The organism is Streptomyces sp. NPDC001828, assembly GCF_042892175.1.
GTDB lineage: Bacteria > Actinomycetota > Actinomycetes > Streptomycetales > Streptomycetaceae > Streptomyces.
In genome coordinates this window covers 558,130-615,616 of sequence record NZ_JBIATV010000001.1, presented here as the reverse complement: position 1 = coordinate 615,616, position 57,487 = coordinate 558,130, and the positions used below count along the sequence as shown (strand labels likewise).

The following is a 57,487-nucleotide window of genomic DNA, read 5'->3' as shown; positions in this document are numbered from 1 at the left end:
TGTACGGCTACCGGGTCGCCTGGGACACTCCCGACCACGTGACCGCGAGGTGAGCGCGCCGTGACCGACGTCATCGTGATCGGTGGCGGTCTCGCCGGGTCGGCCGCGGCGCTGTTCGCGGCCCGCCGCGGCCACCGGGTCACCGTCCTGGAGAGCGGGGAGCCGCCGCCCGGCGGGAGCCCCGACGACGACGTCCTGCGCTGGCGGCGCGCCGAGGTTCCGCACGCCCGCCAGGGCCACGCCTTCCTCGCCCTGGCGACCAAGGTCCTGAGCGAGGACGCCCCCGACGTCCTGACGGCCCTGGCCGCCCGGGGCGCCGTGCCGGTGCCGCTGCGGGACGGCCGGCCGGACGCGACCGTCCTGTCCCGGCGGCTCGTGTACGAGGGGGTGCTGCGGCGCGCGGCGCTGGCCGAGGCGGGCGTCACCTTCGTGCACGGCACCCGGGTCACCGGGCTGCGGCTCTCCGGTGAGGCCCAGGGCGTTCCCCGGGTGGTGGGGGTGCGGACGGCCGGGCGCGAGGAGTTCCGGGGCGATCTGGTGGTCGACGCGAGCGGCCGGCGCTCCCGGGTCGCCCGCTGGCTCTCGGACCTGGCGCTGCCGGTGCCGAGCGAGACCGCGCAGCCGTGCGGGTTCTTCTATCTGACCCGCCACTACCGGCTGCGCCCCGGCCGGCGCTTCCCCTCCACGACGGTGCCGCAGGTCGCCGAGCTGGACTACGCCACCGCGCTGGTCTTCCCCGGCGACAACGACACCTTCCAGCTCTCGGCGACGGTGGCCGTCTCCGATCCGCTGCGCCACCGGCTGCGGGATCCCGCCACCTTCACCCGCTTCCTGTCGGCGGTGCCGCGCACGGCGGACTGGCTCGACAGCGGGGAGCCGATCGACGACCCGGCCCCCATGGGCAACATCGAGAACCGGTGGCGGCGGCTCCTCGACGACCGGGGCCGCCCCTTCGTGGCCGGGCTCGTGCTGCTCGGGGACGCCGCCGTCCAGACCAACCCCACCTTCGGCCGGGGCACCTCCCTCGGCTTCAGTCACGCCCAGGAGCTGGCCCGGGTCGCGGACGGAGCGGCCGAGGACCCGCTGGCCGCGCTCCTGGCGTTCGAGCAGTGGACCGCGGCCCACCCGGGGCGCTGGTTCGGGCTCCAACTCGCCACCGACGAGGCCCGGTTCGCGCAGTTGCGGGCCGGCCTGCGCGGGGAGCGGGCGGCGCCCGCCGAGGATCTGCCCAACCGTTTCGTGCGGGCGATGGCGGTGCTCAGGGAGGACGACGAGGCCGTGCGGGATGCCGCGCTGCGCCTCTACAACATGCTGATGACCCCTCAGGAGCTGATGGCGGACCGGGTCGTCTCCCGGCGCATCCTCGCCTTCCTGCGCGACCACCCGCTGCCCGAACCGGCCGTGGAGGGACCCGGGCGCGCCGCGTTCGAGTCCTTGGTGACGGGCGGTTCTGTACAGGACCTGTCACCGGCGGCACTGCACCCCGCCCCGCGCCGATAGCGTCGGCGGGCGGGCCGCACCGACCGGCGCCCGCACGGCGCGGTCCCCGGCCCGGTTGCCGGGCCCCGCTCCCTGGGCCCCGGTCCTCGACCCCCCGGCCCCGGCCCGCCGCATTCCGGGCCCCACCCACCGAATCCCCGCCCGGTCCGCCGGGCGAGTCCGTGAAGGACGGCAGCGTGGAGATCTCTCTCAAGACCGGCGTCACCCTGAGCTACGACATCTTCGGGGACCCCGACGGCAGCCCCGTGCTGCTCGTCCCGGGACAGCACCAGGCGAACCTGTTCAACCAGATGCAGGTCCCGTTCCTGACCAAGCGCGGCCACCGTGTGATCACCTTCGACCACCGGGGTGTACCGCCGTCGCAGGAGACCCCTCCCCCGTACACCATGGAGGGTCTCGCCGAGGACGTGGCGGCCCTCATCGAGCAGCTCGACGTCGGCCCCTGCGCCATCGTCGGCTACTCCCTCGGCGCCACCATTATCCTCGAACTCGCCGTGGAGCGACCGGAGTTGCTGACCCGGGCCGCGCTCGTCGGCGTCCCGTGGAAGCCGAGCGCGCTGCACCGGGCGATCCGCGAGGACGCCCTGGAGCGACTGCGGGCGGGGGTGGTGATGCCGCCCGTGATGGAGGGCATCTACCGGGCGATGTATCTGTTCGGCCCCCGCGCCCTCAACCGGGACGCCTTCATCGGGCCGTACCTGGAGGGGCTGCGCGGTCTCGCCGAGTCCGGCGGGCACGGGGCGCTCGGGCACGCCGAGGCGTCCGCCTCCTACGACCCCGACCCGAAGCGCATCGCGGGCATCACCGTGCCCTGTCTGGTGGTCGGCATGGAGCACGACATCATGTCGCCGTACCCGATGGCCCGGGAGCTCGCCAAGATCATCCCGGGCTGCGAGTACCGCGAGATCAAGAACAGCGGGCACGCGGCGCTCCTGGAGAAGCCCACCGAGGTCAACATGCTGCTCGACGAATTCCTGGGCGGTGCCCAGGAGTAGGGCCGGCGCCCAGCGGCCGAGCCCGCGACGGCGAAGGGCCCGGACGTCCACTCGGACGTCCGGGCCCTTCGCGGTTCGCGCCCGCGCCTCAGAGCAACTGGTACAGCCGGTGGAAGGTGTGCCGCACCGGCAGCACCCGCACCCGAGCGAAGCCCGCCTCGGAGGCGTACGCGCGGACGGTTCCGGGGCGCATCACCGTGCCGGTGGCGGCCGACGGCTGCTCGGCCATGCCGACCGGCAGGCAGTGCAGCAGGCTGACCGCGTACTGGAAGCGCTCGGTCTCCGAGGCCGGGGCCGTGAACCGCTCCCCCACGTTGGGCTCCATCAGGAGGACCGAACCGCCCGGTGCGAGCAGCGCCCGGCAGGAGCGCAGCACCTCCACCGGCCGCGCCATGTCGTGCAGCGCGTCGAAGACGCAGACGAGGTCGTAGCGGCCCGCGAGGTCCCGGTCGCCGGCGTCGCGCACCTCGAAGGTCACCCGGTCGGCCACCCCGGCCTCCCGTGCGTTCTCCCGCGCGTCGCGCACCGACCGCTCGTCGAGGTCGAGACCGTGCACCCGCGCCTTGGGATAGGCCTGCGCGAGGGCGATCGAGGAGTAGCCCGAGCCGCAGGCCACGTCCGCGACCACCCCGCCCTCCCCGCCGAGCGCGGCGTGCACCGCGGGCAGGGTGGCCGCGATCCAGCCGGCCAGCTGGTGCTGGAAGACCGAGCGGTTCAACCCGGCCTGCCCGCCCCGCAGTTCGGGCCCGAAGCGCTCGTACGCGATGCCTTCGCCGGTACGGAACGCCTCGATGAGCAGGGGCAGGACCGAGGCCATGCCGCCGATCGGCAGCAGCACGAGGGGGGCGATCGAGAAGAGGCTCCCGGGGTCGGTCAGTGCCTCGGCGTGACCGGCCGGCAGGGTGAACTCCCGCTCGTTCGGGGTGACTTCACCGCTCTGGGCGGTCAGGATGCCGGCCGCGGCCTGCTGCTCCAGCCACTCCCGGGCGTAACGCGGGGCGATGCCCGCCCGCTCCGCCAGTTGCGGGGCCGTCGCCGGGCCGCCCTCGGCGAGGGCGTCGTACAGGCCGAGCCGCAGGCCCAGGTAGGCGGTCATCAGCTCCGCCGCGCCGAGCCCGGCCATGAAGAGGCGTACGGACAGGGCCTGGGCGGTGGTCGGGGGCGCGGCGGGGTCGGCCGAGGAGCGGGCGCCGGGGACGCGGGGCGGCGCGGCGGGGCGCGGGTTCGGCGGGTTCGGTGCGAAGCGGTCGGGCGCGGTCATGGGTGGATGCCTCCGTCGAGTTCAGCCGGCCCGGCCGGCCGGCCGGCGAACCGGCGAGCCGTCGCCGAGCAGATCGAGCCGGTCGAGCCCCAGGCGGACCCGGTCGGTCAGCAGGTCGATGTGGTCGAGTGCGCTCACGACCCGGGTGAACACGGTCCGCCGGTAGGCGACCATGGCGCGGTCGCTCGCCGCGTACCGGATGCCCGCCGTGTGGTCGACCTCCAGGCGCTCCCACAGGTCGCCGAGCAGGAAGCGCCGGCGCATGAGGGCGGCGGCGTCGAGGACCAGGTCCTCGCGTTCGGCCCTCTCCGCACGGGTGAGCTGGCGGTTGACGTCGCGCAGGGCGAGCACCCCGAACGAGACGTGCCGGGCCTCGTCGCGCGCGACCAGGGTGGTGATCCGGCGGATGAGCGGGTCGTGGAAGGTGGTGCCCGCGAGCCGGAACGCCGCCATGGCCAGGGCCTCCACGACGATCTGCATGCCGAGTGCGGTGATGTCCCAGCGGGCGTCGGACAGGACGTCCTTCAGCAGGGCGTGCAGTGCCTCGTTGACGGCGTACGGCTGCGGGATCTTCTCCCGCAGATAGCGCGAGAACACCTCGACGTGCCGGGCCTCGTCGGTGACCTGGCTCGCCGCGCACAGCTTGGACTCGACGTCGGGCAGTTCCTGGACGAGCCGGGCGGCCGCGGCCAGGGCGGCCTGTTCGCCGTGCAGGAACTGGCTGACCAGCCAGCTCTGCAACTCCCAGCGGAAGGTGTCCCACATGGGCCGCCCGCGCACCGCCATCGGCGAGGCCTCGAAGGAGACGCGCGCGAAGTCCGTGCCGTCCGGCAGCGGTTCGCCGAACGGCACCGGCTGCGACCAGTCCAGGTCCTCGGCGGCACTCCACTGCTGCTCCTGGGCGCGCTGGTAGAGGCGTTGCAGCTGGGGCGTGCGCGGTGTGTAGTCCCAGGACAGTCGGGTGTGCGCCGGTGTCGGTATGTCGAGGTCCCGCATGCCGGGGACGCTAGCAGCGCACGGCGCGGTACCAGCGGTTTCTTTCAATGCCGCCAAGTATCTTTCAGTACCCGATGCCCTCTCGGGGACGGTCGGTAGCTTGAGCGCCGTGGGGAATTCCGAAGAGCGCGAGACCGAACCTTCCGTGGGACAGCGGCTGTTGTGGTTCCTCGATCGCTATCGCGGTCAGGACGGAGCCCTCAACTGCCCCATGATGTGCCGCATTCGAGGGCCATTGGATCATTCAAGGCTGCGTACGGCCCTGGACCGGGTATCGGCCCGCCATGACGCCTTGCGCACGGTATTCACCGGTGGCGGCAGAAAACTGCGCCAGATCGTGCGCGAGCCGCACCCGGTGGAGCTGTGCCATGTCGATCTGCGCGGCGAGACGGATGCCGAATCCGCGGTGCGGGAGCGCATTTCCGAGGAACTCGCCACCCGGATCGACGCCACCGAGAACGCGGTGCGCTGCACGCTGTGGCAGGTCGCCGACGACGAGCACGTGCTGTGCGTCAACATGCACCATCTCGTCACCGACTCCTGGTCCTGCGGGGTCGTCTTCCAGGATCTGTGCGCCGTGCTCGACCGGCTGGCCGGCGGGACGAAGGAGCTGCCGGATCCCGGCTGGCAGTTCACCGAGTTCGCCGACTGGCAGCGGGGCGCCCTCGAAAGTGGCGAGCTGAAGAGCCAACTGGACTACTGGCGGCGGGAGTTGGCCGGTCTGTCGCTGCCGCCGCTGCCCTCCCGGGCCGACCCCGGCCCGCGCAGCACGGCGCTCGTGCGCGGCGAGCTGTCCGCCGCCACGGTCGCGGCGCTGCGCTCGCTGGCCGTCGGCCGGGGCAGTTCGCTGTTCGCCGCGATGCTGACCCTGTACTACGCCACGCTGCACCACACGACCGGGCGCACCGATCTCGCGGTGGCGTCCCTGTACGCGAACCGGCTGCGCCCGCAGACCCGCCGCACGGTCGGCTTCCTCGCCAACATGGTCGTGCTCCGCACCCGCCTCACGCCGTCGGCGCCGGTTCTGGACGCGCTCAAGACCACGCACGCGACCGTGGTGGGCGGCTTCCTCAACCAGGGAATTCCATATCAGCTGCTGCCACTTCCCGGTTCGGGGAACGACGGGGCACGCGCCGACGACATCGTCTTCCAGATGCTGGCCGAACCGGTCTACAGCATCACCGTCGGCGAGCTCGACATAGAAGTCCTGGTGCCCGACGGAGTGGGCAGCAGATTCGAGCTGGAACTGGTACTCGTGCCGCACAGCGAGGGATTCCACGTCCTGCTCTTCTACAACGAGGGCCGCTTCACCCCCGCCTTCGCCCAGGAATTCGTCCAACGTTTCGTGGCGGCCTCCGAATTGGTCTCCAAGAACGCGGAACTGCCCGTCAGCCGGATCTGTTGACCACCATCGGGGGCACCCATGGGAATTTCGCTCGATGACATGCGCAGGGCCGTCGCGGACCTGCTGGAGGAACCCGTCGCATCCGTCCTCGACGACGACGACCTGGTGGCCCGGGGGCTGGATTCCATGGGCGTCATGCGGCTCGCCGGGCTGTGGCGCAGGGAGGGCGTGGCGGTCACGTTCGGCGAACTGATCGAGCGGCCCCGGCTGTGCGACTGGTGGACGCTGGCGAGCGGCCGCGCCGGCGGGCAGGACGGCGACAAGCCCCGGGACGCGGACGACGCGGCCGCGCCTGGCGACGCGTACACGGAGACCGACGAGCGGGCGCCCTTCCCGCTGGCCCCCATGCAGCACGCCTACTGGATCGGCCGGGCGGAGGGGCAGGCCCTGGGGTCCGGCAGCCATTTCTACTTCGAGTTCGACGGCCCCGCCCTGGACCCCGACCGTCTCGACGCCGCGCTGCGCTCGCTCACCGCCCGGCACCCCATGCTGCGGGCCCGCTTCCTCGACGACGGCACCCAGCGCGTCGACACCGCGCCCACCGGCCTGGCCGGCGTGCACGACCTGAGCGAGCTGACGGCCGAGCGGAGCGAGTCGGAACTCGCCCGGCTGCGGGCCGAGTTGTCGCACCAGCGCATGGACGTGGCGCGCGGCCAGGTACTCGATGTCCGGCTCACCCTGCTCCCCGGCGGCACCGGACGGCTGCACATCGACATCGACATGCTGGTCTGCGACGCGATGAGCTTCCGGATCGTGATCGCGGATCTGGCGCGCCACTACGACCGCCCGGACGAGCGGCCCGCACCCTCGCTCTACAGCTACCCGCGCTACCTCGCCGAGCGCTCCGCGCGCCCCGCCGAGGGACGCGAGCGGGACCGCGCCTACTGGACGGCGCGGCTTGGCACCCTGCCGGGCGGGCCCCAACTCCCGTTGGCCACCGCCCCGGAGCAGATCCGCGACCCGCGCACCACCCGCCGCAGCCATCTGCTCGAACCCGCCGCGCGCGAACGGCTCCTGGCCCTCTCCCGGACCCACGGGGTCAGTCCCTCCATGGCACTCGCCGCCTGTTACGCGCAGGTGCTGGCCCTGTGGAGCGCCGAGGAGCGCTTCCTGCTCAACCTGCCGCTCTTCGACCGTGACCCCGTACACCCCGATGTGCCGTCCCTGGTGGGCGACTTCACCAGTCTGCTGCTGCTGACCGTCGAGCCCCAGGAGGCGGATTCCTTCGCCGCGCGGGCCCGCCAGGTGCAGGCCGGCTTCCGGGAGGCCGCCGCGCACGGCGACTACCCCGGCACCGAGGTGCTGCGCGACCTCGCCCGCACCCGGCGGGGCGCGGCCCTCGCCCCGGTCGTGTTCACCAGCGCCCTCAGCATGGGTGAGCTGTTCGGCCCCGAGGTGCGCGGCGTCCTGGGCGAGCCGGCCTGGATGAGCTCGCAGACCCCGCAGGTGTGGATGGACCTCCAGGTGGTGGAGGAGGCCGACGGGATCCGGCTCAACTGGGAGGCGGTGGACGCGCTCTTCCCCGAGGGCACCGTCGACGCGATGTTCGCGGCGTTCCGGACCCTGGTGTCCGAGCTGACGGCCCCCGGCGCCGACTGGAACGGCCCGCTGCCCGATCTGCTGCCCGCGCGCCAGCGCCAGGTGCGGCAGAAGGCGAACGCCACCACGCGCACCCTGCCGGACGCCCCGCTGCACAGCGCGTTCTTCGCGACGGCCGCGTCCGACCCCGGCCGCACCGCGCTGCTGTGGCGCGGCGGCGAGCTCGGCTACGGCGAGGTCGCAGAACGGGCCCTGCGCCTGGCCGGGGCGCTGCGCGAGCGCGGTCTCGCGCCGGGCGACGCGGCCCTGGTCACCCTGCCCAAGGGGCCGGACCAGATCGTCGCCGTGCTCGGGGTGCTCGCGGCGGGCGGCGTCTACGTGCCAGTCGGGGTGGACCAGCCGGCCGAGCGCCGGGCCCGTATCCAGGCGTCGAGCGGCGCCCGCGTCGAGGTCACCGCCGCCACGCTCGCCGATGCCGCCTCCGCGCGCCCGCTCGACGTGCCCGCCTGCCCGCCCACCAGCGAACCGGCGTACCTGATCTACACCTCGGGGTCCACCGGCGTCCCGAAGGGTGTCGTGGTCTCCCACCGGGCGGCCGGCAACACCATCGCCGCGCTCGCCGAACACTTCTCGGTGGGGCCCGACGACCGGACCCTGGCCGTCTCCGCGCTCGACTTCGACCTGTCCGTCTACGACATCTTCGGCCCGCTGTCGGCCGGCGGCGCGGTGGTGTGCGTGAGCGAGCCCGAGCGGCGCGACGCCCGGGCCTGGCTCGCCCTGGTACGCGCTCACGGCGTGACCGTCGTCAACTGCGTGCCCACCCTGTTCGCCATGCTCCTGGAGGCCGCGCAGGCCGAAGGCGGCGCGCCCTCGCTGCGGGTGGCCCTCCTGGGCGGCGACCGGGTGCCCGTCACCCTGGCCGAGCGCGCGGCCGAGGTCTTCCCCGCTCTGCGTTTCGCGGGGCTCGGCGGAACCACCGAGACCGCCATCCACTCCACCGTGCAGGAGGCCAACCGGGCTTTTCCGTACGGCAGTTGCGTGCCGTACGGCGTGCCGCTCGCCAACCAGCGGTGCCGGGTGGCCGACCCGTACGGCAGGGACCGGCCGGACTGGGTGCCGGGCGAGCTGTGGATCGGCGGCGCCTCGGTGGCCGACGGATACCGCGGTGACCCGGAGCGCACCGCCGACCGGTTCGTGACGCATGAGGGCCTGCGCTGGTACCGCACGGGCGACCTGGCCCGCTACTGGCCGGACGGCACCCTCGAATTCCTCGGCAGGTCCGACTTCCAGGTCAAGATCCGGGGCCATCGCATCGAGCCCGGGGAGATCGAGGCCGCCCTGGTCTCGCACCCCGGGGTGACGGCGGCGGCCGTGGTGCCCGTCGGGGACGAGCCGCGCCGCCTCGCGGCGGCCGTCGTGCTGAGCCCCGAGGCGGAACAGCCCGCGGGCGACACCCAACTCCCCGACGGCGAAGGCCCGTTCGCTTCCGCCCTGCGCGAGCACCTGGCCGCGCTGCTTCCCGCGCACATGGTCCCCGACCGCCTCATCAGCCTGGCCGCGCTGCCGCTCAACGCCAACGCGAAGGTGGACCGCGGCGCGCTGACGGAGCTGCTGTCCGGCGCGCCCCGCGCGAGCAACGCCCACGTCCCGCCCGAGGGGCCCGTGGAGGCGGCCGTCGCGGCGCTGTGGGAGCAGCTGCTCGGCACCGAACGGGTGGGCCGCACGGACGACTTCTTCGCACTCGGCGGCGACAGCCTGCTGGCCACCCGGCTGCTCACCCGGCTCAAGGCCGAAGGCCTGCACGACGCCGACCTCGGCCGGCTGTTCGCCGCGCCGACCCTGCGGGAGTTCGCCGCCGGGCTCACCCCCGGGCGCCCGACCCGGCTGCCCACCGTCACCGCCGACCCGGCCCGGCGCGGCGAACCGTTCCCGGCGACCGATGTGCAGCGCGCCTACTGGCTGGGCCGGGGGTCCGACTTCACCCTGGGCGGCGTCGGATCGTACTGGTACTGGGAGTTCGACGGCCAGGACGTGGACCTCGGCCTCCTGGAGGACGTCTGGAACCGCCTCGTGGAGCGGCACGAGATGATGCGGGCCGTCTTCGACGACGACGGCAACCAGAAGATCCTGCCCAAGGTGCCCCGGTTCCGCCTCACCGTCACGGAAGCGGCCGCCGGGGAGGAGGAGTCGGCGCTCGCCTCCCAGCGCGCGGCCATGGACCACCGGGTCTTCGACGTGAGCAGCTGGCCGCTGTTCGACATCGCCGCCACGCGATACGGCGGCGGTCGCACCCGGATCGCCTTCGGCTTCGACTACATCGTGCTCGACGCGCTGAGCATCATGACCCTCTTCTGGGAGCTGTCGGCCCTCTACCGGGCGCCACGCACCCAACTCCCCTCCCTGGGCGTCTCGTTCCGGGACTACGTCCTTCAGGCCGCGCCCGCCGAGGACGACCTCGCGGCCGACCGGGACTACTGGCGGGCCCGCCTGGACGACCTGCCGCCCGCGCCCGCGCTGCCGCTCGCCGTGGACCCGGCCCTGGTGACCGCGCCGCGCTTCGCCCGGCGCGAGTTCGCCCTGGAGCCCGCCGTCTGGGCGGCGCTCACCGCGCGGGGCCGCGAGGTGGGGCTCACGCCCTCCGCGCTGCTCGCCACCGCGTTCGCCGACGTCCTCGCCGCCTGGAGCGCGCACCCGGACGTCACCCTCAACCTCACGCTGTTCGACCGGCGCGAGGTGCACCCCGACATCAACGACATCGTGGGCGACTTCACTTCGCTGCTCCTGGTCGGCCACCGGCCCCGGGCGGGCGAGGGCTGGGCGTCCGCCGCGCGCAGGTTCCAGCAGCAGATCTGGGACGGGCTCCAGCACAGCTCGGTCTCGGCGATCTGGGTCCTGCGCGAACTCGCCCTGCGCGACGGGGTGATGGACTCCCCCATGCCCGTCGTGTTCACCAGCACGCTCGGCGTCTCGGACAAGCTCGCCGACCTGAGCATGCCGTTCGGGGAGCAGGTCTACGGCCTCTCGCAGACCCCGCAGGTCTGGCTGGACTGCCAGGTGGTCGAGCGGGACGGCGGGCTCGCCATCAACTGGGACGTGGTGGAGGAGCTATTCCCCGACGGGGTGGTGGCCGAGATGTTCGGCGCGTACGAGCGGCTCCTTCGCACCCTGTGCGAGGCGGACTGGGCCTTCGAGGTCGCCGTGCCGCTCCCGGCCGCGCAGCGCGAGGCCCGGGCGGCCGTGAACGCCACCGGGGCCCCGGCCGGCGGCGGGCTGCTGCACCAGGCGTTCTTCGAGCGGGCCCGCCGCACGCCGGAGCGCCCCGCCCTGCTGTGGGGCGAGTCCGCCACCCTGGACTACGCGGGCCTTGCCGCCCGGGCGCTGGCCGTCGCCGGGGCGCTGCGGGTTGCGGGGGTGCGGCCCGCGGACCTGGTGGCCGTCGTGCTGCCCAAGGGGCCCGACCAGATCGCCGCGGTGCTCGGCGTGCTCGCCGCCGGGGCGGCGTACGTCCCGGTGGGCGTGGACCAGCCGCCCGCGCGCCGCGCCCGCATCCTGGCGAACGCCGGGGCGCGGGTGGCGCTGACCGCCGGCGACGCGTCTGGAGAGTGGCCGGCCGGGGTCCACCGCGTGGACGTGGCCGAGGCGTTCGGCGCCGCGCCCCTGTCCCGGCCGGTCGATGTGCCCGACGACACGCTCGCGTACACCATCTTCACCTCGGGCTCCACGGGCGAGCCGAAGGGCGTCGAGATCACCCACCGGGCGGCCGCCAACACCGTCGAGGACATCGGCGAGCGGTTCGGGGTGGGCCCCGACGACCGCGTACTGGCCGTCTCCGCCCTCGACTTCGACCTGTCGGTCTACGACATCTTCGGCCCCCTGTCGGCCGGTGGCGCGATGGTCCTCATCGACGAGGAGGACCGCCGCGAGGCGCACCGCTGGCTCGGCTCGGTCCGCGCCCACGGCGTCACCCTGTGGAACACGGTGCCCGCGCTGCTCGGCATGCTGCTCGCGGCCGCGGGTGACGGCCCCGCGCTCGACGGGCTGCGCCTCGCGCTGGTCTCCGGGGACTGGGTCGGCCTGGACCTGCCGGGCCGGCTCGCCGAGCGGGCTCCGCACTGCCGCCTGGTCGCCCTGGGCGGCGCCACCGAAGGCGCGATCTGGTCCAACTTCCACGTGGTGGAGCACCTGTTGGAGAACTGGCCGTCCATCCCGTACGGCACTCCCCTGCGCAACCAGCGCTACCGCGTGGCCGACGCCCACGGCCGCGACTGCCCCGACTGGGTGCCCGGTGAGCTGTGGATCGGCGGCGCCGGGGTGGCCGAGGGCTACCGGGGCGACCCGGTGCGCACGGCCGAGCGGTTCGTGACCCACGCGGGAGAGCGCTGGTACCGCACCGGTGACCTCGGCCGCTACCGGCCGGGAGCCATACTCGAATTCCTGGGCCGCGCCGACCACCAGGTGAAGGTCGGCGGCCACCGCATCGAGCTGGGCGAGATCGAGGCGGCGCTCGGCTCGGCACCGGGCGTGGCCCGCGCGGTGGCACTGACCGTCGGCGAGCGGCCCCGCCACCGCATCGTGGCCTTCGTCGTCTCCGACACCGGCATCGCACCCGACAGCGACGCCCTGCGATCCGCTCTCGCCGAACGGCTCCCGCACTACATGATCCCGGAGCGGATCGAAGCGGTGGAGCTGCTGCCGCTCACCGCCAACGGCAAGGTGGACCGCGCCGCCCTCGCCGAGCTCGCCGCCGGTGCGGGGGCGGGGCCGGACCGGGGCGAGCCTCCCCGAGGAGACCTCGAACAGCTGGTCGCCGGCGTCTTCGGCGCGGTCCTGGAGACCGACCGGGTGGGGCGCGGCGAGAGCTTCTTCCTGCTCGGCGGGGACAGCCTCACCGCCACCCGTGCCGCCGAGGAGCTGTACCGGGAGACCGGACTGCGACTGACGCTACGTCAGTTCTTTGCCGCCCCGACCGTGAGCGCGCTCGCCGCGCTCGTCCAGGAGCAACGCAACACGACCGCCCTGACCGCCATGGAAGAGGGAACCCTATGAACATCGCCGGGCTCTTGGCCGAACTGGAGGCCGCCGGGGTCGAGTTGTGGGAGGAGTCGGGACGTCTGCGGTTCCGCGCCCCCCAGGGCGCACTGACCGAGGAACGCCGCGAGGCCCTGCGCGCCCACAAGGAGCAGGTGCTCGACCACCTGCGCGAGGAGCGCACCCGCACCACGGTCGTGCACCACCCCGACGACCGCCACACCCCGTTCCCGCTCACCGATGTGCAGACCGCCTATCTGCTCGGCCGCAAGGACCTCTTCGCGTACGGCGGTGTCGCCTGCCACGCCTACGGGGAACTGCGCTTCACCCGCCTCGACCCGGCCCGGATGGAGAAGGCCTGGCAGCGGCTGATCGAGCGGCACGACATGCTGCGGGCCGTCGTCGACGAGGAGGGCTCCCAGCGGGTCCTGACGGCGGTGGCCCCGTACCGCATCGAGGTCACCGACCTCCGCGAGGCCACGCCGGGGCGGGCCGCCGAGGCGCTCGCCGCGCAGCGGGACGCGATGGACCACGAGATCAGGCCGGCGGGCGTCTGGCCGCTGTTCGAGCTGCGGGCCACCCTGTTCGCCGACCACGCCCTGCTGCACGTCTCGCTGGACTTCCTGATCGCCGACTACGTCTCGATCAACCTCCTGCTCGACGAACTGCGCACCCTGTACGCGGACCCGTCCGCCGCCCTGCCGGAACTGCCCGTCACCTTCCGGGACTATCTGCTCGCCGAGCGCGGGCTGCGCCAGAGCACCCGCTACGAGCGGGACCGCGCCTACTGGCTGGACCGCGTGGACGACCTGCCCCCGGCCCCCGCGTTCCCGATGCGGGAGACCCCGGCCGCCGAGGGCCCGGCCCGGTTCGTACGCCATCGGATGGCGCTGCCCCTGGCCGACTGGCAGGCGCTGCGCGACACGGCCACCGCGCGTGGCCTCACCCCGTCGGGGGCGGTGCTCGCCGCGTACGCGGAGGTCATCGGCCGCTGGTGCAACCGGAAGCGCTTCACGCTCGACCTCACGCTCCTGAACCGGCTGCCGCTGCACCCCCAAGTGGGCTCCCTGGTGGGCGACTTCACCTCCGTCGAGCTCCTTGAGGTCGACCGCTCGTCCGGCGCGACGTTCGCCGAGCGGGGCAAGCAGCTGGTGGGCCGGCTCTTCGAGGACCTCGACCACCGGCTGTTCACCGGTGTGGAGGTGATGCGCGAGATCGCCCGCAGGCGCGGCCAGGACGCCGCTTTGATGCCGGTCGTCTTCACCAGCGCCATCGGGCTCGGGGACGCGGCCTCCGCTCCGGCCGACGACACCGAGGGCCGGCTCGTGCACGGCATCAGCCAGACCCCGCAGGTGTGGATCGACTGCCAGGTCATGGAGGACCGCGAGGGCCTTTCGCTCAACTGGGACGTCCGCGAGGGCGTGCTCGCGGACGGAGTGGTGGACGCCATGTTCGCCTCCTTCCGCACCCTGGTGGAGCGGATGGCCGCCGACCCCGGCGTGTGGGACCTCGCGGTCCCGACCGAGCTGCCCGCCGAGCAGAGCGCGCGCCGCACCGCGGTCAACGCCACCGAGGCCCCGCTCCCCGAAGCCCTCCTGCACGAGGGCGCCTTCGCGGCGGCGGCCCGCACTCCCGAGAGCCCCGCGGTGATCAGCGGCGACACCGTCCTCAGCCACGGCGAGGTGGCCGCCCGGGCCCATGCCGTCGCCGCCGCCCTCAAGGGCGCGGGCTGCGCGCCGGGCGACCTGGTCGGCGTCGTGATGGACAAGAGCTGGGAACAGGTCGTGGCCGTCCTCGGCACCCTGCTGGCCGGCGCCGTCTACGTGCCGGTCGACACCCATCAGCCCGAGGCGCGCCGCGAGCAGATGCTCCGGGACGCCAAGGTCGGCTGTGCGCTGGTGCGTTCGGGCCGAACCGTCCTGCCCGAGGGCGTCACCGCCATCGAGGTGGACACCCTGGCTCCCGCGCCGACGGCCCCGGTCGGCCGGCTGCGGGAGCCCGACGACCTCGCCTACGTCATCTACACCTCGGGGTCGACCGGCAGTCCCAAGGGCGTCATGATCAGCCACCGGGGCGCGGTGAACACGATCGACGACATCAACGACCGGTTCGCGGTGGGCCCGGACGACCGCGTGCTCGCCCTCGCCAACCTCGGCTTCGACCTCTCCGTCTACGACGTGTTCGGAGTCCTGGCCGCGGGCGGCACGCTCGTCCTGCCCGACCCGGACCGGCGCGCCGACCCCTCGCACTGGGCCGACCTCGTCGCCCGGCACGGAGTCACCCTCTGGAACTCCGTTCCCGCGCAGCTGCACATGGTCAACGAGTACCTCGGCACGGAACCCGTGCCGCTGCCCTCGCTGCGCCTGGCGCTGCTGTCCGGCGACTGGATACCGGTGTCGCTGCCCGACTCCATCCGCGCCAAGGTGCCGGGTCTTACGGTGACGTCGCTCGGCGGCGCGACCGAGGCGTCCATCTGGTCGATCCTGCACCCCATCGACGAGGTGACCCCGGGGCTGCCGTCGATCCCGTACGGCCGGCCGCTCACCAACCAGCGCTTCCACGTCCTGGACGCGGCGATGGAGCCCTGTCCCGATCTGGTGGCGGGCGAGCTGTACATCGCGGGGACCGGGCTCGCGCTCGGCTACCTCGGCGACGAGGCGCGGACCGCCGAGCGCTTCCTGACCCATCCGCGCACCGGCGAGCGCCTCTACCGCACCGGGGACCTGGGGCGGTATCTGCCCGACGGGGAGATCGAGTTCCTCGGCCGGGACGACCGCCAGGTCAAGATCCGGGGCCACCGCATCGAGACGGCGGAGGTCGAGGCGGCCCTGCGCAGCCACCCGGCCGTGGCCGACTGTGTGGTGCTCGTCGAGGGTGAACGCCCGTGGGAGCGGCGCCTGATGGCGTTCGCCGAGACCGCGCGCGTACCGGCCGGCGCCGCCGAGCGGGACAGCGCCCTGGTCGAGGCGGTGACCGCCGACGGCGAGGAGGTCCGGGCCGGGGTGAACGCCGAGCAGGTCGTCGGGTTCGCACGGCGTCTGGACGAGGCGGCGCTGCTCGCGATGATGGACGTCCTCCAGAACAGCGGCCTGTTCGCCACGGCGGACGAGCGGCATTCGCTCGGGGCGATCCTTCTCTCGGCGGGCGTGGCGCCCAAGCACCACCGCCTGGTGCGCCGCTGGCTCGCCGCCCTCGAACGCGAGGGATATGTGGAGCGGTCGCCCGAGGACGGCGACTACCGCGCGCTGCGCCGGGCCGAGCCCGGCTCGGTCGACGAGGCGTGGCTGCGGGTGGACGAGGCGCTGCCCACCGCCCAGGACGGCTCGGAGCTCCTCAGCTACTTCCGTACGGCCACGGCCCACCTCCCGCAGCTGCTGCGGGACGAGCAGGACCCGGTCCAACTCCTCTTCCCCGAAGGCCGGTTGGAGATCCAGGAGGCCGCCTACACCGAGGGCTTCCTCAACTCCTACCTCAACCGGGTCGCGACCTCCGTCGTCCAGCGGATCGCCCAGGAGCACGCCCCGCGCGGCACCCTGCGGCTGCTCGAAGTCGGCGCGGGCGTGGGCGGGGTGAGCGTTGAGGCGGTGCCGCGGCTCGCCGGCCACGACTGTTCGTACCTGTTCACCGATGTGTCGCAGTTCTTCCTGAACAAGGCGGCCGAGCGCTTCACCGACTTCCCGTGGGTGAACTACCAGCTCTTCGACATGAACGAGGAGTACCGCCCGCAGGGCATCGAGCCCAACTCGCTCGACGTGATCCTGTGCGGCAACGTCATGCACTACTCGCGCGACGCCTCGGTGGTCCTGGACCGGATGCGGGAGATGCTCGCGCCGGGCGGCTGGCTCATCTTCATCGAGACGACCCGGGACAACTACCAGATCCTGACGTCGATGGAGTTCCTCTTCGACGCCACCAACGGCGACTTCGAGGACGTGCGCAAGGGAGCGGACCAGACCTTCGTCGCCCGTGACCAGTGGCTGGACCTGATCGAGGGGGCCGGCGGCGAGACCGTGGTGTGCCTGCCGGACACCAAGGACCCGCTGTCCACGATCGGCATGCACGTCTTCGCCGTCCAGTTCAAGCAGGACCGGGTCCCGGCGAGCGCCGCCGAGGTCCTCGGCCATGTCGCCGAGCGGCTGCCGGAGGAGATGATCCCGGCCCACCTCCAGCTGGTCGACGCGCTGCCGCTCACCGACAACGGCAAGACCGACCGGCGCACCCTCGCCTCCTGGCTGCTGCCCAAGGGCGCCGTCGAGCAGCGCGCCGGGGCGGGTGACCGGGTGCCGATGACCGATCTGGAGCAGCGCATCCAGGCCGCCTGGTGCACGGTGCTCGGCACGACGGCCGTCGGCCGCGAGGAGACGTTCTACGAGGCCGGCGGTGACTCGCTGCTCGCCGCCCAGGTGGTGGGCGTGCTGCGCGAGGAGGTGGCCGAGGCCAAGCACACCTTCTTCGACGAGCTGTTGCGCGAGGTCCTCAACGGCGCCTCCGTGGCCCGGCTCGCCGCCCTGCTCGCCACCGGGCAGATCGACGGCGAGCAGACCGCCGAGCAGCAGAGCGCCCCGGCCGCGCCCGCCGCGTTCCCGGGCGGCGGGGACGACGAGGGGGTGTGGGCCACCTGCGCCGAGGGGTTCGGCACGGCCGAGCGGTACGCCGCGCTGTGCGCCCCGCTGGAGGACGCGGGCCCGCTCCTGGACCTCTCGGCGAGCCATCCGCTGACCGACTACGCGGACACCACACCGGGCGTGCTCATCGAGCGGGTCGCCCACGACCGGGCGAAGACCCTGCGGGCCACCGGCCACACCCGCTTCCACCTCGTCGGCGCGCATGTGGGCGGGGTGCTCGCGGCCGAGACCGCGCGGCTGCTCGCGGAGGGCGGCGCCGAGGTGGACCTCACGGTGATCAGCAGCTACCCGCTGCCCGCCGTGGTCGAGGACGACGCGTTCGCCGAGTACCTCTTCGCGATCGGCGCGGGCCTCGACCCGGCGGTCCTCGGACTGCCCGGCGACACCCTCGCCGGGCCCGCGCTCGCCACCGTCCTGGCCGCCACCCCGGGGTACGTGCCCGGGGGCGCGCTGGCCCGCCTCGACGGTCCGCACGCCCAACTCGCCTCATCCTTCGGCCAGTACGCGGCCCGGCCCGAGCCGGAGCGGATCGCGGCGCTCGCCGCCGCGCTCGGCACCGATGCCGACGCGCTGCGCCCGCGCCTGCGGGCCGGCCGCGCGCTGGCCGACGCCTGCGCCACGCACCGCCCGGAGCCGTACGCGGGCGACCTCACCCTGGTCCTGCACACCGACGAGATCGCACTGTGGCCGACGCTGCGCGCGGACATGACCGAGTGGTGGAGCGGCGGCTGTCTGGGCGAGGTGCGAAGGATCGACGCCCCCGGCACCCACTTCGACTGCCTGGATCCGGCGCGCGCCGCCCGCATCGCGGCCCTGCTCACCGATGTCCGTACGGAGAAGGAGAACCAAGCGTGAACGCTCCGATCATCGCGGTCCTCGGAGGCTATGGCGCGGTGGGCCGCGTCGTGGCCCAGGAACTGGCCTCCGCACACCCCGGGGCGACGCTGCGCATCGGCGGCCGCGACCCCGGCCGGGCCGAGGCGCTGGCGGCCGAGCTGAAGGCGACCGGCCGGCCGGGTCCGGTGGAGTCCGCCCGTGCGGACACCGCCGACGCGGCCTCGCTCGACGCCTTCTGCCGGGGCAGCCACATCGTCGTCAACTGCGCGGGCCCCTCCTACGTCGTCCTGGACACCGTGGCCAAGGTCGCCCTCGCGGCGGGCGCCGACTACGTGGACGCCGGTGGTGACGAACCCGTGCACCGGGCCCTGTCCGAGCAGCGCCTCGCCGAGAGCGGCCGCACCGCGCTGCTCACCGCGGGGATGATGCCGGGCCTCACCGGGCTGCTTCCGCGCTGGCTCGCCGCCCAGGACCTGAGCGAGCCGAGCCGGCTCACCGCGTACGCGGGCACCATGGACCGGCTCACCCCGGCGGGCGCCGCCGACTACCTGCTCAGCCTCGGCGGCGGCTACGGGGAGGCCCAGTCGGCATGGCGGGACGGGGCCCGGGTGCTGCGCGCGCTCACCCCGCTCGCCGATGTGCGGCTGCCGTTCTTCCCCGGCACCGTCAGCGCCTACCCGTATCTGAGCTACGAGATCGAGCGGCTCGCCCGGGACCTCGGCCTGTCCACGGTGGACTGGTACAACGTGTTCGACGGCGGCTCCCACATGCTCAAGACGCTCAGCCGGCTGCAAGGTGCCATGGCCGGGCAGAGCGATCTGACGCCGGCCGCCCGAGAACTCATCGACGCGGCCGCCCTGGACCTGTTCGGCCGCGCCCCCTATCAGCTCTTCGCCCTGGAGTTGACGGGCCGTCATGCCGGAGCGCCCGCGACCCGTAGCCTGGTGCTGCGCGCGGGCGACACCTACCGGCTCACCGGGCTCGTCGCGGCCCTCGCGGCGAGCGCCCTGGTGGACGGCTCGGTGGCGCCCGGTGTGTACTACGCCGCCGACGTGCTCGACCCGTCCTCGGTGGTGGAGCGGGTGGCGAAGCTGGACGAGGTGTCCCTGTTCGAGACCTACCGCGTCCCGCTCGCCGAAGCCGGTGACACCGAGGAGGGCGAGCTGTGAGCGCGGCCGGGCGGCGGCCCCGGCTGGTGGTGTGCGGCACCAAGTTCGGCCGGATCTACCTCGCCGGGGCCGCCCGCGCCGACTCGCCGTACGAACCGGCGGGGGTGCTCGCCCGGGGCAGTGAACGCTCGCGCCGGGTCGCCGAGCACTACGGGATCGAGCTGTTCACCGAGGTGGACGCCATCCCCAAGGACGTGGCGGCCTGCGCCGTCGTCGTGGGCGCCGGGATCAACGGCGGTCCCGGCGCCCGCCTCGCCCAGGACCTGATGGCGCGCGGACACCATGTGCTCCAGGAACACCCGCTGCACCAGCAGGAGTTGGCCGACTGCCTGCGGGCCGCCCGCGAACACCGGGTGGCCTACCGGCTGAACACCCACTATCCGTACGTCGAGCCGGTGCGCAGGTTCATCGCCACGGCCCGGCGCCTGCTGGGCCGTCAACGGGCGCTGCACATCGACGCGGCGTGCTCCTTCCAGGTCCTCTACACCGCCTTCGACATCATCGGCCGCATGCTGGGCGGAGTACGCCCCTTCGCCTTGGGTGCTCCCTCACAACTGCCTTCCACAGCGGCTGAGTTGAGCCAGTCGCCGCATGTGTACCGGAGCCTGGACGGTGTGGTCGGCGGGGTGCCGCTGACCCTGCGGCTCCAGAACGACATGGACCCCGGCGACCCGGACAACCACATCCACCTCTTCCACCGGATCACCCTGCACACCGAGGGCGGCCACCTCACGCTCGCCAACACCCACGGCCCGCTCCTGTGGAGCCCCCGCCCGCACATGCCGCAGGACATCCGCACCACCGCCGCCCTGGCCGACTCGGCGGACCCCTACTTCGCCTACCCCAGCACCGAACCCCTCGGTCCGGGCACCGCGCCGGACCAGCGGGCCATCCTGGGCGAGCTGTGGCCGCAGGCCGCGGCCAGGGCGCTCGGGGCGCTGCGCACGGCCGTCGAGTCGGGCGAGGACTCCGCCAAGGACGGCCAGTACCACCTGGCGCTGTGCCGGCTGACGGCCGAGGCCACCGAACGGTTCGGCCCCGTACGTCTGCACCGGGGCAGCGCGCCCGAGGTACTGGCCGGCTCCGCGGTCGACGCGGGCCCCGGCGGCCCCGACCCGAGGAGCGGCCCGTGAACAGGCCGGATCGCGACCCGAGGAGCCGCACGTGAACAGGCCACCGGGCGCGGACGCGCCCTACCGCACCTGGTTCCGCTGCTACTGGCCCCGGCCGGGCGCGCGCCGGCGCCTCGTCATCTTTCCGCACGGCGGCGGCTCGGCCAGCTTCTACCGCCCGTTCGCCAAGCGCATGCCGCCGTGGGTGGAGCCGGTCGTCGTCCAGTACCCGGGGCGCGAGGACCGGCTCGACGAGCCGCACATCGACGACATGGACCGCCTGGTGGGGCGCATCACCGAAGCGCTGCTGCCCGCCTTCGACCGCGAGGTGCTGTTCTTCGGCCACAGCATGGGCGCGGCGGTCGCCCACGAGGTGGCGGCCCGCCTGGAGGCCCGGCACGGCGTGGGGCCCTCGCTGCTCGCCGTCTCCGGCCGCCCGGCACCCCGCTTCCACAAGCCCGGCGACAAGCACCTCGACGACGCGGCCCTGTGGTACGAACTGTCCCGGCTCGGCGCGACCCCTGCCGCGCTGCTCGGCAACGCGCAGGTCCGCAAGGTCGTCCTGCCGACGCTGCGCGCCGACTACCGCCTGGTCGAGCGGTACCGGCCGCGCCCCGAGACCCGGGTGGGCTGCCCGGTCGCCGCGTGCCTGGGCGACAAGGACCCCGAGGTGACCGAGCCCGAGGCCCGGGCCTGGGCCGAAGTGACCGGCGGCGCCTTCGCGTTCCGCCTCTTCGACGGGGACCACTTCTACCTCCGCGGCCAGGAAGAGACCCTCGCCTCCTGGCTGCTGACCACCGCGGACAGGGAGAGCTCATGATCGTCAGGCCCAAGGTCGACGCGTACGCCGAGGAGTACTCCACCGGCGAGCCGCCGTGGCTGGCCGCCCTCGCCGAGGAGACCCGCAAGGTCTGCGACCTTCCGCAGATGATGGTCGGCCCGATGGAGGGCCGGTTCCTGGCGATGCTGCTCCACATGCTGCGCCCTCGCCGGGTGCTGGAGATCGGCACGTTCACCGGCTATTCGGCTCTGTCGATGGCGGCCCAGCTCCCGCCGGACGGGCACCTGGTGACCTGCGAGATCGACCCGGTGCACGCCGAGATCGCCCGCCGGCACATCGCGGCCTCGCCCTGGGCGGACCGGGTGGAGCTGCGCGAGGGCCCGGCTCTCGCTCAACTCGACGACCTCCAGGGCCCGTTCGACTTCGTCTTCCTGGACGCCGACAAGACGGGCTACAGCGCGTACTACGACCGGGTGCTGCCGCTGCTCTCGGAGGGCGGGGTCATCGCGGCGGACAACGTGCTCCAGTTCGGCGGGGTGGCCAACCCGCTGGACCAGAACGAGGACACCGTCGCGCTGCGGGCCTTCAACGAGAAGGTCCGCGACGACCCGAGGGTCGAGCAGGTCGTGCTCACGGTGCGGGAAGGCATCACGCTCATCCGGCGCGTGTAGGGCCGTACGGCACGTGAGCCGGGTTCTTTTCGGCCACTGAAAGAATTCGTCTGCCTCTTCCGGCGGCGCCCTAACGTAAGCCGCGACGGCACGTCCGCGGCCCGCGACGCACGCGGCCGCCTCCGTCGGAGCGCATGTCCAGGTCGCCTGTCCACGGAACAAGGAAAGTGGGCCACACGTCCATGAGCCTCGATGGAAAGAGCATGGTGGTCACCGGGGCCGGCACCGGAATCGGTCGGGCCGTGGCCCGCAGGCTGCTGGCCGCCGGAGCATCGGTCACGCTGGTCGGCCGCCGGGCCGACGCGCTGCGCGAGGCAGCGGACGCCGAGGGCGGGGACCGGGCCCAGGTCCACTCCGCCGACATCAGCACCGAGCGCGGGGCGCGGTCCGCGGTCGAGGCCGCCGTCGAGCGGTTCGGCACGGTGGACGGCCTGGTCAACAACGCGGGTCTCGCCCGGTTCGCGCCGATCGAGAAGGCGGACCTCGCCGACCTGGAGGCCATGCTGGGCGTCAACCTCCTCGGCCCCGTCCACCTCATCCGCGCGGCCCTGCCCGAACTGCGCGCGCGACAGGGCGCCGTCGTCAACGTCTCCTCGGTCGGCGGCGCGCTCGCGATGCCGGGCCGCGCGTTGTACGGGGCGACGAAGGCGGCGCTCAACAGTCTGACCCGCTCCCTGGCGCGTGAGCTGGCGCCACGGGTGAGGGTCAACGCCATCCTGCCCGGCCCGGTGGACACCCCCATGTACGGGGACCTGGGCCTTGACGAGCGAGCCACCCGCGACCTGGTCGCGGACATGGTCGAGGCGACCCCGCTCGGTCGCTTCGGAACACCCGACGACATCGCCGGGTGGGTGTGCAATCTGCTGGACCCGGAAGCCTCGGGCTGGGTCACCGGTGCGCTGGTCGCCATCGACGGGGGACGTAGCGCGTGATCACCGAATCGGAAAGCGGCGACGCGGAAGGAATCAGGCACATGGAAACCGTTGACGGCACCACCGAGACAGTCATCGAGGAAAGCACCATCTACACCCGCGAGGAGTTCCGCACCATCGACGTGGGCGCCATCATGCGCGACGGCCACCCCGACATCTCCGACGGCGATCTGCTCATCGTGGAGCGCGTCGCGGCCCGGCGCGAGGAACTCGGCAGGCCGCTCACCGTCATGGACGTGGGCTCGGGCTCGGGCGTGCTCGCCGGGATGATCGCCGACCGGCTGCCGGACTGCCGGGTCATCGCCAACGACGTGGCCCGCAACCCGCTGGAGCAGGCCCGCGACCGCCTCGCGGACAAGCCGGGCGCCGAGGTCTACGGCTCCCCGTTCGAGCAGTGGCAGGAGCCGCTCGACGTCATGATCTCGTGGGGCAGCCACCACCACCTGCCGCACAACCACCTCGCGCACGCCCGCCAACTCCTGGGCGAGCACGGCCTGTTGATACTCGGCGACGAGTTCTGTCCGGAGTACTGCACTCCCGAGGACGCGGTACGGTTGAAGTCCGCCGAGGTCATCGAGCTCGGCGGCGGCTATCTGCTCGCCAGCGACGAGGAGATAGCGGCGTACCACAAGGACGGCTCGGTTCCCGAGTGGTCCCGCGAGCTGGAGACCCGCCGCCGCAAGACCCTGTGGAACTGGTACAAGTTCGTCATCGACTACGCCATCGAGCGCGACAACTGGATGGTCGCGATCGCGGAGATGCAGATCACCAAGGACGACGTGGTCACCTCCTTCGAGGAGGAGCACAAGCTCTCCCCGCTGATCGTCGAGCACGAACTGGCCGTCAACGGCTTCCAGCAGCGGGCCAAGCACGTCATCGGCGACCGCGAGGCGGCGCTCCAGAGCTTCTTCGTCTACGAGTTCACCGTCGCCCGGGCCGAAGGCCCCGTCGCCGGACAGGGACGTTCGTGAACGCCGTGTCGCGGGCCGGCACCATCCCCTCCTCCTGCCTGCACGAGGTCTTCAACGCGGCGGAGCGAAGGGAGCGGGCGACCGGCCGGCCGGTCATCAAACTCCACGTCGGAGAGCCCTACTTCAAGCCGCCGCGGGAGGTCGCCGAGGCCGTGGCGGAGGCCGTGCGCACCGGCCGCACCGCCTACACCTCCGCCGAGGGGATGCCCGCGCTGCGCGAGGCGCTGGCCGTCAAGCTGGAGATGGAGAACGGCCACCGCACCTCACCCGACCACATCTTCGTGACCCCCGGCTCCTGCCAGGGCCTGGCCGCCCTGATGCAGTCCCTGGCCGAGCCCGGGGACGAGCTGCTGCTGCCGGAGCTGCACTGGCCGATCCACCTCCAGCAGTGCCTGCTCGCCGGGTTCCGCCCGGTCTTCTATCCGCTGGGCCCGGACTTCCGTCCGACCGCCGAGGGCATCCGCGCGGCCGTCACCTCCCGGACCCGCGCGATCCTCATCAACTCCCCCGCCAACCCGACCGGCGCCGTCCTCGGCGCGGCCGAGCTCGGCGCGATCCTCGCGGTGGCCCGGGAGCGCGACGTCCAGATCATCAGCGACGAGGCGTACGAGCACTTCGTCTACGACGGCGAGCACACCTCGTTCGCCTCCCTCGAACGCGGCCTCCCGGAGGACGAACGCCGGATCTCCTCGACGTTCTCCTTCTCCAAGAGCCTGGCCATGACCGGGTACCGGCTGGGCTATGTGGTGACTCCGAACCGCCGGGCCGCCGACGCGATGCGGGTGGTCCAGGAGGCGAGCCTGGTCAGCCCGTCGACGCCGGTGCAGTACGCGGGCCTGACCGCGCTCAAGTCGCGCGACAGCGCGGTGCGCAACGCGGCCCTCGTACGCGCCAACCGCGACCGGGCGCTGCCCGCGCTGCGGGACGCCGGGCTGCTCGCGGAGCTTCCGCAGGGCGGCTGGTACGCGGTCCTCGACGTCGCGGGGGTGTGCGACGACGCGGAGGTCTTCGTGCAGGGCCTGCTCGACCAGTACGACGTGGGCCTCGCGCCGGCCGGCGGGTTCGCGCTGCGCCCCGTCGTCTCCGAGTCGGTCCGGACGCTGTCGGCGGAGCCCGCCCCCGAGGCGAGGACCCTGGTGCGCCTCGCCTTCTGCGGCGACCCCCAGGAACTGGACACCGGAGTCGAGCGCCTGCTCGCCTACACCGCCGAGCGACGGGCGAGCGGCGGGCACCCATGAGCCCACCCGACTACCCGCGCTACCTCTGTCTGGAACAGCTGCTCGCCCTCCAGCACCCGCTCTATCCGGCGGGCAAGGACCCGGCCGTCGAGACGGCCGAGCGCTTCTTCATCGTGGCCCACCAGACGAGCGAACTCTGGCTCGCGCAGGCCGCCGTGGACATCGACGCGGCGGTGGACGCCCTCGCGGAGGCGGACGGCTCGCCGGACTGGGACGGCCCCGAGCGCGCCCTGGAACACCTGGGCCGGGTGACGGGCATGGTCCGCATCCTGGACGAGACCGTACGGCTCCTGGAACGCCTGCCGATCCAGCACTTCGCGGCGTTCCGGGGCTACCTCGGCACGGCGAGCGGCGCCCAGTCGGACGGCTTCCACGCCCTGGACGACCGGCTCGGCACCGCGTCCGACGGAGCGACGAGCCCGCTGTACAGCGCCTACCTCAAGGCCCTGGCCGCCAGGGCGACCGATGTCGAGGAGGTGTGCGAGCACGGCGCGGCGGGCGCGGGCGTCGAGCACCGCCTGGCCGAGGCGATGCTCGACGTCGGCTACTCGTTCTGGCGCTGGAAGATCACCCATCTCTCCCTGGTGGACCGCACGGTCGGCACCCTGCGCGGCACGGCGGGCACCACGGGCCTGTCCTATCTGGCGGCCCGGATCCGCATGCCCTTCCCGGAACTCCGCGCGGTCAGGGAGGACCAGCACACGGGCCGGCGGTAGCCCCGCCCCGAACACCCGGAGCGCAGACCGGAATCATCCGGTCTGCGCTCCGCCGTGTGTCCAGCCCTGGGGCAGGTGTGCTCAGCGCCGCGCACATGTGTGTAAGGACCGGACGCCAGACCTACTCACACCGCCCAACTAGGCGCGATCCGGACATCGGTGGGCATATTCCGGCCGGGTATCCCCAACATCGTTGCCCTGCACAGCCAGTTCACAGGATCGTCGTCCTGGGCGAAATGACCTCCCGGTTCGAACTCGGCGGACCGCCGAGCGAACTCGAATGAAGGAGAACTCGTGATCTCTAAGACCAGGAAAGCCGCGCGCTCCATTGCCGTGGCGTTCGCCGCGACCGCGGCGATCACCTTCGTCATGCCGACCGGCAACGCCTTCGCCATCGACCACGTCGAGTGCCGCGGCGGTGAGAACTTCCTCAAGATCTGGTCGCACAGCGGCGGCAGCCAGAGCGTCGACTGCTATGCGAACCGGGGGCGGACGAACTTCGGCGGCTGGTGGGTCGACCGGATCTCCACGGGCAACAACGACTTGATCTACTACGACGCCAACGGCGACTCGGTGAAGATCAACCGCTGGACCGACATCACGTTCCCGAACCGTCCGCCGAAGGTCAACTCCATCGAAATCCTCTGACGAACGGACGGCCCCGCCTTCGGGTCCGTGGACCGTAGACCCGGCAACTCAGCTCACCTGACCAGCATGTGACGAACCGTCAACAATGCTCACCCCCTCCCCGCCACGCTCCGAAAGGCCCGTCAGGCTCAGGGCCCGCAGCATGGCGGGGAGGTCCCAGTGGTCGTACTCGGACCCGGACACCAGGGACTCCACCAACTCGGCCGTCAGCTCGCCCCGTTCAGCGCCGTCCAGGAGCGTCTCCGGGCCGATGCCCGCACCCTCGCCCAGGTCGATGGCGTCCAGCACGTCGGCCCGGTCCGCGAACCGGCTCATCCCGCAGTCCAGGCCGTCGTCGCCGAGGCCCTCGGGGTAGGGGGCACGCGCCCAGGCGCCGTTCTCGTACCAGTAGACGCAGCCGAGCTCATAGCCCTCGATCAGATCGCGGAGCCTGTCGAACGGAAGCCACCCGGGGGCGCCGGCCAGCATGTCGATGGCGGGCTTGTGCCATTTGACGTCGCTCGACTCGTCCTCCCCGTAGAGCACGAACCGGCCCTCGCCCATCCGGGCCAGGGTCCACCACGTACAGCCGCAGTCGTCGAGATGGAGGCCGCCGCCGTCGGCCCAGTGGCCCGTGCGGTGCACGCTGGGGAGGCTCTCCTCCTCCGCCGACGCCTCCAGGATCGCGAGCAGGCCCCAGCGCGCCCTCAGGAGCTCGGGCCCGGGCAGGTCGCCGGGCAGGCCCGGCCGGTGGATCGTCATGCGTTTCCCCCCGTGGGAAGGTGCTTCCACGTACGTGTCCGAGCCTAACGGGCCGGTACGACAGCCCGCTCCGGGCACCGGCCCGCCCGGAACGGGGCAGCCCCCGGCGGTCCCCCGTACGGCGTAGCCCGGCGCGCTCCGGTGCGGCCCGGCACCTTGACTGGGGGCGTGGACACCGTTACGAAGCCCTCAGCCGCCGCGTACCGCAACCTGGTGATGGCGACGGTCGGGTTCACGCTGACGTTCTGGGCGTGGGACCTGATCGCTCCCCTGGCCGGTGACTACAAGGACCGGCTGCACCTCAGCTCGCTGCAACAGTCGCTGCTCGTCGCGGTCCCGGTGCTCGTCGGGTCGCTCGGGCGGATCCCGGTCGGTGCGCTCACCGACCGCTACGGCGCGAAGCTGATGTTCCCGCTCATGTCGGCGCTCACCATCGTGCCGGTGCTCCTGCTGATCCCGGCGCGCGACAGCTACGGCCTGATGCTGGTGGTCGGCTTCCTGCTGGGCCTCGGCGGCACCACCTTCGCGATCGGCATCCCCCTGGTCAACTCCTGGTTCCCGCCGCACAAGCGGGGCTTCGCGCTCGGCGTGTTCGGCATGGGCATGGGCGGTGTCGCCCTCTCGGGATACCTCACGCCCCGCATCGCCAAGCACGGCTATCACGTGCCGTTCCTCGTCGTGGCGATCGCGCTGGCCGCCTACGCCGTCCTCGCGGCGCTGCTGATCACGGACCGCCCCGACCGGCCCGTCCCGACGGCGTCGCTCGCCGCACGGCTCGGCAGCGCGGGCCGGCTGCGCGTGACGTGGGAACTGTCCGCGCTGTACGCGATCGGGTTCGGCGGAATCGTCGCGTTCGGCGTGTACCTGCCGACCTATCTGAAGACCTGGTACGAGCTGTCGCCGACGGACGCGGGTTCCAAGGCCGCGGGGTTCGCGCTGGCGACCGTCGTCTTCCGCCCGATCGGCGGCTGGCTCTCGGACCGCGTCCACCCCGCCGTGGTGACGGCCGTCGCCCTCGGTCTGGTCGCTCTGCTCGCCATCGTGCAGGCCTTCGACCCCACGCTGTACCCGGGCGGCACCATCGCCCTGCTGTGCATGGGCGCGGGCCTCGGCACGGCGAGCGGCAGCGTGTTCGCGCTGGTCTCCCAGGTGACGCCCCAGCCCCAGGTGGGCAGCGTGACCGGGATCGTCGGCGCGATGGGCGGCCTCGGCGGATTCGTGCCGCCCCTGGTCATGGGCGCGATCTACAGCGCGAAGGACTCGTACTCGATCGGCTTCATGCTGCTGTCCGACCTGGCCCTCGCGGGCTGCGTCTACGCCTTCACCCGCATGCGGACCGCCCGCCCCGCCCCCGACCCGGAGCCCGGGGCCCTGTCCGGGGCCGAGGCCGGGTCGGCGCGGGGGCGGTGAGCGCGCCTCGGCGAACGGGACGGAGGGCGGGCCCGCGTCACGCGGCGCGTTCGGCCAGTTCGTCGGGCAGCGGCCTGCTGTGGACGATCTCCAGACCCGACACCGCCCGCGTCAGGACCACGTAGAGCCGGTGCAGTCCCCGGTCCTCCGACGCAGCGATCTCGGCCGGTTCCACCGCCACGACGTGGTCGTATTCGAGGCCCTTGGCCAGCGTCGCGGGCAGCAGGGCGACGCGGGATCCGGCGGCCGTGTCGATGGCCGCCGACGCGAGGGCCTCGGCCAGTGCGGGCACCTCGCGGTCGGCGGCGATCACGCCCACCGAACCCTCACGCCCCAGCGCGGCCCGCACCGCCTCGACCACCGCCGCGGCCAGCTCGCCCGGCGCCGCCACCCGCCGACGGCTCAACTGGCCGTCCCCGCGCAGGGACTGACCAGACGGCACGTCCACGTCCAGGGCGGGCAGCAGCCGGTTGGCCAGCTCAACGATCGCGGCCGGCACCCGGAACCCGGTGGTCAGCGGGACCACCACGGCGTCCGGCTTGCCCAGATGGGTCAGCTGGGTGCCCCAGTCGCGGGCCGCCCACGGCGTGGTGCCCTGGGCGAGGTCGCCGAGGACCGTCAGCGAGCCGAACACCGCGCGCCGGGCGATCGCGCGGCACTGCATCGGGGACAGGTCCTGCGCCTCGTCGACGACGATGTGCCCATAGCCTTGGGGGTGTTCGATGAGACCGGACACCTCGTCGAGCAGTACCAGATCGGCCGGCGACCACTTCGCCGACTTCCACGAGCGCGGCGGCTTCGCCCAGAGCAGCGCCTTCCGCTCCCCGGCGTCCAGGACCCCGTCGGCCGCCCGTGCCAAGGCGTCGGCGTCCGCGAGCAGTTCGGCCAGCACTTCCTCCGGCTTCGCCTTCGGCCACACCGTGTCGACGTACTCCTTCACCGGACGTGCTCTGGTGATCTTCTGGAGCCATACGTGGTTCACGGGGCCGGCCCGGCGCTCGGCCTGGAGCTGGATCGCCCGGACCGCCCGGCTGCGCACCCGCTCCCGCCCGGTCGCGTACGGCGGCGCCTCCTCCAGCACCGCCTCGACGATCGACGCCAGTTCGTGCCGCGCGAGGCGCCAGGTGGACGAACCCTCGCGCAGCGCAACGGAGTTGACGGGACCCGCGATCCGCCCGTACAGCGCCCGGCGCAGTACCTCGGCCATCCGCGCGTCGTGCTTGACGGCCGCAGCCGCCGGTTCGTCGACCGCCCCGACCTCCCGTCCACGGGTCTCGCGCGCGACTTCCTCGTCCACGGTCGACTGCCGGATGTCGTTCTCGCCGAGCGCGGGGAGGACTTCGCAGACGTAGGACAGGAAGGTGCGGTTGGGCCCGAGCACCAGCAGGCCGCGACGCTGGATGCGCTGCGGATGGGTGTAGAGCAGGTAGGCCGCGCGGTGCAGGCCGACGGCGGTCTTCCCGGTGCCGGGGGCGCCCTGCACACAGACGGACTGCACGAGTTCGGAGCGTACGAGGTCGTCCTGTTCGGGCTGGATGGTCGCGGCGATGTCCCGCATGGGGCCGACGCGGGGGCGCTCGATCTCCCCGGTGAGGATCGCGCTCGCCCCGCTCGCCTCCCCGGCCGCGAGGCGCTCGTCCTCCAGGCCCGTCAGATCCTCGGCGGCCCCCCGGCTGCCCTGCGCCCAGCCGAACCTGCGACGGACCTCGACGCCCTGCGGGTCGCGGGCGCTCGCCTGGTAGAAGCGGCGCGAGACGGGGGCGCGCCAGTCGACGACGAGGGGCGGGGCGGAGGGGTGCTCGCTGATGCGGCGGCGGCCGATGTGATAGCTCTGACCGGCGTGGTCGGCGTCGGCCGTCGCGTCGAAGTCGAGCCGCCCGAAGAACAGCGGCCCTTCCGGCATCTCCCTCAACTCCTTGGCCCAGCTGCGGAGTTGATACCCGAGCACCTCGGCGTCGGCGCCGGAGGCGAAGGCGTTCTCGCCGCTGACGACGCGCTCGCCGGCCCCCTCGGTCATCGCGGCCAGGGCCGCACGACAGGTGTCGTGATAGGTCCGCTCCTGGTCGAGTACGCGGCCGAGCCGTCGGTCGGGTGACGTCATGCGGACCAGAATAGCGCAACCCGGTTACATTTTTAACTCGGTAACAAAATATTGGGCGAGCGGGCGGCAGCCGACAGCGGGCGCACGGCCGCGGCCGCCGCGAGCGCCGGTCACCGCCGACCCGGTGTCACGCCTGCCCGTACTCGCCCCCGAGCCCGCGCGCCAGCTGCCGGAACGCTCCGTCCGCCGCGTCCAGCGCCTCCTCGTACAGCGACTCGGCGCTCTGGCCCTCCGCGATCCGGCGCCAGTTCTCCTCGGCGAGGACGCGTTGTACGGCGATGATCTGGCCGGCCGCGACGCGTGCGCCGAGCCCGTCGCCGAGCTCCGTGGCGAGCGCCTGCTCCGACCGGCCCTGGTATCCGTAGAGCCGGGCCACCAGGCTCGGCGTGCCGTACAGCATGGCGTGGTAGGCACGCACATGGGCGTTGTCGCAGAGCCCGGTCACCGGGTCGTGGCGCTCCAGGCCCGCGCGGAAGTGGGTGTGCAGAGCGGGCAGCGGTGCGAGGCCGGCGGCCCGGCCCGCGGCGACGACGCGGGCCGCTTCGTCCTCGTGGTCGGCGAACCGGTGCAGTACGAGGTCTTCCTTGGCCGGGAAGTAGCGGAAGAGGGTGGGCTTGGAGATCCCGGCGGCCGCGGCGACCTCGGCGACGGAGACCTTGTCGAAGCCGCGCTCGAGGAACAACCCGATCGCGGCCTCGGACACCGCTTCGTACGTCTGCCGCCGCTTGCGCTCGCGCAATCCCATCTCACTGCCCATGGCCCCGAGCCTACGTGGGCCGCCGGTCACCGCCGGTGCAGTGTCTCCAGGGCTTCGACGAGCACCTTGGGGTTGTGCCGGCCCTTGTAGACGGGTGGCGGCTGCTTGTCGAGGCGCAGCAGCCCGGCCACCGCCGTCCAGGCCGTGCGCACCGAGTACTCGACGGTGAACACCACGTCCTCGGGGACCTCGGCGTACTGGCCGATGAACGCCAGGTTGGTGGACTTCTCGGGTACGACGTCGGGGCGGTCGCCGTGACCGCGTACGAGGAACTGGCTGGTGATGTACGGCATCAGGGCCGGGATGACGATCGAGCTCTCCAGGATCTGCGGACCCTGCTCGAAGCGGAGGTGCTGGAGCACCTCGTCCAGGATCTCCGCGCCGGTGCACCGGGCCATCGGCTTCTTGACGAAGTCGCCCTCCTTGTCGGGGAACAGGGCGTAGCCCCACCAGACGAAGGTGTCCTCGGGCTGCTCGCGGAAGTGCGGCTGGTGGTTGAGGACGATGGTCAGGAGCCAGTTGGAGTCCTTGAAGGTGATCAGGCCGCCCTTGCCCGCCTCGCTGCCGCTGAACTCCTCCATCAGCTTGAAGAAGGTGGGGTCCTTGGTGGTGACCGTGAACGACTCCCAGGTGGAGTCGGGCACGGAGGTGTCGAACACCGACGGGTTGCCGAGGCCGGGCCGCTTGGCGGCGAGGGTCTCCCACAGCTTCCAGGACCCGCTGGAGCCGGAGGTGTCGAGGGCGGGGGCGGTGTCGGTGGAGCCCAGGGTCGAGTTGGCCGTCATCGACCCGTTGGTGACCATGACGAGGTCGCCCGGGGCGAGCGCGATCTCCTCGCTCCTGCCGCCCCTGGTCCAGGTCAGCCCGGTCGCGGTGAGCGCGTCCCCCTCGGCGAGCCGCACATCGGTGACCCGGGTGCCGAGCTGAAGGGTCACACCCTGGTCGGTCAGCCACTTCAGCAGGGGCCGGACGATGGAGTCGAACTGGTTGAACCGGGTGCGGTAGATGCCGGACATGCTGTCGAACGTCTTGAAGAGGTGCACGAACCGGTTCAGGTAGCGACGGAACTCGATGGCGCTGTGCCACGGTTCGAAGGCGAACGTGGTGCACCACATCCACCAGAAGTTGGTGGTGAAGAACTCGGGGCTGAAGCAGTCCGTGATGCGCTTGCCGTCCAACTGCCGCTCGGGGGTGGCCACACACCTGACCAGCTCCAGGCGGTCGCGCTCGGAGAAGCCCATCGAGTGCGCGGCGGTCACCTTGCCCGTCGCGTCGACGAGGCGCGCGTGGTCGTCCCAAGCGAAGTCGTCGTGGAAGGCGAAGGTGTCCTCGGTCACCGACTTCGCCGGGTCGTCGAGCGAGGGGACCGAACTCAGCAGGTCGTAGGTGCAGTCGAAGTGCACCTCGAACATGCGGCCCCCGCGCATGGTGTAACCGGTCTCGGGCGAACCGGCCGCGTCGAGACTGCCGCCCTCCCGGTCCTGCTCCTCCAGGAGAACGATGTCGGGCCCGGCGAACCCCCCGTCCCGAATCAGGAACGCCGCCGCCGCGAGCCCCGCGATGCCACTCCCCACCAGGTACGCCTTCGCCACGATCCGCTCTCCTCCGTCAGGGCTTCGAACCCCCGGATCCGGGCTCTCGACGATAGGCGATATGACCGGAATGCGCCGGATGTGCGCATGCAATCGCGGCGCCGCGCGCACCGGCGCTCCACCGGCCCCCCGTCAGATGCGCCAGGCCCGGATCCGGTCGGCGGCCTGGTAGACGCTCACCTTTCCGGCCTGGATGTCGCGTACGAGGTCGACCATCGCGCCGTACGGCGGGTCTATGCCCTCGCCCGAGGCGTACATGTAGGCGGCCGTCACCTGGCAGGCGTACAGGCTGTTGCGGTGGGGCAGCGGCTGCAGGCGGACCAAGGTGTGCAGCAGGGCCGCCGCACGCCAGGACGGTTCCGGGTCGGCGGTCGCGGGGCGGGGGATGCGGGTCTTGTGCCGGGCGACGGCCGCGACCAGGGCGGAGTAGTCGGCGACGCTCACGTCTTCGGGGACAGCCTGCTCCTGGACGTCCAGGAGCCACGGGACGTCGATGTAGAGGACCATCAGGCGGCGTCCGCCCCCTCGGTGCGGGAGTGCGGCGGCGCTTCGTCCGGGAAGGCCTCGTCGAACTCGGCCCGCTGCTGCTCGCCCCAAGACAGCGCGTACCGGACGAACTGCAGGCGCTGCTGTTCGCGCAGCGGCAGGTCGTGGACGTACTGCTTCAGGGACTTTCCGTCGGCGGCCGCTGCGGCCCGGACCGCTTCGAGTTCCTCGTCGGTGAAGGTGATGTTCAAGGACGGCATGACGCCATGGTACCTAGTTGGTACCTGCGCGGCCAGCGGCCGGCGGTGAACGTAACGCGAGTGTGGAGCAGGCGCGAGCGAACCGGTTGATACCGGGCGGTTTACTGCGGTGGTGTTTCGGCCTCGTGGCAGCACCGGCCACAGCCTGGCGCCGGCCGCCAGGTACGGACCAAAGTGATCACACCGCACCCCGGTAACCCACGTTCCGTTCCCCCAGAAGGCTTCACGGCACATGCTCACCTCCCTCGGACCCAGCGCCCACCCGGCGCACTTCTCGCATCGGGTGAGGAGGTGGCGGGCGTGCTGCGCTATGTGACCCGCAAGGCGGCCGGCTGGCTTCTGATGATCGCGGTCGCGACCAACGCGACCTATTTCCTCGCCAGTTGGTTCCTCGACCCCAGGTCGAACTACCAGGGCCAAAGGCCCGTACGCAGTGAGGCGCAGATCGACCTGGCGCTCGCGCCGTACAACCTCGACCCGCGCGTGCCGGTGGTGCACCGCTGGTGGGACTGGGTCACCTCGGTGGTCCTCCGGTTCGACTGGGGCAAGTCCCCCACCGGCGTCTCCGTCAACGGGGAGATCGGCTACCGGTCGCTGGTCAGCGCGGAACTGGTGGTCAGCGCGACGGTCCTGTCCATCGTGGCCGGCGTCGCGCTCGGCGTGTACACCGCCTCGCGGCAGTACGGCTGGGCCGACCGCGTCTCGCAGGCCGTGTCCATCGTGGTGTTCAACATCCCGGCCTCCGTCGCCGCGCTCGCCGTCGTCTTCGTCGCCATCTGGCTGAACCAGCACGCCGGACTGCACTTCCTGTACGTGGCCGGGGAGAACTCCCCCAACGTGCAAGGCCTGTTGCCCACGATCGGCGACCGGCTCCTGCACCTGATCCTGCCCACGCTCACGCTGACCCTGATGGGATACGTCGGCTATCACCTGACGCAGCGCTCACTGCTGCTCGACACCATCAACGCCGACTTCGTCCGCACCGCGCAGGCGACCGGCCTCACCCGGGCCCAGGCGATCCGCCGGCACGCCCTGCGCACGGCGCTCATCCCGACGGCGACGTCCGTGGCGTTCAGCGTGCCCGCCATCTTCACCGGCGCCATCATCACCGAGACCATCTTCGGCTGGAACGGCATGGGCCGCTACTTCGTGCAGACCATCAGCAAGAACGACGTGCACGGCACGGTCGCGACGGCCGCCTTCGCCGCGGCCCTGACCGCGATCGGCGCGATCCTCGCGGACATCGCCACGGTCTTCCTCGACCCCCGGGTACGGGTGAGCTGACATGGCATCAGATCTGACGACCGACGCCCCCACCCCCTCTCCCCTCGGCCAAGTGCCCCCCGCGGCACTGCTCCCGGTACCGCGCGACAAGCGGCGCATCGGCCTCGGCCGGCTCTATCTGCGGCGCTTCCTGCGCAACCGCCTCGCGGTCGCGGGGGTGGTGATCTTCCTGCTGCTCCTGCTGTTCAGCGCGTTCGGCGGCCTGTTCACCTCGTACAGCTACTCCGACGCCGACTTCGCCGCGCTCACCCAACCGCCCAGCGCCGACCACTGGTTCGGCACCAACCAGGGCGGCAACGACATCTACGCCTCGGCCGTGCACGGGCTCCAGCGCTCGCTGGCGATCGCGGTGAGCGTCTCCGTCCTGACCCTGGTGCTCGCGGCGGTCATCGGCTCCGGCGCCGCCTACTTCGGCGGCCGGGTCGAGAAGGCGACCCTCGCGGTCATCCACTTCCTGCTCATCGTCCCCTCCTTCCTCATCCTCGCCCTGGTCTCGCACCGGCTGGCCGGTGACTGGCGGGTCCTCATCGTCGTGCTCACCGTGTTCGGCTGGATGTCCACGGCCCGGGTGATCTGGTCGGTGTCGACGTCACTGCGCGAACGCGACTTCGTGACCGCCGCCGAGTTCATGGGGGTGCGCCCGCTGCGCATCATCGTGCGTCACATCATTCCCAACCTCGGCTCGCTCCTGATCGTGAACCTGACGCTGGGCGTGGTCGCGACCGTGCTCAGCGAAACGGCCCTGTCGTTCCTCGGGTTCGGCGTCCAGACCCCCGACGTCTCGCTCGGCACCATGCTCGCCGCCGGCGCCGGCACGGTGACCAGCGCGCCCTGGCTGTTCGCCTTCCCCGCGGGTCTGGTCGTGCTGCTCACCGTGTCGATGACGTTCATCGGCGACGGGCTGCGCGACGCCCTCGACCCCACGTCCGTGACCGGCGCGGCAGGAGGCCGACGATGACCCTCACGACCACCCGCACCGACCCCGCGCCCCCCACCGGCACCGCCCCCGTCCTGTCCGTACGGGACCTGCGGATCTCCTTCCCCTCCGAGGCGGGCCCCGTGGAAGCGGTGCGCGGAGTCGGCTTCGACCTCCTGCCCGGCCGGACCCTCGGCATCGTCGGCGAGTCCGGCTCGGGCAAGTCGGCCACCGCCATGGGCATCATGGGCCTGCTGCCGCCCTCCGCCACGATGCGCGGCGAGGTGCTGCTCGGCGGACGTGACCTGGTCGGCCTCGGCGACAGGGAACTGTCCGGCGTACGCGGCAAGTCCATCGGCATGGTCTTCCAGGACCCGCTGTCCTCGCTCACCCCGATCTACTCCGTGGGCCGGCTGCTCCGCGACGCCCTGCGGGTCCACCAGAACCTGACCAAGCAGGCGGCCTGGGAGCAGGCGGTCGAACTGCTCGACCTCGTCGGCATACCCGATCCGCGCGAGCGGGCCAGGTCCTTCCCCCACGAGTTCTCCGGCGGCATGCGCCAGCGGGTCGTCATCGCCATGGCGATCGCCAACAGGCCGTCCGTACTCGTGGCCGACGAGCCCACCACCGCGCTCGACGTCACCGTGCAGGCCCAGATCCTCGACGTGCTGCGCCTCGCGCAGCGGGAGACGGGCGCGGGCCTGGTCCTCATCACCCATGACCTGGGAGTCGTCGCCGGGTACGCCGATGACATCGCCGTCATGTACGCGGGCCGCTTCGTGGAGCGCGCCGGAGTCGACGAGCTGTTCCGCCGCCCGACGATGCCCTACACCGCACGGCTGCTCGCCGCCGTGCCGACCGTGGACAGCGGTGTGCACCGGCCGCTCGCCGCGATCGGCGGGGAGCCGCCCACCCCGGCGGACCTCCCGCCCGGATGCCCCTTCGCGAGCCGCTGCGCCGTCGCCCTGGACGCCTGCCGCGCCGAGGAACCCGCCCTGCGCGAGGTCACCGGGCACGGGCACGTGGCCTGCCTGCGCGCGGAAGAGGTGGCCGACGGCACGCTCGACCCCGCCGGGCCGGACGGCGGCAACGACGAACACCCGGGCTCGGTACGGGCCGAGCCCGGCGACGTGGTGCTGCGCGTCGAGGACCTCGTCAGGACGTTCCCCATCACCAAGGGCGCGCTCCTCAAGCGCCGGGTCGGCACGCTGCACGCCGTGAACGGGGTGAGCTTCGAGCTGCGGGCCGGCGAGACCCTGGGTCTGGTGGGCGAGTCGGGCAGCGGCAAGACCACGACGCTCCTTGAGGTGCTCCGGCTCAGGCCGCCCGAGAGCGGCCGGATCGAGATCGCCGGCACCGAGGTGGGCACGGTCCAATCCGCTGCTGAGGTACGGGAGTTGCGGCAGAACGTCCAGATCGTGATGCAGGATCCGCTCGGCGCCCTCGACCCTCGTCTCCCCGTCTACCAGCTGCTCGCCGAACCCCTGCAAGCCGTCGGACGCGGCCGGGACGCGATCCGTACGCGCATCCACGAGCTGCTGACGCTGGTCGGCCTCGACGCCTCGGTGGGCGACCGCTTCCCGGCCACCCTCTCCGGCGGACAGCGCCAACGCATCGGCATCGCACGGGCGTTGGCGACCGAGCCCAAGCTCCTCGCGCTCGACGAGCCCCTCTCGGCCCTGGACGTCTCGGTGCAGGCCGGGGTGATCAACCTGCTGGCCCGGCTCAAGCGCGAACTCGGGCTCGCCTATCTGGTGGTGGCCCACGACCTGGCCGTCGTCCGGTACATCTCGGACCGCATCGCGGTGATGTATCTGGGCCACATCGTCGAGACCGGCGACACCGAGACGCTCTTCTCCGACCCGAGGCACCCCTACACCCGGGCCCTGCTCTCCGCGATCCCGGTGCCCGACCCGCAGCGGGAGCGCACGCGTGAACGCGTCGTGCTGCGAGGGGAGTTGCCCAGCGCGGCCAGGCTGCCCGCGGGCTGTGTCTTCGTCGACCGCTGCCCGCTGTACCGGCTGGCCGGCGAGGACGTACGGCAGCGCTGTCGCACGGAACGTCCCGCGCCGCGCGCCGTGGCCGGACAGCCCGGCCACACGTACGCCTGTCACGCGGCCTGAGCCCGGCCCGCCCCGGACTCCCGGGCATCTCCCGCTGAAGCGCGCCCGTCGCGCCCCCGAACCGAACCGTCATCCCGACCCGGAGGAACCACCCCGCCATGCGCCCAGGACTGGCCCTGCCCATCGCCCTCATCGCCGCCATATCCGTCACAGCCACCGCGTGCCAGTCCTCCTCCGGGAAGAGCGCGTCGGACACGGCCGCGAAGGACGCCCCGAAGGCGGCCTCGTCGGTCGCCGACTACAACCCGCAGCCGTACGACAACATCAAGGACGGCGGCACCTACACGACCGCCGGCACCTTCGACGACCAGGGCAACCCGTTCAACGTGAACGCGACGCTCACCGCGACGCGGGTGTGGTCCTGGTACAACGCCGACGCCATCACCTACTCGCCGACGGGTGAGGTGCAGTACAACCCGGACTACTACAGCGATGTGAAGGTGACCGTCGAGGGCGGCCACCAGAAGGTCGTCCTGACCATCAACCCGAAGGCCGCCTTCAACGACGGCACACCGATCGACTGGACCGCGATCGAGGCCACCTGGAAGGCCAACAACGGTTCCGACAAGGCCTTTTCGTCCTCCACCACGTCCGGCTACGACGGGATCACCTCGGTCGAGCAGGGCAAGGACGCCAAGCAGGCCGTCATCACCTTCAAGGGCGTCGACGCCTCCTGGTCCAGCCTGTTCACCACCTTCCTGCACCCCAAGGCCGCCACGGTCGACAACTTCAACCAGGCGTACGTGAAGAAGGCCCACCCCGAGTGGGGCGCGGGCCCGTACACGGTCGGCTCCTGGGACGAGCACTCGGGCAACATCACCTTCGTGCGCAACCCGAAGTGGTGGGGCAAGAAGGGCAAGCTCGACAAGCGCGTCTACGTCAACCTGGAGTCGGCGGCCGCGGTCAACGCGTTCAAGAACGGCCAGCTCGACTACACGTCCGCCGTGGACGCGGAGAGCCTCAAGCAGATCAAGGGCCTGGGCGGCACGGAGATCCGAAGCGGCGGCAGCCCCTTCGAGTACTCGCTGAACTTCAACACCAAGTCTCCGATCCTGTCGGAGAAGGCGGTCCGCCAGGCCATCCAGGAGAGCGTCGACCGCCCCCAGATCGCGAAGATCCAGTTCCAGGGTCTTGACTACAAGGAGCCGCTGCCGGGTTCCGCCGTGCTGCACAGCTTCCAGAAGGGCTACCAGGACAACGTCTCGGCCGTCCTGAAGTACGCGCCGGACGACGCCAAGAAGGTTCTGGACGCGGCGGGCTGGAAGGCGGGGAGCGACGGCGTGCGCGTGAAGGACGGCAAGAGGCTGGAGGTCGGTTACACGCTGCTCGGCGACGACGCGCTGGGCAAGGCGACGGCCGGCGCGCTGACCGAGATGCTGAAGCGGATCGGCGTCCGCCTCGTCATCAAGAAGGCCGACGACGCGGACTTCTCGAAGATCCTCAGCGAGCGCGACTTCGACCTCTTCCTGTCGGGCAACCGTTCCATGGACCCGTTCGCCGCCCGCTACCTGTGCGACTTCTACTGCTCGGACCACGACTCCAACATCACCGGCTCGGGTACGCCGGAGCTGAACAAGGAGATCACCGCCACCACCGAGACAGCCGACCTGGACGCGCAGAACGCGGCGGTCAACAAGGTCGAGCAGAAGGCGCTGCGGGAGTACGCCTTCCTGCCGCTGTTCAGCGGCCCGTCGACGTACGGCGTGAAGAAGGGCCTGGCCAACGTGGGCGCGACCATCTTCTACAGCCCCCTCCCGGAAACGATCGGCTGGCAGAAGTAACCACCGCCCCACCCCCGACTCCGACCCGGCCTACCTCCGGTCGGGGCCGGGGGCGGTCGTGTCCGGTGACTCGGGCGCCGAGTGTCGGGGGCCGGGTGTCGGGGGCCGGGTGCTCCCCGGGCGTGCGAGCCCTCCTCGGTCTACAGGTCCTTGGGCCCGTACGGGGCGAACGGATGGCCCGTGGCCCGGGCCCAGTAGCGGTCGCCGTACGACCAGTGCCACCACTCCGTCGGGTAGTTCACCAGGCCCGCGGCCGACAGCGCGGCTCCCAGCACACCGCGGTGCTCGCGCGCCTCGGCGCTGATGTTGTCGGCCCCGGTGTAGCAGGCGCCCGCGCTCTCCTCCGGGGACGCGTTCATGGGCGTGCCCAGATCCAGCTCGCGCCCGTCGGCGTCGGCGAGGGTCAGGTCGACAGCGGCGCCGGCGCTGTGCGGCGCGATGCCGGGCGGCGAGACATAGCGGCTCGCGGCCGTGTGGATCCGCTCGGCGGACCAATCCGGGTGCAGCGTCCGAAGTTCGTCCGCGTACTCCTCGAAGTACGCACGCTGCAGGGACAGCGGGCGGTAGCCCTCGACGACGAGCAGCCGCAGGTCACTGGGAAGCAACTCCTGGGCGTACAAAAGCCGTTCGTGTACGCCCTCGCGCAGATGCGCGTACGCGCTCTGCGCATCCTGGCGGGCGCCGTCGAGCATGAGGGCGCCGTCACGGCGGACGTCAACCAGCGGTTCACCGCACTCCCGCACGGGAATGGCGGCGATATCGGGATCCGACATCAGGACGATTGTGCCGGCACGGTCGCTCGGGGAATCACTCATGAAGTGATCATCTCCTGCCGCCCGCATCCGGCGAAGGGGGCCCCGCACACCGTCTCACCAGCCCGTTGAGATACTTCCGGCCATGAACACGAGTACGGGGACGGGTGCCGCGCGGCTCGGCCGGGCGGAGGCCGGGGCGGGGCGTTTGGCGGGGTGGGTGTTGCGTCCGGCGGAAGCGGTCGACGTCGAGCCGCTAGCCGAGCTGCGGGCCGTGGTGATGCGGCCGGATCTGGAGCGGCTCGGGCGGTTCGACGAGCATCGGGTGCGGCAGCGGTTCCGGGACGCCTTCTCCCCGTCGCACACCTCGGTGGTCATGGCCGACGGGGCGCTCGCGGGCTGCGTGGCGCTGCGCCCGGCCGACGACGGCCAGTGGCTTGAGCACTTCTATCTGGCTCCGGGCGTCCAGGGCCGGGGACTCGGGTCGGCCGTCCTGCGAACGGTGCTCGGGCGTACCGACGCCGAAGGGGTGCCCGTCCGCCTGAACGTCCTGCAGGGCAGCGCCGCCCGGCGGCTCTATGAGCGGCACGGGTTCACCGTGGAGGCGCAGGACCCCGTCGACGTCTTCATGGTGCGTCCGCCGGGCGCGCGGACGACGTCCTAGGACACCGGACTCTCGATCAGGGTGACGCGGTTGCCGTCGGGGTCGTGGAGGGCCGCGAACCGGACCCGCTGGGCGCCCGGCTGGACCTCCCCGGCGGTGATGCCCCGCCCGGCCAGGTCGGCGAGCGCCTTGTCCAGGTCGTCGACCACGAGGTTGAGCAGGGTCGACCCGGCGTGCTCCGGCGACTGGAACACCGACACCCAGCCGGACGGGGCGATGTGCCAGTCGGCGAGCCCGGGCATCGGCCGCTTGTCGGCGGGCCGCCCCAGAAGCCGTTCGTACCAGTCCACGGCGGCCTCCATCTCGGTCACGGGCGCCACCGCGAGGACGTGGGTGAATGACATGGCGATCCTTCCGTCCGAACCCGTCGCGGCCGATGCGACCGCCGAAGCCCGCCGGAGCCGGCCGCGACCGTGTTGCCGCCACCGGCCTTGCCGGCCGTTCACTCCTTCCGACTCCCCCGGGGGGCGAAACTCATCGTGGGGGCCCGCGGGCTAGGTTTCCGTCATGACGAGTGACTGGCGTACGAGCCGGATCGAGAGCGCCCTGCGCGGTGAGAACCCCACCGTGCTGCGGCGGTTGCGGGCGGGGTTCGCGGTGATCGGCGACGTCCAGTTCCTGCCGGGCTACTCGGTGCTCCTGGTCGACGATCCCCAGGTGCGGCGGCTTTCGGAGCTTCCCAGAGTGAAGCGGCTGGATTTCCTGGCCGGCATGGACATGCTCGGCGAAGCCGTGGAGCGTGTCTCCCGTCGGCGCGATCCGGAATTCCGTCGGGTGAACCTGGAGATCCTCGGCAACACCGACGGATTCCTCCACGCGCATGTGTGGCCGCGCTTCGCGTGGGAGCCCGCCGACCTCGTGCGCGTACCCGTCTGGCGCTACGCGCGGGAAAACTGGCAGGACGAGCGGCACGCCCTCGCGCCCCGGCACGATGTGCTGCGGCGGGAGATCTCCGACGAGCTGGAACGGCTGGCCACCGGGCGTCAGTGACGCCGCAGGGTTGGTGCGTCAGCCTCCCGGCCGTCCACGGCCGTGCTTGTCTCCCCTCCCGGCACCGCACTACCGTGCGCACCGTGGATCTCTTCTCGCGTTCCTGGGCCGCGCTGCGCGCCGTGGTCGCCGGGCTGCCGGACCCGCTCTTCGGGCAGCCGTCCGGCTGTGCGGGGTGGCTGGTGCGGGACCTCGTGTGTCACCTCGTCATCGACGCCCAGGACGTACTGATCACACTCGTCACGCCCGCCGATGCGGAGCCCACCGTCGACGCGGTGACCTACTGGCACGTCGGGAGCGAACGGCCGGCCGGCGACGACCCGCTGGACGCGCTGACCGTCCGGCTGGCCGCCGCGTACGAGGAGCCGGATCTGCTCAAGTTCCACCTGGACGACGTCGGCTCCGCCGCCGGGCGCGCGGCCGGGCTGGCCGACCCGGACGCGCGGGTCACCACCCAGGACCAGGTCCTCACCACGGGCGACTACCTCACCGCCTACGTCCTGGAGTGGACGCTGCACCACCTCGACCTCAGCGACCGCCTCCCCGGCGTCGCGGGGCCGCCCGCCGAGGGCCTGGCGCGCTCCCGGGGCCTGCTCGAGGCGATCGCCGGCGCCGAGTTCCCCGCATCGTTCAGCGATACGGACGCCCTGCTGATCGGCACCGGCCGCCGCGTGCCGACCCCCGCGCAGACCGCCGGGCTGGGAGCGCTGGCCACCCGGCTCCCGCTGGTCCTCGGCTGACGCGCACGACGCATACCGCGCCAACTACACGGCGTCGTCGAAGGCCGGGACGCCCTCCCCCGCAGCCGGTGGAACACCCGGTGGAGCACCCGCCCGAGCGGGGCTGACGAATGGTAGGGGGTCGGCCGACTCCACCGTGCCCCAATTCCCTTTGTTCACCCGGGATTTCGCCCCAGAAGAGGCGTCTGTGTCAACGGGACGACCGAGCGGGGTTCGCAGGCGCCGGCCGTCCGAATGATTCCGAGCCATTCCACCATGGCGTGAATTCCCGCTGTCACCCGCGTGTCCGAAGTGCGGCACTGTTCACTGGTAAATGACCAAAGGCCCGGAAGCACGCGCGCGTTCGGGGCCGAAGCCGATGGCGGCGGTGCCGGGAAGATCGGGGAACGGAATTGCCATGATCGACGAAAGCGGAGGCGCCGACAGCGTCGTCGACGCCCTGGAACGCCACCTTGTCCACAACGTACCCCCGCTCCGCCTCCAACGGGCCCGTCGCGAATTCCTCACGCAGGGCTTCGTGAAGGCCGGCTCCCTCGCCCCGTACGACGTCAAGAAGCTGATCGGGGAGGAGACCGAGTCGCTGATCAGCCGTCATGCCGTGCGCCGGGACGGGGCGTTCGCCGAGACCGGCGGCACCCCGCGGCGGATGCACAACGTACGCCGGGCCGAGATCGCCGAGTACGGCCGCATCCTGCCCCGGGTGTATTCCTCCACCGGGCTTCGCGAGGCACTGGGTGTCATCGCGGGAGAAGAAGTCTTCGAATGCCCCTATGCCCCCGAACAATTCGTCATCACCGAGCTCACCCGGTCCGGCGACACACACGGCTGGCATTGGGACGACTACAGTTTCGCCCTCGTGTGGGTGATCGACTGCCCGCCGCTGGAACAGGGCGGGTTCGTCCAGTGCGTACCGCGCACGGAGTGGGACAAGGGAAATCCCCAACTGCACCGGCACTTCGTGTCACGTCCCATTCACTCCGTCGAACTCCGGCCCGGCGACCTCTATTTCCTGCGCTCCGACACCACGTTGCACCGGGTGTATCCGGTGACCGGCGGCCGGCGCCTCATCGTGAACATGGGGTATGCCGCGCGCCGTGACCTCGCCAAGCCCATGTCCCACGAGACCATGGACGCCTTGTGGGCGGACCCGGCCGGGGACACAGCCTCCCGCGGAACGGAACAGGAGAGTTCCCAGTGGCGGCCAACGTCCTGCGGCGGCACATCGGAGTCCCCGGACTCGTCGTCCACTATCTGACCTCCGTCCTCGGCGTCGGGCTGCTGGTCATCCCGGTCCTCGCGTGGACCACGGCGGGGCCCCTGTCGCTGCTGGCCTGGGGCATCCTCATCGTCTACAGCTATCCGTTCGCGCTGGTCTTCGCCAAGCTCTCGACGCTGCATCCGACGAGCAAGGGCGTCGCCCAGTTCGTGGAAGTGGCCTTCGGGCGGCGGGCGGGCCGGATCGCCGCCCTGTACCTGCTGATGACGCTGCTCGCGGCCAATCCCGTACTGGGTCTGATCGCCGGCCGCTATCTGCTGGCGGCGCTCGCCCCGGGCGCCTCCAACCGGGCCTCGCTCGCGGCCGGCGCCCTCGTCATCCTCGGCTGTGTCGCGCTCAACCTGCTCGGGCTCACCGTCAGCGGGCGCGTTCAGCTCGCCGTGCTCGTGGTCGTGGTCGGGGTGCTGTGCGCGGTCATCGTCCTGGCGCTGCCGCAGGGCAGCACGTCCAACCTCGGGCCGTTCGCCCCGCACGGGTGGCCGGCTCTCGGCGACTGCCTGCTGATCTGTTTCTTCGGCTTCATCGGCTGGGAGAACGCGGCCCCCATCGCGGAGGAGGTGCGCGACCCGGCGCGCACCTTCCCGCGCGGCATCCTGTGTGCCGTCGGCGTGGTGGGGGCGCTCTACTTCGCGATGGCGCTCACGGTCGCCCTCACCCTGCCGGCGGACCAGAGCACCCAGGAGCAACTCACCGGATTCACCCGCCTGTTGAGGCTGGCCACCGGGGCCGATCACAGCACGCTCGGCTATCTCGTGGCGGCCGTCCTGCTCGTGCTCACCACCAACGCCTGGTGCCTGGGCACCTCCCGGGTCGTCTTCGCGCTGGCCCGCGAGGGCATCGTCCCCCGTGGCCTGAGCCGGATCTCGCCCCGCACCAGAACACCGTCCCGGGCCGTGCTCGCGCTCGTACCGGGCTACAGCCTCACCCTCGGCCTGCTGGCGGCGACCGACTCCAACGAGTCCGTGCTCATCAAGGCCTCGTCCGCCGCCTACCTCCTGGTGTTCCTCCTCGCGTTCCTGTCGGCCATGCGGATCATAAGGAGCGGACCGATGCGCTGGACGAACTACCTGGTCACGGCCGTGACCGTGCTGATGCTGCCGTTCATGGGCGTCAGCGTCGGATACGCGGCCGCCATGTTCGCCGCGGCGGTGCTCGTCGAGGCGTGGCTCTCCCGGCGCGAGCGCGCACGCGAACGCAACGGGCCGCGCGGAGCAAGGGCGCGGGACGCCGCCGCACAGCTCCCACCGCACACCGCGCGCGACACCGCACCGCCCCACCACCATCCCCCGCACGACCGACGAAAGAGGTGACGCCGTGCTCGGCCGCCACATACTCGGAATGACCGACTTCGCCGCCGACGAGTTACGTGCCGTACTCACCCTCGCCGAACGCATGAAGAGCGGCGCGGACACCCACCCCTATCTCGACGGCACGGATCTGGGGCTCCTCTTCCACGTGCCGTCCACCCGCACCCGGGTCTCCTTCCAGGTCGCCGCGGCCCAACTGGGCGGCCGCAGCTACACCTACGGCCCCGAGGAGCTGCGCCTGGCCAACAACGAGACGGTCGAGGACACGGCCGGGGTGCTCAGCCGCTACCTCAGCGCGCTGGTCGTCCGCTGGTACGACATGGCCGACTACGGCGCCGGACACCGGCGGCTGCACACCATGGCCGAGCACTCCTCGATCCCCGTCATCAACGCCCTCGACGACGAGGAGCACCCCTGCCAGGTGCTGGCCGACCTGCTGACCCTGCGCGAGCGGTTCGGCGACGGGCTGCCCGAGCGGCGGGTCGTCTACACCTGGGCGTACTCCTCGCGACAGAAGACACCGGGCGTGCTGCACTCCTCGCTGCTTGCCGCGGCCCTGCTCGGCCACCACGTCACGTTCGCCCATCCGCCCGGCTTCGAGCTGGACGAGCGGTACGTCAAGGAGGCCCAGGCCCTCGCGGCCGGCTCCGGAGCCCGGCTCGACTTCTGCGAGGACATGGCGGAGGCGGTGCGGGGCGCGGACGCGGTGTACGTACAGAGCTGGAAGTCGCTGCGGCTGCCGGGGCAGCGGGAGTGGCAGGCGCGGACCCGGCTCGCCGACCGGTGGCGGGTCACCGAACCGCTGATGGCGCTCGCCGCACCCGACGCGCCCTTCCTGGACTGCATGCCGAGCAACCGGGGCGAGGAGATGGACGCCGAGGTCAAGGACGGGCCCCGCTCGCTGATCTTCGAGCAGGCCGAGAACCGGCTGCACGCCCAGAAGGCGCTGCTCGCCCTGGTGCTCGGCGCCGCGCCGCGCACTGCGGGCGCCTCCGCCGAAGGGGGCGCCCGATGAGCGGCTCCGAGGCGGGGACGAACAGCGCTGAGCGCGATCGTGTCGTGCTCGTGACCGGGGGCGCGGGCGGCATCGGATCGGCCGTGTGCCGACGGCTCGCCGACCACCGCACCGCGCTCGCGGTGGCGGACCGCGACTTCGAAGCGGCCCGGGAGGTCGCCCTGGAGGTGCGCTCGGCGGGCGGCCGCGCCGAGCCCTTCGGCTGCGACCTGTCCCGGCCCGACGACGTCGAGGAGCTGGTCAAGTCGGTCGTGGCCCGCTTCGGCGCGCTGCACGGCCTCTGTACGGTCGCCGGCAGCATCCGGCGCGGCGACATCACGGAGCTGACCCCCGCCGACTGGCGTGCCACGTTCGAGGACAACCTCGACTCGGTGTTCCTGACCTGCCGGTCCGCGGTCCCCCATCTGGCCGGAGCGGGCGGCGGCTCGATCGTCACCATCGCCTCGGGCTGGGGTCTGCGGGCGGGCCGCCGCGCCGCCGCCTACTGCGCGGCCAAGGCGGGCGTGGTCATGCTGACGCGGGCCATGGCCCTCGACCACGCGCCGGCCGGCATCCGCGCCAACTGCGTGGCGCCGGGGGACGTGCGGACCGGCATGCTGGAGCGCGAGGCACGTCAACTCGGCCGTCCGGTGGGCGAGTTCTACGCGGAGGCGGCCGACCGGCCGCTGGGACGGATCGGCGAGCCGCGCGAGATCGCCGACGCCGTGAGCTTCCTGCTGGGCGAGGAGTCGTCCTTCGTCACGGGTGCGGTCCTGACGGTGGACGGCGGGGGCACGGTGTAGCCGCCCAGGGGTGTGGTCGCCCACCGGGGGTAGCGACCCATCGGTGTGGTCGCCCGTGCGCCGGACATCGCTCCCCGGGCTTGGCCGCCACCCTGACGCGATATAACGTAAGTTCAATCGCAGGCGTCGGAGCGTCCAGCGCGTGCGGAGCGTCGAGGACGCGTTGGATGCGTTGGACGCCCTGGACGCCCTGGACGTCGACCACGAGAGCGGGACGGGGACATGTCGGGACCCAGCAGGAAGCCGTCATCCGGCGCGCAGCCCCACGGCCCCGGCGCATCCCCGCCCACCAGGGCGTCGCACGCCGACCGCGACCGGACGGTGGACCAGCTGCGGATCGCGGCCGGTGACGGCCTGCTGGACGCCGACGAACTGGACCAGCGCCTCGAAGTGGCCCTGACCGCCCGCACCCTCGACGAGCTGGCCGGGCTCACGGCGGACCTGCCGGCCCTGGCGACGACGCCGGGTGGAACGCCGGTCGAGGTGAAGGACGTCCTGCGGATCGACCAGGAGGCCGGAGCGGTCCGCCGGGAGGGGCCCTGGGTCGTTCCGCGCCGCATCGAGCTGCGGTCGTCCTGGTGCGATGTGACCCTCGACTTCACCGAAGCCGTGATCACCCAGGACACCCTGAGCATCGACATGGACATGCGCGGCGGGACACTGCTCCTGGTGACCGGGCCGGGGATCGTCGTCAACTCCGAGTCCCTGTCGATGAGTTACTCCAAGGACATGGCTCCCCGGCCGCCCGGTCCCGGCACCCCGCACACTCTGCGCGTGGAGCTGACGGGCCACCTCGCCTACGGCCGCGTCAAGGTACGCACGCCCCGGCGGAGCTTCGCGCGGTGGCTGCGCAAGTCCGGGTAGCCCGTCGCCGAGCCCGGCACTCAGACCAGCTTCGGCAGCAGCAGCTCCATGTCACGGGCCGACAGTTCGATGCCGAAGACGTCGGCGAGCACCTCGGGCACCTCGGTGAGCTCCAGCTCGCGGCTCTCCGGCGGGCCCGGCACACCGGGCCGGACCGTGGTCAGGAGGCGGTTGTCCAGGGAGTGCAGCCGGTCGGGGTGCAGGCGCTGGAGGTAGAGGCGGTCGCTGAAGGCCGAGTGCGGGCTGGAGGCGCCGAAGTGGTTGGCGACCAGGAGGTCGACGGGGTACTGCCGGTGGAGGGTGAAGGTGTGCCGGACCATCCACCCGTCATCGCTCGTCTCGATCCCCTCGCGTGGGACCGCGGGCTGGTGCAGCGCCCATCCGGTCTCGCCCGGCGAGACTTCCTGGCGCCGCAGCCGGTAGGACCACACCCCGTCCGTGGAATCCGTGGCGTCGGTCAGCTCGATGGGTTCGAGCGGACTGGCGCCGAAGCCGACGTCGCTCAGCCAGCGCTTGCCGTCGAGCTCCACGACGACCATGGCGTGCGTCTCGGGCCTCACCTTGGGCGAGCCCATCCGGACCCGGCCCTGGACCGCGAAGAAGGAGAAGCCGAGGCGCTCCAGGGCGGCCGCGTAAAGGGTGACGTGCTCGAAGCAGGTGCCACCGCGCGCCCCGCCGACCAGCTTGGCCTGCACCGACGCCAGGTCGAGGGGCCGGTGTTTGCGGAGCACGGCCTCCACGTTCTCCCAGCGTACGGAGAGCACATGGGCCCGGTGCAGTGCGCGCAGTGTGGCCAGGGAGGGCGTGCGGTCTCCCTCGTGGCCGAGGTGTGCCAGATAGGCATCGAGGTCGAGAGCATCGCCGTTCCACATGGGGAGGGCCTCCTTGTGTTGTCGCAGCACATGCCGAGCAGGACGAAGTGAGCCGCCCCGCCCGGTTCCGTGCGGGGTGTCGCTCAGGGGGCGATCGGCAGCCGGCGCTTGTGGTCGGTGAGGCGGTAGCGGTTGACGATCGTCTCGAAGGCCCGCGCCTGCACCGGCTTGCCCTCCAGGAAGTCGTCGATGTCGTCGTAGGTGACGCCCAGCGCGTCCTCGTCGGCCTTGCCCGGGTCCAGGGTCTCCAGGTCGGCGGTCGGGGTCTTCCACACCAGCTCGGAGGGCGCGCCGAGCGCGTCCGCGACGGCGCGCACCCGGCGCTTGGTCAGTCCGGTCAGCGGCACCAGGTCGGCGGCGCCGTCGCCGAACTTGGTGAAGAAGCCGGACACCGCCTCGGCGGCGTGGTCGGTGCCGACGACCAGACCCTGGTGCGCGCCGGCCACGGCGTACTGGGCGATCATGCGCTGGCGGGCCTTGATGTTGCCCTGCACGAAGTCCTGGTGGGCCGCGTCGCGGAAACCCACACCGGCGTCGACGGCGGCCTGGAGCGCGGCGTCGCTCGCCGGCTTGATGTCCACGGTCAGCACGTGGTCGGCCCGGATGAAGGAGAGTGCGAGCTGGGCGTCGTGCTCGTCGGCCTGGACGCCGTACGGCAGCCGCATCGCGTAGAAGCGGGCCTCGTGGCCGGCGGCCCTGGCCCGCTCGACGGCGAGCTGGCAGAGCCGGCCCGCCGTGGTGGAGTCGACGCCGCCGCTGATGCCGAGGACAAGGGAGCGCAGACCCGTGGAGGTCAGCCGCTCGGCGAGGAAGGCCACCCGGCGCTCGATCTCCCGCTCGGCCTCGAAGGTCTCGGCGACCTCCAGCTCCCGGGCGATCTCCTGCTGCAGGGCGATGGACGCCGGCTCGCTCACGTCTGCTCCTTGTTCCGCTTCACGATGTGCTGTCGGCGCCCAGCGTAACCAAGGCGGGCCCGGGCGCCCGATCGGGCCGCCCCACGCCACCACCTGCCCCGATGTGTGGCCGGGCGCCCCCTCACCCCTCGGCGTCGATCCTCTGGCGCTCCCGCAGGACGGCCGCGATCCGGCGGCACCAGTCCCGGTGCTCCCGTTCGAAGGCCAGACCGCGCAGACAGGTCAGGTAGGGGCCGATCCGCTCGCCGTGGAGCAGGAAGTCCTCCTCGTCCGCCGCGCCCCTCAACTGCCGTAGCAGCGCGCCCAGTAGCTCGATCTTGGCGTCGGCGGCGGACGCCCGTTCCTCCAGCTGTCCGATCACCGGCCCGGTGCCGATGCGGTCGGCGGCCTGCACCTTGACGAGCAGGTCGTCCCGGATGAACGAGGGCTTGGACACGGCGGCGGCGAACGTCTCCAGCTCGGCGCGGCCGGCGTCGGTGACGTGGAAGAGGCGCTTGTTGGGCCGGGTTTCCTGGACCACCTGGCGGCCCGCGACCAGGCCGTCCTTCTCCAGCTTGGTGAGTTCGGCGTACAGCTGCTGGGGCAGGGCGTGCCAGAAGTTCGCGACGCCGATGTCGAAGGCCTTGGCCAGTTGGTAACCGCTGTACTCGCCGTCCAGCAGCGCCGCGAGCACGGCATGCCGCAGAGCCATCGGAGCCCCCTTCCCTTTCCTGTTCCGCCCCTGCAATAGTACTCATGAAACTGACTAGTCAGTTTCATGAGTATCGATCGCGACCCGTACGCGCACGTACTCGGCCTGCCTCGACCCGCACTCGACCCGCACCAGGAGGACTCATGGAGACCGCCGAACACTTCCGCGCCGCCGTGGAAAAGCGCGATCTCGCCGCGCTGGACGGCTTGTTCACCGATGACGTCCGGCTCTACAGCCCGGTCAAATTCGTGCCGTTCGAGGGCAAGGCGATGGTGCTCGGGCTCTTCGGGGTGCTGCTGCGCACCTTCGAGGACCTGCGTTACGTCGGCCGTTTCGAGGGCACGGCGGAGACCAGCGCCGACGGCGAGGAGGCGCCCTCCGTGATCCTGCCGTTCCGTGCGACGGTGGGCGGCAAGCAGATCCACGGCATCGACCTGCTCCAGTTCGACGACGCCGGGCGGATCAAGGAGTTCACCGTGATGGTCCGCCCCCAGTCCGCCGTGCACGCCCTGGGGCAGGCGGTCCTGGCCGGCCTGGTCGAGGACGGCCTCGCACCGGCACCCGTCGAGCGCTAGCGGGGCGCGGCGCTCAGGCGCATTCGGGAACTCCCGGCATCCAGGCCGGGCCCTTCAGGAAGATGTTGCTGATCCAGCCGCGCTGCTGCGGCAGATACGACCAGGCGTCATTGGTGATCCCGCCGTACGTCACCGGCTCGGCGTGTTTCTGGCACTTCACGTAGACCGTGGTCGGCGCCGGGAGCACGGTGACGATTCCGGCCGAAGTCGACGGTGTGGCGCGGACGTTGGTGGCCCACATCTGTTCCGGCGTGTCCGGGGGCGGGTGCACCACGTTGCGCTGCGCCACGGCCGCGGTCACGGCCCGCTTGGCCGTACGGGCGGCGACGCCGTCGGCGCGGGCCCGGTCCTCGGGGCTCTGGGTGTTCCCGTTGTCCCGGTACATCACGTGCGGGCGGTTGTCGCCGACGGCGCTGTTCACGAAGTCGTCGAGCCAGCGGTTCTTCCAGTCGTCCGAGCCCGGGACCGCCTGCTCGTTGCAGACCAGGTCGTCGACGCGGCACACGTCGAAGTAGCGTCCGCCCCCGAGGAATCCGGCGAACACGGCCGGGACGTCCAGGCGTTGCATGAGTCCGCCGCGCGAGACATCGGCGCTGCCGTCCGTGTAGTCGGGGTTGAGGGTGACCATCTGGCCGTCCTGCGCCATGCCGATCTGCGCGTTGCTGCGGGAGGCGTCGCCGACGTTGACGACCGCGCCGATCTCGTCGGCGTTGCGCTGGTTGCCCTGGATCGCGCCCTGCGCGATGGCGTTCTTGATCACCTGCGCGCCCTGCGAATAGCCGAGCAGGATCAGCGTGGGACGGTTCGGGCAGGAGGCGTAGAAGCTGACCTCTTCGACGAGCTTGTCCCGGCCCTTGCCCATCGACGTCCAGTAGTCGTCGGGCCCCCAGTTCCCGGGCAGCCACGACGGCCAGTCGACGGCGGACGCCGGATAGGAGAGGTTGCGTACGGCGACGTCGGTCGCGGGGACGCCGGCGTCGGACAGCGCGCGCTTGAGGGCCCGGATGTAGGTGTCGTTGACGCCCACGGTGCCGTAGGGGTGGCCGTCGTCGGTGGACTCCGAGGTGCCGTACGCCGACAGGATCACCCAGGGCTTGCCGCAGTCGGCCGGCGCCTGTGGCGGATTGGGTCCCGGATACTCCGCGTGCGCGGCCGGGGCGTTGGCGAGGCCGAGGGCCAGTGCGAGGGCGGACAGGACGGCGAGGGCGAGCGTCCAGAGCCGGCGTCTCGCCCCCTTGTCCGCTGCGGTCATGGGCGCGCTCGCCATCGGAATCCCCCTCCGTCATCGCGGGCGTCGCGGGCATCGCGAGCCGAGGGCTCCGGGGATCCCCAGCGGCATCCGTCAACTCACAGTGCAACGCCGCCAGTTGAGCCCCGCAAGGCCCCTCCGACGCATTTCGGCCACGCGGCGGCGCCCGAGGGTCCCGGACCCCCTTGACGGCGGCGCCGGTGGCCTGCGCGGATCGGCCCGCCGCCGGCACCGCCCCAGACGACGAGCTCGACGCGAACTCATCGGCGGGGCGCCGGTGGTCCCGCTGCGACGCCGTGCGCGTGGGTCCCAGTGCGGCGCTGGGGCCCTGGCGCCTTGGGTCGATGGCGGCACCGGCGATCGCTGCGGCACCGGGCTCCAGGGGGGCGATGGCGACACCAGGGGCCGCTGCGGCACCGGGCGTCACGCGCCGCTGCGCGCCGGGGATCGCTGTGGCACCGGGCGTCACGCGCCACTGCGCGCCGGCGATCGCTGCGGCACCGGGCGCCACGGAGCGATGGCGGCACCGGGCGCCGTGGCCGCCTACTCCACCAACGTCTGGGTGCCCACGACCGCGAGGAGCTCCAGGCGTTCGGCGTCCCGGCTGCCGGGCTCGGCGGTGTAGACCATGATCCGCAGATCGCTTCCCGCGACGCTCAGCACATCGCAGTCCAGGGTCAGCGGCCCCACCACGGGGTGGTCGATGGTCTTGCGGGACGCCTCGTGCCGGCCCACCGCCCCCGCGTCCCACAGCTCGGCGAACCGTTCACTGGCCACGCGCAGCTCGGCGACCAGGTCCCGCAGCCGCCGGTCCGCGGGATAGCGCCGGGCCGCCTCGCGGAGGTCGGAGACCACCGCGGTCTCCAGGGCGATCTTGGACTGCGAGGTGTGCCGGACACGGCCGTCCGAACCGACGAAGGCCCGCCACACACCGTTGCGGTCGCGGCCCTGCCGCTCCCCCATCAGCGCCGTGTACAGCGGGTTGGCGAGCAGCAGCGTCCATGAGGCGTCGGAGACCGCGACGGGCGTGCCGCTCAGGCGGTCCAGCATCCGGTGCACGCTCGGCGTGATGTAGGCGGGCACCGTGCCCTGCCCAGGCGGTACGAGACCCGCGGCGTGGAAGAGCCGCTCGCGTTCCGCACCGGACAGCCGCAGCGCCCGCCCGAGAGCCTCGACGACCTGATCCGACGGGTTCGTGGCGCGGCCCTGTTCGAGGCGGGTCACATAGTCGACCGAGATCCCGGCGAGCATCGCCAGCTCCTCGCGGCGCAGCCCGGCCGCACGCCGGTGGCCGCCGGCGGGCAGCCCCGCCGCCTCCGGGGAGACCCGGTCGCGCCGGTGCCGCACCATCCGCCCGAACTCCGTGCTCGCCATGTTCCCCACTGTGCACCGCCGCGCCCCGGCGCGTCCTGGTACTGGCAGTCCCAGGAACAGCGGACGACTGTCTCCCGCCCACGGCGCGTCGCAGCATGGACCCATGACCACCACACTGATCACCGGAGCGAACAAGGGCCTGGGCTTCGAGACGGCCCGCCGGCTCGTGGCCGCGGGCCACACCGTCTACCTCGGCAGCCGCGACGCGGAGCGCGGCCGCCGGGCCGCCGAACGCCTGGGCGCGCGGGCCGTCCGCCTCGACGTCACCGACGAGGCGTCCGTACGCGCCGCCGCCGAGGCAGTCGAGGCCGACGGCGGCCTGGACGTCCTCATCAACAACGCGGGCATCGAGGCTCGCGGCGAGGGCAACAGCGTGCCCGGCGCGGCGGAGGTGACCGCCGACCAGATGCGGCACGTCTTCGAGACCAACGTCTTCGGCACGGTCCGCGTCACCCACGCCTTCCTCCCGCTGCTCGAACGCTCGGCCGCGCCCGTCATCGTCAACGTCAGCAGCGGCCTGGCCTCACTGGCCCACGTCAGCGACCCGACGTCACCCGCGTACGGCTACCCGGGCGTGGCCTACCCGGCGTCCAAGAGCGCGGTGAACATGATCACCGTCCAGTACGCCAAGGCGTTCCCCGCCATGCGGATCAACGCGGTGGAGCCCGGCTTCACCAAGACCGATCTGAACGGCAACACCGGTGTCCAGACCGTCGAGCAGGGCGCCGACATCATCGTCCGCATGGCCGGGGTGGGCCCCGACGGTCCCACCGGGGGCTACTTCGACGCCCACGGCCCGCTCCCCTGGTAGCCGCCCGCGCCCGGTTCGCCGGGTTGCCACCGCCAAGATGCCGGAGGGGGTGAGCTGTACGAGGGTGGATACGCGGTCAGGCCGCTGACTGTCCGGATCGAGGAGCTCGTGAACGATGGAAGCAAGAAACGGCCGAAGTGCACACGGCTCCGGGCCCGCCGCCCGGGGCGCTCGTCACGCTGTGACGGAGTCACGCGTGACCCTGCGGGTCAACGACGCCGAACACCGGGTCGAGCTGGAACACAGCGCCACACTCCTTGAGGTCCTGAGGGAGGCCCTGGGCCTGACCGACTCGCAGCGGGGCTGCGACGACGGCCGCTGCGGCACCTGCACGGTGCTGCTCGAAGGCCGCCGGGTCAACAGCTGTCTGCTGCTGGCCGTCGCGCAGGAGGGCCGGGACATCGTCACCATCGAGGGTCTCGTGGCGGCGGACGCGGACGGCGAGCGGCATCCGCTGCGCCGGGCCGCCGAGGACCGGGACGTGCTCCAGTGCGCGTTCTGCGCACCCGACCAGCACCGCCCCCCGGCGGCCGTACGGGCGGCCGGTGATGCGGCGCAGCCCTCCGTCGTCACCGAGATCGACCTGCCGGCGGACGCACCGGTGCGGCTGACCGCCGCCGAGGTCCGGGACCGGCTGAGCGGCCATCTGTGCCGCTGCGGTGCCTATCCCAGCGGGGCCGACGCCGGACAGGACGTGATCGTGTGAAGCCCGTCTCCTATGTGAATCCCCGGAGTCTCGCGGAGGCGGCCGCCGCCCACGGCGGCCGCCCCGAGGCCCGCTACCTGGGCGGCGGCACCAACCTCATCGACCTGATGCGGCTCGGCGTCGAGCGCCCCGACGTCATCGTGGACATCACCCGGCTCTCCCTGGACACGATCGAGGAGCGGCCGGACGGCTCGCTCCGGATCGGGGCGACCGCTCGCAACAGTGACCTCGCCACCCATCCGGCGGTCGGGGAGCGCTATCCCGTCCTGGCGCAGGCACTGCTCAGCGGCTCATCGGGCCAGCTGCGGAACATGGCGACCACCGCGGGCAACCTCCTCCAGCGCACCCGGTGCGGCTACTTCCAGGACCTGTCGAGGCCCTGCAACAAGCGGGTTCCGGGCAGCGGGTGCGGTGCGATCGAGGGCGTCAACCGCGAGCACGCGATCTTCGGCCACTCCTCGCACTGTGTGGCGACCCATCCGTCCGACCTGGCGGTGGCCCTCGCGGCCCTCGACGCAGTGGTCGAGCTGGTCGGCCCCGGCGGGGTACGGACCGTCCCGCTGACCGAGTTCTACCGGCTGCCGCAGGACAGGCCCGACCTGGAAACCGTCATGCGGCCGGGGGAACTCGTCACGGCGGTGCTGCTGCCGGCCGTGCCCGCCGGATCCCTCTCCCGCTACCGCAAGGCCCGGGACCGGGCGGGCTACACGTTCGCGCTGGCCTCGGTCGCCGCCGTGGTGCGTCGGGAGCGGGGTGCGGTACGCCATGTCACCGTCGCCTTCGGCGGCCTCGCGCACCGGCCGTGGCGCGCGAGGCGGACGGAGGCGGCGCTGCTCGGCACGTCACCGACGCCCGAGTCGATCGAGCGGGCCGTCGAGGAGGAGCTGGCCGAGGCCGTCCCGCTACGGCACAACGCGTACAAGGTGGAGCTCGCCCGAGGGCTGGCCCAGGAGGTCCTGTGCGCCCTGGCCACGGAGCCCCGCACCCGCTGAGCTCCGGTCGTGCCGCCGCGCCGCCCGTGAGTCAGCGGCGGTGCTGATCGGTCATGGTCGGCGGGGCGTTGTGCGCGCCGAACGTGCCGAAGGAGGAGCGGTCGCTCCGCGCCCGCACCCGGCTCTGCTGTTCTATGAGGAGGCCCTCGGCGTTCTCGGTGCGGCTGTTGCCGCGCCGCGCCAGCGTGACGATGAGCAGCACAGCCGCGCCGGCCAGCAGGCCGAGGAACACGTACAGCGTGACCACAGGTGATCGCCCCTCCGTTGGCCACGGCAGGGCAGTCGGCCGTGGCGGTCGCATGATCCGCGGGAGACCGAACGAACGGTACGCGGCCCTCACGGATCCTAGCCGTGCGGCGACCGCGGGTGATCAACGGCCGGTCGCACCAAGTACGTCGGCGCAGTGCGCCCGCGCCGCAGGTGAGAGCAGTGACCGCCACCGGCCGAACAGGGCGCGCAGGCCGGCACCGTGACGGGCGTGGAACTCGGGACTGACCATCGCGAGGTCCAGCTCGTTGGCGGCGGTCAGTTCGGCGAAGTCCCGACGGGCAGCGAGGTCTGGACGCAGGCGTTCGCCGGTGAAACGGTCGACGAACGGGGCTTCCTCATCGGCCAGTTGGGGATAGGAGGCCGCTCGGTCGCACGAGGCGTAGAAGTACACGAGCGCCTCGGCCTCGGCACCGATCGTCTCGGCCAGGTCGGCCCGGCGCTCCAGGTCGAGCAGCGCCACGGCGAACCCGTCGGTTCCGTAGAACGCGTGACACAGCCCCGCCGACACCAGGGCCGGGCGCGCCCCCCAGGCGGACAAACGGTCGCTGGTGCGCGCCAGATGCGCCGACAGCGTGCCGCCCGGGTGCTCGATCTCCGCGGCCCCGGCCGCTTCCAGCATCTTCCACGCCTCGGCATGCACACCACAGGACCTGCCCGCCCGTAGCCCGCCGAAATCCCTTCTGTAGAACGGGACTTGACACACCCCTGCTCCAACGCCTCGTTTCGTACGGCGTGCGGGGCATGGAATGCGGGGGAACCGCGCCCCCA

General features: G+C 72.2%; 49 protein-coding genes (1 of these 49 cut by a window edge). 32 read left to right on the top strand and 17 right to left on the bottom strand.

From position 1 onward, the window contains the following. The 3 genes from ACFYZA_RS02870 to ACFYZA_RS02860 form a co-directional block, all read left to right on the top strand. Positions 1-53 carry the 3' portion of an FAD-dependent oxidoreductase gene (locus tag ACFYZA_RS02870; RefSeq protein ID WP_388486572.1) on the top strand. 1,159 nt of this gene lie to the left of the window's left edge, so only the last 53 of its 1,212 coding nucleotides appear in the window; the start codon falls outside the window, past its left edge; its stop codon occupies positions 51-53. Positions 54-60: 7 nt separating this feature from the next. Then, on the top strand, positions 61-1,500 hold the full coding sequence (locus ACFYZA_RS02865; RefSeq protein ID WP_388486570.1) for an NAD(P)/FAD-dependent oxidoreductase: 1,440 nt from the start codon (positions 61-63) through the stop codon (positions 1,498-1,500). 176 nt (positions 1,501-1,676) lie between these two features. Further along, entirely contained in the window at positions 1,677-2,495 is an 819-nt protein-coding gene (locus ACFYZA_RS02860) for an alpha/beta fold hydrolase (RefSeq protein ID WP_388486567.1), read from the top strand. Between the two features lie 88 nt (positions 2,496-2,583). On the opposite strand, the gene ACFYZA_RS02855 is transcribed toward ACFYZA_RS02860, so the two are convergent. After that, complete coding sequence (locus tag ACFYZA_RS02855; protein WP_388486565.1) at positions 2,584-3,756, bottom strand: class I SAM-dependent methyltransferase; 1,173 nt, start codon at positions 3,754-3,756, stop codon at positions 2,584-2,586. A 21-nt stretch (positions 3,757-3,777) separates the two neighbouring features. After that, positions 3,778-4,752: a ferritin-like domain-containing protein gene (locus ACFYZA_RS02850; protein WP_388486562.1), complete on the bottom strand. Its 975-nt coding sequence runs from the start codon at positions 4,750-4,752 to the stop codon at positions 3,778-3,780. Between ACFYZA_RS02850 and ACFYZA_RS02845 the strand changes: the two genes are divergently transcribed. The 12 genes from ACFYZA_RS02845 to ACFYZA_RS02790 all read left to right on the top strand — a co-directional run bounded on the left by ACFYZA_RS02845 (position 4,736) and on the right by ACFYZA_RS02790 (position 26,424). Next, complete coding sequence (locus ACFYZA_RS02845) at positions 4,736-6,157, top strand: condensation domain-containing protein (RefSeq protein WP_388486560.1); 1,422 nt, start codon at positions 4,736-4,738, stop codon at positions 6,155-6,157. The two genes, ACFYZA_RS02850 and ACFYZA_RS02845, sit on opposite strands and share 17 nt — an antisense overlap. A gap of 39 nt (positions 6,158-6,196) precedes the next feature. Then, positions 6,197-12,742, top strand: a complete 6,546-nt coding sequence (locus ACFYZA_RS02840) for an amino acid adenylation domain-containing protein (protein WP_388486557.1) — start codon at positions 6,197-6,199, stop codon at positions 12,740-12,742. Beyond that, positions 12,739-18,204 carry an amino acid adenylation domain-containing protein gene (locus ACFYZA_RS02835; RefSeq protein ID WP_388486555.1) on the top strand — a complete coding sequence of 1,822 codons (5,466 nt, stop codon included), beginning with the start codon at positions 12,739-12,741 and terminating at the stop codon, positions 18,202-18,204. Before ACFYZA_RS02840 ends, ACFYZA_RS02835 begins: the two co-directional genes overlap by 4 nt. Then, positions 18,201-19,355, top strand: a complete 1,155-nt coding sequence (locus tag ACFYZA_RS02830) for a saccharopine dehydrogenase NADP-binding domain-containing protein (RefSeq protein ID WP_382584137.1) — start codon at positions 18,201-18,203, stop codon at positions 19,353-19,355. Before ACFYZA_RS02835 ends, ACFYZA_RS02830 begins: the two co-directional genes overlap by 4 nt. Next, positions 19,352-20,488 carry a Gfo/Idh/MocA family oxidoreductase gene (locus ACFYZA_RS02825; RefSeq protein ID WP_388486553.1) on the top strand — a complete coding sequence of 379 codons (1,137 nt, stop codon included), beginning with the start codon at positions 19,352-19,354 and terminating at the stop codon, positions 20,486-20,488. The genes ACFYZA_RS02830 and ACFYZA_RS02825 overlap by 4 nt, the downstream gene beginning before the upstream one ends. A 31-nt stretch (positions 20,489-20,519) precedes the next feature. After that, the gene (locus ACFYZA_RS02820; RefSeq protein ID WP_388486551.1) at positions 20,520-21,287 is read left to right on the top strand and encodes a thioesterase II family protein; all 768 of its coding nucleotides are present in this window, start codon (positions 20,520-20,522) and stop codon (positions 21,285-21,287) included. After that, entirely contained in the window at positions 21,284-21,919 is a 636-nt protein-coding gene (locus tag ACFYZA_RS02815) for an O-methyltransferase (RefSeq protein WP_388486550.1), read from the top strand. The genes ACFYZA_RS02820 and ACFYZA_RS02815 overlap by 4 nt, the downstream gene beginning before the upstream one ends. A 182-nt stretch (positions 21,920-22,101) precedes the next feature. Continuing rightward, the gene (locus ACFYZA_RS02810; protein ID WP_382584150.1) at positions 22,102-22,851 is read left to right on the top strand and encodes an SDR family NAD(P)-dependent oxidoreductase; all 750 of its coding nucleotides are present in this window, start codon (positions 22,102-22,104) and stop codon (positions 22,849-22,851) included. Positions 22,852-22,892: 41 nt separating this feature from the next. Further along, a complete protein-coding gene (locus tag ACFYZA_RS02805) occupies positions 22,893-23,822 on the top strand; it encodes a class I SAM-dependent methyltransferase (protein WP_382584153.1) in 930 nt (309 codons plus the stop codon). Beyond that, the gene (locus tag ACFYZA_RS02800) at positions 23,819-25,060 is read left to right on the top strand and encodes a pyridoxal phosphate-dependent aminotransferase (RefSeq protein WP_382584156.1); all 1,242 of its coding nucleotides are present in this window, start codon (positions 23,819-23,821) and stop codon (positions 25,058-25,060) included. Before ACFYZA_RS02805 ends, ACFYZA_RS02800 begins: the two co-directional genes overlap by 4 nt. Next, entirely contained in the window at positions 25,057-25,776 is a 720-nt protein-coding gene (locus ACFYZA_RS02795; protein ID WP_382584159.1) for a tryptophan 2,3-dioxygenase family protein, read from the top strand. The genes ACFYZA_RS02800 and ACFYZA_RS02795 overlap by 4 nt, the downstream gene beginning before the upstream one ends. Positions 25,777-26,070: 294 nt before the next feature. Next, a complete protein-coding gene (locus tag ACFYZA_RS02790; protein WP_382584163.1) occupies positions 26,071-26,424 on the top strand; it encodes a beta/gamma crystallin domain-containing protein in 354 nt (117 codons plus the stop codon). Between the two features lie 48 nt (positions 26,425-26,472). Here ACFYZA_RS02790 and ACFYZA_RS02785 read toward each other — a convergent pair whose 3' ends face one another. Further along, positions 26,473-27,165, bottom strand: coding sequence for a hypothetical protein (locus ACFYZA_RS02785; protein ID WP_388486545.1), 693 nt, complete (start codon positions 27,163-27,165; stop codon positions 26,473-26,475). Positions 27,166-27,381: 216 nt separating this feature from the next. On the opposite strand from ACFYZA_RS02785, the gene ACFYZA_RS02780 reads away from it, so the two are divergent. Then, on the top strand, positions 27,382-28,575 hold the full coding sequence (locus tag ACFYZA_RS02780; RefSeq protein WP_382584648.1) for an MFS transporter: 1,194 nt from the start codon (positions 27,382-27,384) through the stop codon (positions 28,573-28,575). 37 nt (positions 28,576-28,612) lie between these two features. On the opposite strand, the gene ACFYZA_RS02775 is transcribed toward ACFYZA_RS02780, so the two are convergent. From ACFYZA_RS02775 to ACFYZA_RS02755, 5 genes are all read right to left on the bottom strand, one after another. After that, a complete protein-coding gene (locus tag ACFYZA_RS02775; protein WP_388486544.1) occupies positions 28,613-30,676 on the bottom strand; it encodes a HelD family protein in 2,064 nt (687 codons plus the stop codon). 127 nt (positions 30,677-30,803) lie between these two features. Beyond that, positions 30,804-31,433, bottom strand: coding sequence for a TetR family transcriptional regulator (locus ACFYZA_RS02770; protein ID WP_382584173.1), 630 nt, complete (start codon positions 31,431-31,433; stop codon positions 30,804-30,806). 26 nt (positions 31,434-31,459) lie between these two features. Beyond that, complete coding sequence (locus ACFYZA_RS02765; protein ID WP_388486542.1) at positions 31,460-33,025, bottom strand: oleate hydratase; 1,566 nt, start codon at positions 33,023-33,025, stop codon at positions 31,460-31,462. Positions 33,026-33,157: 132 nt separating this feature from the next. After that, positions 33,158-33,532 carry a toxin Doc gene (locus ACFYZA_RS02760; protein WP_114034648.1) on the bottom strand — a complete coding sequence of 125 codons (375 nt, stop codon included), beginning with the start codon at positions 33,530-33,532 and terminating at the stop codon, positions 33,158-33,160. Continuing rightward, positions 33,532-33,771 carry a hypothetical protein gene (locus tag ACFYZA_RS02755; RefSeq protein ID WP_382584179.1) on the bottom strand — a complete coding sequence of 80 codons (240 nt, stop codon included), beginning with the start codon at positions 33,769-33,771 and terminating at the stop codon, positions 33,532-33,534. Before ACFYZA_RS02755 ends, ACFYZA_RS02760 begins: the two co-directional genes overlap by 1 nt. Positions 33,772-34,071: 300 nt before the next feature. Here ACFYZA_RS02755 and ACFYZA_RS02750 point away from each other — a divergent pair, with 300 nt between their 5' ends. The 4 genes from ACFYZA_RS02750 to ACFYZA_RS02735 all read left to right on the top strand — a co-directional run bounded on the left by ACFYZA_RS02750 (position 34,072) and on the right by ACFYZA_RS02735 (position 39,875). Beyond that, entirely contained in the window at positions 34,072-35,055 is a 984-nt protein-coding gene (locus ACFYZA_RS02750) for an ABC transporter permease (protein ID WP_388486539.1), read from the top strand. Position 35,056: 1 nt separating this feature from the next. Further along, positions 35,057-36,013, top strand: coding sequence for an ABC transporter permease (locus tag ACFYZA_RS02745; RefSeq protein WP_382584184.1), 957 nt, complete (start codon positions 35,057-35,059; stop codon positions 36,011-36,013). Next, positions 36,010-38,094 carry a dipeptide ABC transporter ATP-binding protein gene (locus ACFYZA_RS02740; RefSeq protein WP_388486536.1) on the top strand — a complete coding sequence of 695 codons (2,085 nt, stop codon included), beginning with the start codon at positions 36,010-36,012 and terminating at the stop codon, positions 38,092-38,094. The genes ACFYZA_RS02745 and ACFYZA_RS02740 overlap by 4 nt, the downstream gene beginning before the upstream one ends. A gap of 98 nt (positions 38,095-38,192) precedes the next feature. Continuing rightward, entirely contained in the window at positions 38,193-39,875 is a 1,683-nt protein-coding gene (locus ACFYZA_RS02735; protein WP_388486533.1) for an ABC transporter family substrate-binding protein, read from the top strand. A gap of 140 nt (positions 39,876-40,015) precedes the next feature. Here the strand turns inward: ACFYZA_RS02735 and ACFYZA_RS02730 are convergent, their stop codons facing one another. Beyond that, positions 40,016-40,648: a M15 family metallopeptidase gene (locus tag ACFYZA_RS02730; protein WP_382584193.1), complete on the bottom strand. Its 633-nt coding sequence runs from the start codon at positions 40,646-40,648 to the stop codon at positions 40,016-40,018. 202 nt (positions 40,649-40,850) lie between these two features. Here ACFYZA_RS02730 and ACFYZA_RS02725 point away from each other — a divergent pair, with 202 nt between their 5' ends. Beyond that, positions 40,851-41,291, top strand: a complete 441-nt coding sequence (locus ACFYZA_RS02725; protein ID WP_382584651.1) for a GNAT family N-acetyltransferase — start codon at positions 40,851-40,853, stop codon at positions 41,289-41,291. Here the strand turns inward: ACFYZA_RS02725 and ACFYZA_RS02720 are convergent. Further along, positions 41,288-41,635, bottom strand: coding sequence for a VOC family protein (locus ACFYZA_RS02720; RefSeq protein ID WP_388486529.1), 348 nt, complete (start codon positions 41,633-41,635; stop codon positions 41,288-41,290). The genes ACFYZA_RS02725 and ACFYZA_RS02720 overlap by 4 nt on opposite strands. Positions 41,636-41,798: 163 nt before the next feature. Here ACFYZA_RS02720 and ACFYZA_RS02715 point away from each other — a divergent pair, with 163 nt between their 5' ends. From ACFYZA_RS02715 to ACFYZA_RS02685, 7 genes are all read left to right on the top strand, one after another. Further along, entirely contained in the window at positions 41,799-42,281 is a 483-nt protein-coding gene (locus ACFYZA_RS02715) for a diadenosine tetraphosphate hydrolase (protein WP_388486526.1), read from the top strand. Positions 42,282-42,364: 83 nt separating this feature from the next. Next, positions 42,365-43,021, top strand: coding sequence for a maleylpyruvate isomerase N-terminal domain-containing protein (locus tag ACFYZA_RS02710; RefSeq protein WP_388486524.1), 657 nt, complete (start codon positions 42,365-42,367; stop codon positions 43,019-43,021). A 397-nt stretch (positions 43,022-43,418) separates the two neighbouring features. Beyond that, positions 43,419-44,276, top strand: a complete 858-nt coding sequence (locus ACFYZA_RS02705; protein ID WP_388486522.1) for an ArpA protein — start codon at positions 43,419-43,421, stop codon at positions 44,274-44,276. Then, positions 44,216-45,607, top strand: a complete 1,392-nt coding sequence (locus tag ACFYZA_RS02700) for an APC family permease (protein WP_388486519.1) — start codon at positions 44,216-44,218, stop codon at positions 45,605-45,607. The genes ACFYZA_RS02705 and ACFYZA_RS02700 overlap by 61 nt, the downstream gene beginning before the upstream one ends. Positions 45,608-45,611: 4 nt before the next feature. After that, a complete protein-coding gene (locus tag ACFYZA_RS02695) occupies positions 45,612-46,619 on the top strand; it encodes an ornithine carbamoyltransferase (protein WP_388486517.1) in 1,008 nt (335 codons plus the stop codon). Continuing rightward, positions 46,616-47,401, top strand: a complete 786-nt coding sequence (locus ACFYZA_RS02690; RefSeq protein WP_388486514.1) for an SDR family NAD(P)-dependent oxidoreductase — start codon at positions 46,616-46,618, stop codon at positions 47,399-47,401. Before ACFYZA_RS02695 ends, ACFYZA_RS02690 begins: the two co-directional genes overlap by 4 nt. A 222-nt stretch (positions 47,402-47,623) precedes the next feature. Beyond that, on the top strand, positions 47,624-48,265 hold the full coding sequence (locus ACFYZA_RS02685) for a DUF1707 domain-containing protein (protein WP_388486513.1): 642 nt from the start codon (positions 47,624-47,626) through the stop codon (positions 48,263-48,265). Between the two features lie 20 nt (positions 48,266-48,285). Here ACFYZA_RS02685 and ACFYZA_RS02680 read toward each other — a convergent pair whose 3' ends face one another. From ACFYZA_RS02680 to ACFYZA_RS02670, 3 genes are all read right to left on the bottom strand, one after another. Next, on the bottom strand, positions 48,286-49,137 hold the full coding sequence (locus tag ACFYZA_RS02680) for an arylamine N-acetyltransferase (protein ID WP_382584217.1): 852 nt from the start codon (positions 49,135-49,137) through the stop codon (positions 48,286-48,288). Between the two features lie 83 nt (positions 49,138-49,220). Further along, positions 49,221-50,051 (bottom strand): ammonia-dependent NAD(+) synthetase, encoded by an 831-nt coding sequence (gene nadE, locus ACFYZA_RS02675; RefSeq protein WP_388486510.1) that lies wholly within the window; start codon positions 50,049-50,051, stop codon positions 49,221-49,223. 121 nt (positions 50,052-50,172) lie between these two features. Next, the gene (locus tag ACFYZA_RS02670) at positions 50,173-50,742 is read right to left on the bottom strand and encodes a PadR family transcriptional regulator (RefSeq protein ID WP_382584223.1); all 570 of its coding nucleotides are present in this window, start codon (positions 50,740-50,742) and stop codon (positions 50,173-50,175) included. 143 nt (positions 50,743-50,885) lie between these two features. Between ACFYZA_RS02670 and ACFYZA_RS02665 the strand changes: the two genes are divergently transcribed. Further along, positions 50,886-51,317, top strand: a complete 432-nt coding sequence (locus ACFYZA_RS02665) for a nuclear transport factor 2 family protein (RefSeq protein WP_382584226.1) — start codon at positions 50,886-50,888, stop codon at positions 51,315-51,317. Between the two features lie 13 nt (positions 51,318-51,330). Here the strand turns inward: ACFYZA_RS02665 and ACFYZA_RS02660 are convergent, their stop codons facing one another. Then, complete coding sequence (locus ACFYZA_RS02660) at positions 51,331-52,569, bottom strand: cutinase family protein (protein WP_388486507.1); 1,239 nt, start codon at positions 52,567-52,569, stop codon at positions 51,331-51,333. A 540-nt stretch (positions 52,570-53,109) separates the two neighbouring features. Next, positions 53,110-53,940 carry a helix-turn-helix transcriptional regulator gene (locus ACFYZA_RS02655; RefSeq protein WP_388486504.1) on the bottom strand — a complete coding sequence of 277 codons (831 nt, stop codon included), beginning with the start codon at positions 53,938-53,940 and terminating at the stop codon, positions 53,110-53,112. 103 nt (positions 53,941-54,043) lie between these two features. Between ACFYZA_RS02655 and ACFYZA_RS02650 the strand changes: the two genes are divergently transcribed. From ACFYZA_RS02650 to ACFYZA_RS02640, 3 genes are all read left to right on the top strand, one after another. Beyond that, positions 54,044-54,751 carry an SDR family NAD(P)-dependent oxidoreductase gene (locus tag ACFYZA_RS02650; protein WP_382584235.1) on the top strand — a complete coding sequence of 236 codons (708 nt, stop codon included), beginning with the start codon at positions 54,044-54,046 and terminating at the stop codon, positions 54,749-54,751. Between the two features lie 196 nt (positions 54,752-54,947). Then, a complete protein-coding gene (locus ACFYZA_RS02645) occupies positions 54,948-55,457 on the top strand; it encodes a (2Fe-2S)-binding protein (RefSeq protein ID WP_388486501.1) in 510 nt (169 codons plus the stop codon). Continuing rightward, positions 55,454-56,449: an FAD binding domain-containing protein gene (locus tag ACFYZA_RS02640; protein WP_388486498.1), complete on the top strand. Its 996-nt coding sequence runs from the start codon at positions 55,454-55,456 to the stop codon at positions 56,447-56,449. Before ACFYZA_RS02645 ends, ACFYZA_RS02640 begins: the two co-directional genes overlap by 4 nt. A 31-nt stretch (positions 56,450-56,480) precedes the next feature. On the opposite strand, the gene ACFYZA_RS02635 is transcribed toward ACFYZA_RS02640, so the two are convergent. Next, positions 56,481-56,696, bottom strand: a complete 216-nt coding sequence (locus tag ACFYZA_RS02635) for a hypothetical protein (RefSeq protein ID WP_388486496.1) — start codon at positions 56,694-56,696, stop codon at positions 56,481-56,483. Positions 56,697-56,819: 123 nt separating this feature from the next. Further along, complete coding sequence (locus ACFYZA_RS02630) at positions 56,820-57,338, bottom strand: DUF6817 domain-containing protein (RefSeq protein ID WP_388486494.1); 519 nt, start codon at positions 57,336-57,338, stop codon at positions 56,820-56,822. Positions 57,339-57,487 lie beyond the last annotated feature (149 nt).

Coding starts and splice junctions, on each gene's coding strand:
- ACFYZA_RS02855 (WP_388486565.1), bottom strand. CDS start 3,756: ATGACCGCGCCCGACCGCTTCGCACCGAACCCGCCGAACCCGCGCCCC.
- ACFYZA_RS02845 (WP_388486560.1), top strand. CDS start 4,736: ATGTCGAGGTCCCGCATGCCGGGGACGCTAGCAGCGCACGGCGCGGTA.
- ACFYZA_RS02850 (WP_388486562.1), bottom strand. CDS start 4,752: ATGCGGGACCTCGACATACCGACACCGGCGCACACCCGACTGTCCTGG.
- ACFYZA_RS02840 (WP_388486557.1), top strand. CDS start 6,197: ATGCGCAGGGCCGTCGCGGACCTGCTGGAGGAACCCGTCGCATCCGTC.
- ACFYZA_RS02835 (WP_388486555.1), top strand. CDS start 12,739: ATGAACATCGCCGGGCTCTTGGCCGAACTGGAGGCCGCCGGGGTCGAG.
- ACFYZA_RS02815 (WP_388486550.1), top strand. CDS start 21,284: ATGATCGTCAGGCCCAAGGTCGACGCGTACGCCGAGGAGTACTCCACC.
- ACFYZA_RS02810 (WP_382584150.1), top strand. CDS start 22,102: ATGAGCCTCGATGGAAAGAGCATGGTGGTCACCGGGGCCGGCACCGGA.
- ACFYZA_RS02805 (WP_382584153.1), top strand. CDS start 22,893: ATGGAAACCGTTGACGGCACCACCGAGACAGTCATCGAGGAAAGCACC.
- ACFYZA_RS02795 (WP_382584159.1), top strand. CDS start 25,057: ATGAGCCCACCCGACTACCCGCGCTACCTCTGTCTGGAACAGCTGCTC.
- ACFYZA_RS02785 (WP_388486545.1), bottom strand. CDS start 27,165: ATGACGATCCACCGGCCGGGCCTGCCCGGCGACCTGCCCGGGCCCGAG.
- ACFYZA_RS02780 (WP_382584648.1), top strand. CDS start 27,382: ATGGCGACGGTCGGGTTCACGCTGACGTTCTGGGCGTGGGACCTGATC.
- ACFYZA_RS02775 (WP_388486544.1), bottom strand. CDS start 30,676: ATGACGTCACCCGACCGACGGCTCGGCCGCGTACTCGACCAGGAGCGG.
- ACFYZA_RS02770 (WP_382584173.1), bottom strand. CDS start 31,433: ATGGGCAGTGAGATGGGATTGCGCGAGCGCAAGCGGCGGCAGACGTAC.
- ACFYZA_RS02760 (WP_114034648.1), bottom strand. CDS start 33,532: ATGGTCCTCTACATCGACGTCCCGTGGCTCCTGGACGTCCAGGAGCAG.
- ACFYZA_RS02755 (WP_382584179.1), bottom strand. CDS start 33,771: ATGCCGTCCTTGAACATCACCTTCACCGACGAGGAACTCGAAGCGGTC.
- ACFYZA_RS02745 (WP_382584184.1), top strand. CDS start 35,057: ATGGCATCAGATCTGACGACCGACGCCCCCACCCCCTCTCCCCTCGGC.
- ACFYZA_RS02740 (WP_388486536.1), top strand. CDS start 36,010: ATGACCCTCACGACCACCCGCACCGACCCCGCGCCCCCCACCGGCACC.
- ACFYZA_RS02735 (WP_388486533.1), top strand. CDS start 38,193: ATGCGCCCAGGACTGGCCCTGCCCATCGCCCTCATCGCCGCCATATCC.
- ACFYZA_RS02730 (WP_382584193.1), bottom strand. CDS start 40,648: ATGTCGGATCCCGATATCGCCGCCATTCCCGTGCGGGAGTGCGGTGAA.
- ACFYZA_RS02720 (WP_388486529.1), bottom strand. CDS start 41,635: ATGTCATTCACCCACGTCCTCGCGGTGGCGCCCGTGACCGAGATGGAG.
- ACFYZA_RS02715 (WP_388486526.1), top strand. CDS start 41,799: ATGACGAGTGACTGGCGTACGAGCCGGATCGAGAGCGCCCTGCGCGGT.
- ACFYZA_RS02705 (WP_388486522.1), top strand. CDS start 43,419: ATGATCGACGAAAGCGGAGGCGCCGACAGCGTCGTCGACGCCCTGGAA.
- ACFYZA_RS02690 (WP_388486514.1), top strand. CDS start 46,616: ATGAGCGGCTCCGAGGCGGGGACGAACAGCGCTGAGCGCGATCGTGTC.
- ACFYZA_RS02685 (WP_388486513.1), top strand. CDS start 47,624: ATGTCGGGACCCAGCAGGAAGCCGTCATCCGGCGCGCAGCCCCACGGC.
- ACFYZA_RS02680 (WP_382584217.1), bottom strand. CDS start 49,137: ATGTGGAACGGCGATGCTCTCGACCTCGATGCCTATCTGGCACACCTC.
- ACFYZA_RS02670 (WP_382584223.1), bottom strand. CDS start 50,742: ATGGCTCTGCGGCATGCCGTGCTCGCGGCGCTGCTGGACGGCGAGTAC.
- ACFYZA_RS02665 (WP_382584226.1), top strand. CDS start 50,886: ATGGAGACCGCCGAACACTTCCGCGCCGCCGTGGAAAAGCGCGATCTC.
- ACFYZA_RS02660 (WP_388486507.1), bottom strand. CDS start 52,569: ATGACCGCAGCGGACAAGGGGGCGAGACGCCGGCTCTGGACGCTCGCC.
- ACFYZA_RS02655 (WP_388486504.1), bottom strand. CDS start 53,940: ATGGCGAGCACGGAGTTCGGGCGGATGGTGCGGCACCGGCGCGACCGG.
- ACFYZA_RS02650 (WP_382584235.1), top strand. CDS start 54,044: ATGACCACCACACTGATCACCGGAGCGAACAAGGGCCTGGGCTTCGAG.
- ACFYZA_RS02630 (WP_388486494.1), bottom strand. CDS start 57,338: ATGCTGGAAGCGGCCGGGGCCGCGGAGATCGAGCACCCGGGCGGCACG.